38 protein-coding genes and 1 pseudogene are annotated in these 41721 nt (G+C 72.9%); 14 read left to right on the top strand and 25 right to left on the bottom strand.

Going from position 1 to position 41721, the window contains the following annotated elements:
• Positions 1 to 120 precede the first annotated feature (120 nt).
• The 4 genes and pseudogenes from ABZ885_RS08100 to leuA all read right to left on the bottom strand — a co-directional run.
• Positions 121 to 924, bottom strand: a pseudogene (locus tag ABZ885_RS08100) (isoprenyl transferase); the annotation flags it as partial.
• A gap of 4 nt (positions 925 to 928) precedes the next feature.
• Positions 929 to 1675 carry a DNA repair protein RecO gene (gene recO / locus ABZ885_RS08095; RefSeq protein ID WP_360184784.1) on the bottom strand — a complete coding sequence of 249 codons (747 nt, stop codon included), beginning with the start codon at positions 1673 to 1675 and terminating at the stop codon, positions 929 to 931.
• 238 nt (positions 1676 to 1913) lie between these two features.
• Positions 1914 to 2606, bottom strand: a complete 693-nt coding sequence (locus tag ABZ885_RS08090; protein ID WP_360184781.1) for a TerB family tellurite resistance protein — start codon at positions 2604 to 2606, stop codon at positions 1914 to 1916.
• 249 nt (positions 2607 to 2855) lie between these two features.
• Positions 2856 to 4652, bottom strand: coding sequence for a 2-isopropylmalate synthase (gene leuA / locus ABZ885_RS08085; RefSeq protein WP_360184779.1), 1797 nt, complete (start codon positions 4650 to 4652; stop codon positions 2856 to 2858).
• A 335-nt stretch (positions 4653 to 4987) separates the two neighbouring features.
• Here leuA and ABZ885_RS08080 point away from each other — a divergent pair, with 335 nt between their 5' ends.
• Both ABZ885_RS08080 and ABZ885_RS08075 read left to right on the top strand, forming a co-directional pair.
• Entirely contained in the window at positions 4988 to 6007 is a 1020-nt protein-coding gene (locus ABZ885_RS08080; protein WP_360184777.1) for a M4 family metallopeptidase, read from the top strand.
• Positions 6008 to 6137: 130 nt separating this feature from the next.
• Positions 6138 to 6404, top strand: a complete 267-nt coding sequence (locus ABZ885_RS08075) for a protealysin inhibitor emfourin (protein ID WP_360184774.1) — start codon at positions 6138 to 6140, stop codon at positions 6402 to 6404.
• 16 nt (positions 6405 to 6420) lie between these two features.
• Here the strand turns inward: ABZ885_RS08075 and era are convergent, their stop codons facing one another.
• The 15 genes from era to hrcA all read right to left on the bottom strand — a co-directional run bounded on the left by era (position 6421) and on the right by hrcA (position 20829).
• Positions 6421 to 7350: a GTPase Era gene (gene era, locus ABZ885_RS08070; protein WP_360184772.1), complete on the bottom strand. Its 930-nt coding sequence runs from the start codon at positions 7348 to 7350 to the stop codon at positions 6421 to 6423.
• 58 nt (positions 7351 to 7408) lie between these two features.
• Positions 7409 to 7567 (bottom strand): hypothetical protein, encoded by a 159-nt coding sequence (locus tag ABZ885_RS08065; RefSeq protein ID WP_360184770.1) that lies wholly within the window; start codon positions 7565 to 7567, stop codon positions 7409 to 7411.
• A 93-nt stretch (positions 7568 to 7660) separates the two neighbouring features.
• Complete coding sequence (locus ABZ885_RS08060) at positions 7661 to 8014, bottom strand: cytidine deaminase (RefSeq protein WP_360184769.1); 354 nt, start codon at positions 8012 to 8014, stop codon at positions 7661 to 7663.
• Positions 8015 to 8089: 75 nt separating this feature from the next.
• Positions 8090 to 8629, bottom strand: a complete 540-nt coding sequence (locus ABZ885_RS08055) for a DUF4383 domain-containing protein (RefSeq protein WP_360184766.1) — start codon at positions 8627 to 8629, stop codon at positions 8090 to 8092.
• A gap of 12 nt (positions 8630 to 8641) precedes the next feature.
• Positions 8642 to 8878 carry a hypothetical protein gene (locus tag ABZ885_RS08050; RefSeq protein ID WP_360184764.1) on the bottom strand — a complete coding sequence of 79 codons (237 nt, stop codon included), beginning with the start codon at positions 8876 to 8878 and terminating at the stop codon, positions 8642 to 8644.
• A 32-nt stretch (positions 8879 to 8910) separates the two neighbouring features.
• Complete coding sequence (locus tag ABZ885_RS08045) at positions 8911 to 10236, bottom strand: hemolysin family protein (RefSeq protein ID WP_360184762.1); 1326 nt, start codon at positions 10234 to 10236, stop codon at positions 8911 to 8913.
• 19 nt (positions 10237 to 10255) lie between these two features.
• Complete coding sequence (ybeY, locus tag ABZ885_RS08040) at positions 10256 to 10750, bottom strand: rRNA maturation RNase YbeY (protein WP_238741059.1); 495 nt, start codon at positions 10748 to 10750, stop codon at positions 10256 to 10258.
• Positions 10751 to 10764: 14 nt separating this feature from the next.
• The gene (locus ABZ885_RS08035) at positions 10765 to 11799 is read right to left on the bottom strand and encodes a PhoH family protein (protein WP_360184789.1); all 1035 of its coding nucleotides are present in this window, start codon (positions 11797 to 11799) and stop codon (positions 10765 to 10767) included.
• A gap of 281 nt (positions 11800 to 12080) precedes the next feature.
• On the bottom strand, positions 12081 to 13004 hold the full coding sequence (locus tag ABZ885_RS08030; protein ID WP_360184759.1) for a ribonuclease Z: 924 nt from the start codon (positions 13002 to 13004) through the stop codon (positions 12081 to 12083).
• Between the two features lie 5 nt (positions 13005 to 13009).
• A complete protein-coding gene (locus ABZ885_RS08025; RefSeq protein WP_360184757.1) occupies positions 13010 to 13363 on the bottom strand; it encodes a histidine triad nucleotide-binding protein in 354 nt (117 codons plus the stop codon).
• 58 nt (positions 13364 to 13421) lie between these two features.
• A complete protein-coding gene (locus tag ABZ885_RS08020; RefSeq protein WP_360184754.1) occupies positions 13422 to 14165 on the bottom strand; it encodes an RDD family protein in 744 nt (247 codons plus the stop codon).
• Positions 14166 to 14280: 115 nt separating this feature from the next.
• Positions 14281 to 17547: a PDZ domain-containing protein gene (locus ABZ885_RS08015; RefSeq protein ID WP_360184751.1), complete on the bottom strand. Its 3267-nt coding sequence runs from the start codon at positions 17545 to 17547 to the stop codon at positions 14281 to 14283.
• A 126-nt stretch (positions 17548 to 17673) separates the two neighbouring features.
• On the bottom strand, positions 17674 to 18423 hold the full coding sequence (locus ABZ885_RS08010; RefSeq protein WP_360184748.1) for a 16S rRNA (uracil(1498)-N(3))-methyltransferase: 750 nt from the start codon (positions 18421 to 18423) through the stop codon (positions 17674 to 17676).
• A 152-nt stretch (positions 18424 to 18575) separates the two neighbouring features.
• Entirely contained in the window at positions 18576 to 19721 is a 1146-nt protein-coding gene (gene dnaJ / locus ABZ885_RS08005; protein ID WP_360184746.1) for a molecular chaperone DnaJ, read from the bottom strand.
• A gap of 73 nt (positions 19722 to 19794) precedes the next feature.
• Entirely contained in the window at positions 19795 to 20829 is a 1035-nt protein-coding gene (gene hrcA, locus ABZ885_RS08000; RefSeq protein ID WP_360184743.1) for a heat-inducible transcriptional repressor HrcA, read from the bottom strand.
• Positions 20830 to 21091: 262 nt separating this feature from the next.
• Between hrcA and htpX the strand changes: the two genes are divergently transcribed.
• Both htpX and ABZ885_RS07990 read left to right on the top strand, forming a co-directional pair.
• Entirely contained in the window at positions 21092 to 22012 is a 921-nt protein-coding gene (gene htpX / locus ABZ885_RS07995) for a zinc metalloprotease HtpX (RefSeq protein WP_360184741.1), read from the top strand.
• 30 nt (positions 22013 to 22042) lie between these two features.
• Positions 22043 to 22633 carry a hypothetical protein gene (locus tag ABZ885_RS07990; protein WP_360184738.1) on the top strand — a complete coding sequence of 197 codons (591 nt, stop codon included), beginning with the start codon at positions 22043 to 22045 and terminating at the stop codon, positions 22631 to 22633.
• 67 nt (positions 22634 to 22700) lie between these two features.
• On the opposite strand, the gene ABZ885_RS07985 is transcribed toward ABZ885_RS07990, so the two are convergent.
• A complete protein-coding gene (locus tag ABZ885_RS07985; protein ID WP_360184736.1) occupies positions 22701 to 23447 on the bottom strand; it encodes a hypothetical protein in 747 nt (248 codons plus the stop codon).
• A gap of 126 nt (positions 23448 to 23573) precedes the next feature.
• Here ABZ885_RS07985 and ABZ885_RS07980 point away from each other — a divergent pair, with 126 nt between their 5' ends.
• On the top strand, positions 23574 to 24344 hold the full coding sequence (locus ABZ885_RS07980) for a DUF2785 domain-containing protein (RefSeq protein ID WP_360184733.1): 771 nt from the start codon (positions 23574 to 23576) through the stop codon (positions 24342 to 24344).
• A 67-nt stretch (positions 24345 to 24411) separates the two neighbouring features.
• Positions 24412 to 25245 carry a DUF3097 domain-containing protein gene (locus ABZ885_RS07975; RefSeq protein ID WP_360184730.1) on the top strand — a complete coding sequence of 278 codons (834 nt, stop codon included), beginning with the start codon at positions 24412 to 24414 and terminating at the stop codon, positions 25243 to 25245.
• Here ABZ885_RS07975 and ABZ885_RS07970 read toward each other — a convergent pair.
• Genes ABZ885_RS07970 through ABZ885_RS07960 form a run of 3 tightly spaced genes read right to left on the bottom strand, consistent with a single transcriptional unit; the run spans position 25236 to position 29043 of the window.
• Positions 25236 to 25793, bottom strand: coding sequence for a Uma2 family endonuclease (locus ABZ885_RS07970; RefSeq protein ID WP_360184728.1), 558 nt, complete (start codon positions 25791 to 25793; stop codon positions 25236 to 25238). The two genes, ABZ885_RS07975 and ABZ885_RS07970, sit on opposite strands and share 10 nt — an antisense overlap.
• Positions 25794 to 25833: 40 nt before the next feature.
• Positions 25834 to 27063 carry a radical SAM family heme chaperone HemW gene (gene hemW / locus ABZ885_RS07965; protein WP_360184725.1) on the bottom strand — a complete coding sequence of 410 codons (1230 nt, stop codon included), beginning with the start codon at positions 27061 to 27063 and terminating at the stop codon, positions 25834 to 25836.
• A gap of 57 nt (positions 27064 to 27120) precedes the next feature.
• The gene (locus tag ABZ885_RS07960) at positions 27121 to 29043 is read right to left on the bottom strand and encodes an AMP-binding protein (RefSeq protein ID WP_360184723.1); all 1923 of its coding nucleotides are present in this window, start codon (positions 29041 to 29043) and stop codon (positions 27121 to 27123) included.
• A gap of 350 nt (positions 29044 to 29393) precedes the next feature.
• Here ABZ885_RS07960 and ABZ885_RS07955 point away from each other — a divergent pair, with 350 nt between their 5' ends.
• The 4 genes from ABZ885_RS07955 to ABZ885_RS07940 all read left to right on the top strand — a co-directional run bounded on the left by ABZ885_RS07955 (position 29394) and on the right by ABZ885_RS07940 (position 35460).
• Positions 29394 to 31127, top strand: coding sequence for an ABC transporter ATP-binding protein (locus ABZ885_RS07955; protein ID WP_360184720.1), 1734 nt, complete (start codon positions 29394 to 29396; stop codon positions 31125 to 31127).
• A 155-nt stretch (positions 31128 to 31282) separates the two neighbouring features.
• The gene (locus tag ABZ885_RS07950; RefSeq protein WP_360184786.1) at positions 31283 to 33181 is read left to right on the top strand and encodes an ABC transporter ATP-binding protein; all 1899 of its coding nucleotides are present in this window, start codon (positions 31283 to 31285) and stop codon (positions 33179 to 33181) included.
• Positions 33182 to 33333: 152 nt separating this feature from the next.
• Positions 33334 to 34248 (top strand): RNA polymerase sigma factor SigJ, encoded by a 915-nt coding sequence (gene sigJ / locus ABZ885_RS07945; protein WP_360184717.1) that lies wholly within the window; start codon positions 33334 to 33336, stop codon positions 34246 to 34248.
• Positions 34249 to 34383: 135 nt separating this feature from the next.
• Positions 34384 to 35460, top strand: coding sequence for an FAD-dependent oxidoreductase (locus tag ABZ885_RS07940; RefSeq protein WP_360184715.1), 1077 nt, complete (start codon positions 34384 to 34386; stop codon positions 35458 to 35460).
• A 171-nt stretch (positions 35461 to 35631) separates the two neighbouring features.
• On the opposite strand, the gene lepA is transcribed toward ABZ885_RS07940, so the two are convergent.
• Positions 35632 to 37500, bottom strand: coding sequence for a translation elongation factor 4 (gene lepA, locus ABZ885_RS07935; RefSeq protein WP_360184713.1), 1869 nt, complete (start codon positions 37498 to 37500; stop codon positions 35632 to 35634).
• A 257-nt stretch (positions 37501 to 37757) separates the two neighbouring features.
• Between lepA and ABZ885_RS07930 the strand changes: the two genes are divergently transcribed.
• From ABZ885_RS07930 to ABZ885_RS07920, 3 genes are all read left to right on the top strand, one after another.
• Complete coding sequence (locus ABZ885_RS07930; RefSeq protein ID WP_360184710.1) at positions 37758 to 38063, top strand: antibiotic biosynthesis monooxygenase; 306 nt, start codon at positions 37758 to 37760, stop codon at positions 38061 to 38063.
• 202 nt (positions 38064 to 38265) lie between these two features.
• Positions 38266 to 38532, top strand: a complete 267-nt coding sequence (gene rpsT / locus ABZ885_RS07925) for a 30S ribosomal protein S20 (protein ID WP_360184707.1) — start codon at positions 38266 to 38268, stop codon at positions 38530 to 38532.
• 444 nt (positions 38533 to 38976) lie between these two features.
• Entirely contained in the window at positions 38977 to 39699 is a 723-nt protein-coding gene (locus tag ABZ885_RS07920; protein ID WP_360184705.1) for a hypothetical protein, read from the top strand.
• A 115-nt stretch (positions 39700 to 39814) separates the two neighbouring features.
• Here the strand turns inward: ABZ885_RS07920 and holA are convergent, their stop codons facing one another.
• Positions 39815 to 40810: a DNA polymerase III subunit delta gene (holA, locus tag ABZ885_RS07915; RefSeq protein WP_360184703.1), complete on the bottom strand. Its 996-nt coding sequence runs from the start codon at positions 40808 to 40810 to the stop codon at positions 39815 to 39817.
• A 78-nt stretch (positions 40811 to 40888) separates the two neighbouring features.
• Here holA and ABZ885_RS07910 point away from each other — a divergent pair, with 78 nt between their 5' ends.
• On the top strand, positions 40889 to 41182 hold the full coding sequence (locus ABZ885_RS07910; RefSeq protein WP_360184700.1) for a hypothetical protein: 294 nt from the start codon (positions 40889 to 40891) through the stop codon (positions 41180 to 41182).
• Positions 41183 to 41721: the final 539 nt, after the last annotated feature.

Below are 41721 nucleotides of genomic sequence, written 5' to 3'. Positions count from 1 at the left end.
GTCGTGCCGGGAGGAGGCGGGCAGCACCACCAGTGCGTAGCCGCGGCCGAGGGCGGCGCTGGTGGCGGCGCGTGCCATCTCGGCGAAGTAGGCGACCGGCAGCCCCGGAGCCCCCGCCACGTCGTTCGGGATCGCCCCGCCGAACCGGCGGTCGCGCATCGCGTACTGCTCGCAGGCCCGCCAGAGGTCCCGGCGGTCGAAGTCCGGCCAGAGCACGTCCTGGAACACGAACTCGGCGTACGCGGACTGCCAGAGCAGGAAGTTGGACGTCCGCTGCTCGCCGCTCGGGCGCAGGAAGAGGTCCACGTCCGGCATGTCCGGGTGGTACAGGTACTTGGCGATGGTCTTCTCGTTGACCTTCTTCGGGTCCAGCCTCCCGCTCGCGACGTCGGCCGCGATGGCCGCCGTGGCGTCCGTGATCTCGGCCCGGCCGCCGTAGTTGACGCACATGTACAGCGTCACGGCGTCGTTCCCCTTGGTCTGCTCCTCGGCGACCTGGAGCTCCTGGACGACGCTCTTCCACAGCTTCGGCATCCGGCCGGCCCAGCGGATCCGCACGCCCATCGCGTCCATCTCGTCGCGGCGGCGGCGGATGACGTCCCGGTTGAAGTTCATCAGGAACTTCACCTCGTCGGGCGAGCGCTTCCAGTTCTCGGTGGAGAACGCGTACAGCGAGATGTTCTTCACGCCGAGCTCGATCGCGCCCCCGAGGACGTCCAGCACGACGCTCTCGCCGACCTTGTGGCCCTCGGTGCGCGGCAGCCCGCGCTCCTTGGCCCAGCGGCCGTTGCCGTCCATCACGATCGCGACGTGGTCGGGGACCAGCTCGCCGGGGATCTTCGGGGGCTGGGCGCCACTGGGGTGCGGGGTCGGGGGGACGTACGCCCGCTGCTTGCCGCCGCCGAAGAGCCGTCGCGCTGCCATGTGCTCACTTCTCCACGTATCTCATCGAGCGGATGCCCCGCTCCAGGTGCCACTGCAGATAGGCCGCGACCAGGCCGCTGCCCTCCCGCCAGTACCTCGGCTCGCAGGTGTCGGCCGTCTGCCAGTCCCCTGACAGCAGCGCGCCGAGCAGTACCAGTGTCTCAGGGGAGGGTACGGCACATCCGGGCACTCGGCAGTCCCCGCACAGCACGCCGCCCGCCTGGAGCGAGAAGAACCGGTTCGGGCCCTCCAGGCCGCACTTGGCGCAGTCGGTGAAGCTCGCGCCGTACCCGTTCACCGCGAGCGACCTGAGCAGGAAGGCGTCCAGCACCAGGTGCGACTCGTGCAGCCCGGCGGCGAGCGTGCGCAGGCCGCCCACCAGCAGCAGGTACTGCTGGACGGCCGGCTCGCCCTCGTTCTCGGCGAACCGCTCGGCCGTCTCCAGCATCGCCGTCCCGGCGGTGTAGCGCCCGTAGTCGGCGACGATCGGGCCGCCGTACGGGGCGATCGTCTCCACCTGGGTGCAGAGCGGCAGCCCGCGGCCGATCAGCTCACTCCCCCGGCTGAAGAACTGCACGTCGACGTGCGAGAACGGCTCCAGCCGGGCGCCGAACTTGGACTTGGTCTTGCGCACCCCGCGCGCCACCGCACGCACCTTGCCGTGCTGGCGGGTGAGCAGGGTGATGATCCGGTCGGCCTCACCGAGCTTCTGCGCCCGGAGCACGACGCCGTCGTCCCGGAACAGGCTCATGCGACGGCCTCAAACAGTACGGACATCCCACCATTGTCGCGCAGGAGCGCAGGAGCGCGGGACCGGCGGCAGCCGTGTGGCCCGCACCGGGGCCCGTGGGGGTGTGCCCGGTCGGTGCGGGTCACGGCGGGCCCGGAAGGGGGGAGTGCGGGCCCGTGTTGTGGGGGTCCGGAGCGGTTCACGGGACGAGGGGTGACGGGGGGCGCGGCGCCTCGGCGCGGGGCGCGGGCGCGGTGCCTCAGCGCGGGGCGCGGGTGGCCGCCTCCAGCAGCTCGCCGACCCGGGGCTGCGGCAGGTCCAGACAGCGCCCCACCGCGGCCAGCGCCTCGCGCTCCTGCGGCAGGTAGCGCCCGTCCGCCAGCGCGATCGCCGCGCCCTCCAACAGCAGCCGCTCCCGCCCCTGGTGGGCGAGGTGCGGGGCGAGCGGTTCGAGCACCGCGTGCAGTTCCACGGCCAGGCCGCCGGCCTCCCCCGGCCCCCGGCCGGGCGGCGCCCCGAGGTCGTGCGCGTCGTGGAGCTCCCCGCCGAGGCCGGAGAGCGCGGCCAGCGCCGCCAGCACCTGGGCCTCGCCGCAGTCCTCGAACCCGGCCTCCCGGACGGCCGTGCAGGCGGCCTCGCGGGCCGCCCGGTGCGCGGTGCCGCCGGCCGCCAGCAGGGCCAGCGCCACGGTGTACCGGGCATCGCGCAGCATCCCGCCGAGGCGGACGCAGGTGGGCTGTTCCAGGCTCTCCACGCCGTACCGGCCGTGGCAGGTGGTGCACTGCACGCTGCCGATCACCGGGCCGAGCGGCACCACCGGGGTGCCGAGCAGCCGCAGCCACCGCCGGCCGTGCTGCCGGCGGTAGTTGCGGTCCCCGCCGCAGCCCGGGCAGAAGAAGTCACCGAGAACGTCGGTCCGCCACCGCGGACGAACACCCCACAACCCTGTCACGGCGCCACTCCCCAGACACGGCAGGCGGCCTGCACAACAATGGGCAGGTCACGCGACCGGACACCGGGGCCGTCCCACCGACCCGGTTCTCCGGTGCGTCGATGTTGCCACGGTTACCGGCACGTGTCAGTACCCCGAACGGCTTCCGGAGCGAAAAAATGTGGCGCAGGACACACTGCCGGGCCCGCGCCCGGCGGAACGCCGGCGGGCCGCCCCGGAGGACGGCCCGCCGACTGCCACTCGTACGAACTACCCGCGCTGCGCGCGGTTGACGGCACTGGTCATCGCCTTCAGCGAGGCCAGCACGGTGTTGTTGTCGATGCCCACGCCCCACAGCACCTTGCCGTCCACCGCGCACTCGACGTACGCGGCCGCCTGGGCGTCGCCGCCCTCGCTCAGCGCGTGCTCGGCGTAGTCCAGCACCCGGACGTCCACGCCGATCTGGGCCAGCGCGTCGGCGAACGCGGAGACCGGGCCGTTGCCGGTACCGGTCAGGGTCACCGGCGTGCCGTCCACCAGGGCCCCGGCGATCAGCGCGTCCCGCCCGTCCTCGGTGGTCAGGGTGCGCGAACCGCTCAGCGCGATCCGGCCCCACGGGTTGCCGGTGGTCGGCAGGTACTCGTCCTCGAAGACCCGCCAGATCTCGGCCGGGGTGACCTCGCCGCCCTCGGCGTCGGTCTTGGCCTGGATGATCCGGGAGAACTCGATCTGCATCCGGCGCGGCAGGTCCAGCTTGTGGTCGTTCTTCAGGACGTACGCGACGCCGCCCTTGCCGGACTGGCTGTTGACCCGGATGACCGCCTCGTAGGTGCGGCCGACGTCCTTCGGGTCGATCGGCAGGTACGGCACGCCCCAGGCGTGCTCCTCCACCGGGACGCCGGCCGCCCGGGCGTCGGCCTCCAGGGCGTCGAAGCCCTTCTTGATCGCGTCCTGGTGCGAGCCGGAGAAGGAGGTGTACACCAGGTCGCCGGCGTACGGGTGGCGCGGGTGCACCTCCATCTGGTTGCAGTACTCGGCGGTGCGGCGCACCTCGTCGATGTCGGAGAAGTCGATCTGCGGGTCGACGCCCTGCGAGAACAGGTTCATGCCCAGGGTCACCAGGTCGACGTTGCCGGTCCGCTCGCCCTGCCCGAACAGGCAGCCCTCGATGCGGTCCGCGCCGGCCATGTAGGCCAGCTCGGCGGAGGCGACGGCGGTGCCGCGGTCGTTGTGCGGGTGCACCGACAGGCAGACGTGCTCACGGCGCGACAGGTTGCGCGACATCCACTCGAACTGGTCCGCCTGGACGTTCGGGGTGGCCCGCTCGATGGTGGCCGGCAGGTTCAGGATGATCTCGCGGCCCTCGCCCGGCTGCCAGACGTCCATCACCGCCTCGCAGACCTCCAGCGCGAAGTCCAGCTCGGTGTCGACGAAGATCTCCGGCGAGTACTGGTAGCCGAAGACGGTGTCGTCGCCCAGCAGCTTCTCGGCGTACTCCATCACCAGCCGGGTGCCGTCGGTGGCGATCGCCTTGGTGGCCGCCTTGTCGTTGCGGAACACCACCCGGCGGAACAGCGGGGCGGTCGCGTTGTACAGGTGGACGGTCGCGCGCGGGGCGCCGACCAGCGACTCGACGGTCTTCTCGATCAGCTCCTCGCGGGCCTGCGTCAGCACCGAGATGGTGACGTCCTCGGGGATCGCACCCTCCTCGATCAGCGACCGGACGAAGGCGTGGTCGGTCGCCCCGGAGGAGGGGAAGCCGACCTCGATCTCCTTGTAGCCCATCTTCACCAGCAGGTCGAACATCTTCCGCTTGCGGGCGGGGGACATCGGGTCGATCAGCGCCTGGTTGCCGTCCCGCAGGTCGGTGGACAGCCAGCGCGGCGCCTTGGTGATCACCTTCGACGGCCAGGTGCGGTCCGCCAGGTCGACGGTGCCGAACGGCAGGTAGCGGCCGTGGCGCATGCCCGAGGGCTGCTGGCGCACGCTCGCGGCGGTGATCGGGGTCGGACGGTCGACGAAGGCGCGAGCGGCGGGGATGGACGCGGCGGAGCTCTGCTCGGTCATGGAGGTGACTCTCGGCTTCCTGTGGATGCGGGGCTCGTCGGGGTGAGGTGGACACCCGACTGGCCGGCCTGCTGCCGCTCACGACCCCTCGTTGGGTCGCCCGATTTCCTACGCGCACAGCACAGTCCCCGCGGCGAGGGAGCCGGCCCTTGGTGGACTACAGGCCCTCGACGCGGCAGATAAGAAGAAGCAGCCCATTGCGCATGATGTGCTCCAGCGTAACCCAGGGCCGCGCGCCCCCGAAGTGACCCGGCCCGACATTCCACTCCTTGAGACGGCGATCGGTTCTGTCCATGCCAGTGACAAGTGGTCACCGAAGCCTCACTCTTGGCCACATGACTGCCGCCGTGCCGCTCTGCACGATCGTCCCGCCGTACGTCCTGGACCGCCTCGCCGAGGACGGTCACGAGCCCGCCGCCCGCTCCCTCGCCCTGGACGCCGTGCACCGCACGGCCCGCCTCACCGCCGTCCCCGGCCAGCCCGGCTCCACCGCCCTGGAGCGGGTGATCGCGGACGCCGGCCACTCCGAACGGCTGCCCGGCCGCACCGTCCGCCGGGAGGGCCAGGACCCCGTCACCGACGGGTCCGTCAACCACGCCTACGACGGCCTCGGCGCCACCCACGCGCTGTTCGCCGACGCGTACGGCCGCCGCTCGATCGACGACCAGGGCCTGCGCCTGGACGCCACCGTCCACTACGGGCTCCACTACGACAACGCCTTCTGGGACGGCCGGCGCATGGTCTTCGGGGACGGCGACGGCGTGGTGTTCGGCGACTTCACCGCCTGCATCGACGTCATCGGCCACGAACTCACCCACGGCGTCACCCAGTTCACCGCCGGGCTGGAGTACCACGGCCAGTCGGGCGCGCTCAACGAGTCCGTCTCCGACGTCTTCGGCTCACTGGTCAAGCAGTTCGCGCTCCGCCAGGACGCCGCCGACGCGGACTGGTTGATCGGCGCCGGGCTGCTCGCCCCCGGGGTGCAGGGGGTGGCGCTGCGCTCGATGAAGGCCCCGGGCACCGCGTACGACGACCCCCGGCTCGGCAAGGACCCGCAGCCGGCCCACCTGCGCGACTACGTGCGCACCGCCCAGGACAACGGCGGCGTGCACATCAACTCCGGCATCCCCAACCACGCCTTCTACCTGCTGGCCACCGCCCTCGGCGGCCCGGCCTGGGAGCGGGCCGGGCGGATCTGGTACGACGCGCTGACCGGCCGCCGGCTGCCCGCGACGGCCGACTTCACCGCCTTCGCCCGGGCCACCGTCGCGGCCGCCAGGGCCCGCTACCCGGAACCGGCGGTCGCCGACACCGTGACGGCGGCGTGGGCACAGGTGGGCATCAGCGCCGGCTGACCCGCCCGTACCACCCGCCCGAACCGCCCGAACCCGTTGAGCCGGGGTTGAGCCGGACTTAAGGCGCCCGAAGGTCAAGGTCCGGAAAAAACCCGGCAAACAACCATCCCTGCGTAGCACCATGGACACCATGCGTATCCAGGTGACCCGGACCGGCGGCCTCGCGGGCATCGTCCGCCACGCGGAGCTCGACACCACCGAGCGGACGGACGCCCCGCACGTGCACGCACTCGCCCGCGAGGCCGTCGCGGGCGGGCTGCGCGCACCCTCGTACGGGGTGCCGGACGGTTTCCACTACGAGATCACGGTGGACGGCCGCACCGTGCACTGCGCCGACCCCAAGCTCACCGACTCGCAGCGGGAGCTGGTCTCCCTGGTGCTGCGCGAGGGGAGCTGAGGCCCGCGACGGCGCGTCAGAAGCCCAGCTTGCGCAGCTGCTTCGGGTCCCGCTGCCAGTCCTTGGCCACCTTGACGTGCAGGTCCAGGTAGACCGGCGTGCCGAGCAGCGCCTCGATGTGCTTGCGGGCGGTGGTGCCGACGTGCTTGAGCCGGGAGCCCTTGGCGCCGATCACGATGGCCTTCTGGCTCTGCCGCTCGATGTAGACGTTGGCGTGGATGTCCAGCAGCGGGCGGTCCGCGGGGCGGCCCTCGCGCGGGAGCATCTCCTCGACCACCACGGCCAGCGAGTGCGGCAGCTCGTCCCGGACGCCCTCCAGCGCCGCCTCGCGGATCAGCTCCGCGACCATGATCTGCTCGGGCTCGTCGGTGAGGTCGCCGTCCGGGTAGAGCGGCATGCCCTCGGGGAGCAGCTTGGTGATCAGCTCGGCGACCAGGTCCACCTGCTTGTCGCCGACGGCGGAGACCGGGATGATCTCGGCCCACTCGATGCCCAGCTCGACGCCGAGCTGATGGATCGCGATCAGCTGCTCGGCCAGCCGCTTGGAGTCGACCAGGTCGGTCTTGGTGACGATGGCCACCTTGGGGGTCTTCTTGATCTCGGCGAGTTCCTTGGCGATGAACTTGTCGCCGGGGCCGAGCTTCTGGTCGGCGGGCAGGCAGAAGCCGATCACGTCGACCTCGGCCCAGGTGCTGCGGACCAGGTCGTTGAGGCGCTCGCCGAGCAGGGTGCGGGGCTTGTGCAGGCCGGGGGTGTCGACCAGGACGAGCTGGGCGTCCGGGCGGTGCACGATGCCGCGGACGGTGTGCCGGGTGGTCTGCGGGCGGTCGGAGGTGATCGCGACCTTCGTCCCCACCAGGGCGTTGGTCAGGGTCGACTTGCCCGCGTTGGGCCGGCCGACGAAGCACGCGAAGCCGGAGCGGTACGAGGAGGAAGGGGCACTCATGCGCACCATTCTCCCTGATGGACGGAGCGCTGCCGTCCGGGCCCGCCGCCGGCCGGTGTCAGCCCTTGCCGCCGGGGCGTGAGGTGAGCGCGGTGACCACCACCAGCAGGAGGAAGGCGAGCGAGCCCCAGAGCCACCAGGGCGAGCCGGTCTCCTGCCACTTGCCCATCCCCATCACGAACAGCAGCAGCCCGGCGAAGAACGCCATCGCCCCCATGTACCCAGCCCCCTCACCGAAACCCCTCGGTGAGATTATCGGCTGAACACACGGGCACGTGTGCCGGCGCTTCGCCGGGCCGCCCGGCAGGCCTCAGCAGGCCTCGGCCGACACCTTCAGCACCCCGTCCGGCCCGGCCAGCAGCACCGGCGTCCCGGCCCCGCCGAGGTCACGCACCGCCGCCAGGTCGGCCTCGGCCGGCTCGCCCGCCTCGCTCACCACGGCCGCCGCCTCCAGCGACTTCGCGCCGCTGGCCACCGCCATCGCCACCGCCGTCTGCAGCGCGCTGAGCCGCAGCGACTCCAGCGCCACCGTCCCGGCCACGTAGGTGCGCCCGGTCTCGTCACGCACCGCGGCCCCCTCAGCGACGCCGTTGCGGGCGCGGGCGGAGCGGGCCAGGGTGATGATCTTCTTGTCTTCGGGGTCGAGCTCGACGATGTCACTCATGCCGCCGAGCATAGGCCGCGGCCCCGGCCGGCGGCCCAGTGGCTCAGTGGCTCAGTGGCTCAGCTGATCAACGGCTCAGTGGCCGATCGGGTTGGGCGGCCCGGGCCGCAACACCTTCACGAAGGTCTTGGGACCGGACGGCAGCGGCTCCTCGCCCTCGGCCCGCTTGCGCCAGTACGGATTGTCGTGCGGCAGGTGGCTGCTGACCCGCCCGTACATCCCGAAGGTGGTGATCACCAGCCCGAAGATGAAGGCGAACAGCACGTTGGACATCCGGAAGTTCAGGATGTTGGCGTCCGGCCGGCCGAGCACCGTCAGCCCGTAGAAGCCGGAGAGCACGAACAGCACGCCCACCGCCATGTTCACGTTGGCGGCGACGTTCCCGCCGATCACCGCGCCGAGCACCAGGACCCCGCCCGCCACGATGGAGAGGATGCTGAGCGCCCCGTTGGTGGAGAGCCCGGCGACCTCGTCACCGGTCGTGTTCAGGAAGCCCGAGTGGCCGGCCAGCCCGAGGCAGCCGAACACGATCAGGAAGACCCCCCCGAGCCCCGCCCCGATCCGCCAGACCGTGACGAGCTTGTGGTCGACGGGCAGTTCGTCTTGCAGCTTCATGGTGACCTCCGCCTAGCTGTAGGGGTGGCTTCCCTGCATGTGCGGCACCTCGTGCATGTACAACGAGCCGCACTGCTGGCAGCACCGGAGCCCGGTCCCCCACTCCTGCTCCGGCCGGGTCTCGGCGTCGTCCGGCATGGTGCGCCCGCACAGCGCGGTGGCCGGATCGCCGTCCCGCACCACGTGCCAGGACGTGGCCCCGCCCGCCGCGCCCTGCGGGCCGTACTCCGCACGCAGTAGATGAGTCATGCCCTCATCGTCGCCCCGCGGCGGCCGGGACGCTACTCGCCGAAGTCCTCGCCGGAGTCGGCGGAGCGGCTCACCGGGGTCGCGACCATGGAGCCGACCCGGTTGCGGCGGCCGGCGGAGCTCTCCGCGATGAGCCGGATCCCGGTCAGGTCGGTGACCGCCGCCTCGGGAACCGGGATCTCGCAGGACGAGCCCGGGATCGGCACCCGCCCGAGGTGCTTGGCGAGCAGGCCGCCGACGGTCTCGACGTCCTCGTCCTCCAGCTCGATGCCGAACAGCTCGCCGAGGTCCTCGACCAGCAGCCGGGCGGTGATCCGGTAGGAGCCGTCCCCGAGGTCCTCGACCGGCGCGATCTCCCGGTCGTACTCGTCGGTGATCTCGCCGACGATCTCCTCCAGGATGTCCTCGATGGTGACCAGCCCGGCGGTGCCGCCGTACTCGTCGATCACGATCGCCACGTGCGAGCGGCGCTGCTGCATCTCGCGCAGCAGGTCGCCGGCCGCCTTGGAGTCCGGGACGAAGACGGCCGGCCGCATCACGGTGCCGACCTCCTCGGACTCGGACTCCCGGTTGATGTGGGTGCGGCGCACGAGGTCCTTGAGGTAGACGATGCCGACCACGTCGTCCTCGTTGTCGCCGACCACCGGGATGCGCGAGAAGCCGGAGCGCAGCGCCAGGGTGAGCGCCTGCCGGACGGTCTTGTGCCGCTCGATCATCACCAGGTCGGTGCGCGGCACCATCACCTCGCGGACGATGGTGTCGCCCAGCTCGAAGACCGAGTGCACCATCCGGCGCTCCTCGTCCTCGATCACGTCGTTCTTCTCGGCCAGGTCGACCAGGGCGCGCAGCTCCGCCTCGGAGGCGAACGGGCCCTCCTTGTACCCCTTGCCGGGGGTCAGCGCGTTGCCGAGCAGGATCAGCAGCCGCGGGATCGGGCCGAGCACCGCGGCCAGCGGCAGCAGCACGTAGGAGGCCGCGGTCGAGGTGGTCAGCGGGTGCTGGCGCCCGATCGTGCGCGGCGAGACGCCGACCGCGACGAAGGACACCAGCACCATCACGCCGAACGCCAGCAGCACGGCCTGCCAGGTGGTGTCCAGGTTCCGCACGCAGACGACGGTGACCAGGACGGCCGCCCCCATCTCGCTGGCCACCCGGATCAGGGTGGCCAGGTTGAGGTAGCGGATCGGGTCGGAGGCCACGGTCAGCAGCCGGGCCGAGCCCCGCCGCCCGGCGCGGACCGCCTCCTCCGCACGGAACCGGGAGACCCGGGAGATGCCCGCCTCGGCGCACGCGGCCAGCCAGCCGAGGACGACGAGCAGCACGGCACCGAGGATGAAGCTCGTACTCTCACCACTCACAGGGGTTCGGGCTCCGCGCTCAGTGGGTGGTGGGGGCGGGGGAGATGCCGCCGAGGCCGCGGCCGGCCCGCCAGCCGTCGAGGATCGCCTTCTGGAGGCCGAACATCTCCTCCTCCTCGTCCGGCTCCTCGTGGTCGTAGCCGAGCACGTGCAGCACCCCGTGGACGGTGAGCAGCTGCAGCTCCTCGTCCATCGAGTGCTTGGACGGCGCCGCCTTGCCCTGCTGCTCGGCGACCTCGGGGCAGAGCACGATGTCGCCGAGCAGGCCCTGCGGCAGCTCCTCGCCCTCCTTGCCGGGGCGCAGCTCGTCCATCGGGAAGGACATCACGTCGGTGGGGCCCGGGAGGTCCATCCACTGGATGTGCAGCTCCTCCATCGCCGCACCGTCCACCAGGATCACGGACAGTTCGGACTGCGGGTGGATCCGCATCTTGTCCAGGGCGTAGCGGGCGACGTCGAGGATGGCTTCCTCGTCGGCGTCCCAACCGGACTCGTTGGCGATGTCGATCGACATGACGGGCTGGTTACTCAGCTTTCGGTGCGATGGGACTGTCGGGGTGCGCGCGGCGCGGTGGTCTTGCCGGGCCGGCGCTGGGCGGTCTTGCGGGCGGCCTGCGGGGTGCTCTCCCCGGCCTCCTGCCGGGCGTCCCAGCGCTCGTACGCGTCCACGATCCGGCCGACCAGCTTGTGGCGGACCACGTCGGTGCTGGTGAGGACGGAGAAGTGGATGTCGGGCACGTCGGCCAGGATCTCCTGGACGACCTTGAGGCCGCTGCGGGTGCCGCCGGGGAGGTCGATCTGGCTGGTGTCGCCGGTGACGACCACCCGGGAGTTGAACCCGAGGCGGGTGAGGAACATCTTCATCTGCTCGGGCGAGGTGTTCTGGGCCTCGTCGAGGATGATGAAGGCGTCGTTGAGGGTGCGGCCGCGCATGTAGGCGAGCGGGGCGACCTCGATGGTGCCGGCCGCCATCAGGCGCGGGATGGAGTCCGGGTCCATCATGTCGTGCAGCGCGTCGTAGAGCGGGCGCAGGTACGGGTCGATCTTCTCGTAGAGGGTGCCGGGCAGGAAGCCCAGCCGCTCCCCCGCCTCGACGGCCGGGCGGGTCAGGATGATCCGGTTGACCTCCTTGGCCTGGAGGGCCTGGACGGCCTTGGCCATGGCCAGGTAGGTCTTGCCGGTGCCCGCGGGGCCGAGGCCGAAGACGATCGTGTGCTTGTCGATCGCCTCGACGTAGCGCTGCTGGTTGAGGGTCTTGGGGCGGATGGTGCGGCCCCGGTTGGACAGGATGTTCGCGGTGAACACCTGGGACGGCGCCGGGCTGTCCGGGTCGTCCGCGGCGCTCCGGAGCATGGCGATGGAGCGCTCCACGGAGTCCTCCGTCAGGGGTTGGCCGGTGCGCAGCACCAGCATCATCTCGTTGAAGAGCTGTTGGACGAGGGCGACCTCGGCGCGCTCCCCGGTGGCGGTCACCTCGTTGCCGCGGACGTGGATGTCGGCGGCGGGGAAGCCCTGCTCGATCACCCGGAGCAGCGAGTCCGCGGTGCCGAGCAGGGTGACCATCGGGTGCTTCTCGGGGATGACGATCCGGGCGCTGACACGGCCGTCGTCGGCCGGGTCGGGCCGCGACTGTCCGTTCGTACGGGTCTGCGATGTGTCACTCATAGGTCGGCGCTGGGGCCTGCCTCATCCCATTCCGTGTCTCGTGGGCCGCTCGGTCTCTCCGGGGCACCAGGGTACGCCGCGAGCGTGATCGCCGCGGCGGGCGGCCGGGCCGCACCCGACGATGCTCCGGCAGATCGCGGGGCGGCGCGAGCGGTTTTCCGCCCGCCGGCGACCCGGCCTCACGGCAGTCGTCTGGGCGGTACGGATACCCGGGCGAGGTCCTCGGCAAGCACGATCGGGCCGTCGAAGTGCTTGCGTGCGTCGGCCAGGTGCTGGCCGAGGTCCGGGTAGCGCTGGGAGAAGTGGGTGAGGACGAGGGTGCGGGCCCCCGCCTCGGCGGCGACCTTGGCGGCCTGGCCGGCGGTGAGGTGGCCGTGGTCCTCGGCGAGCCGGGCGTCGGCGTCGGTGAAGGTCGACTCGATGACCAGCAGGTCGGCGCCCTCGGCGAGCTCGTGGACGCCCTCGCAGAGCCGGGTGTCCATCACGAAGGCGAAGCGCTGGCCGGGCCGGGGCTCGCTGACCTGGTCCAGGGTGACCCGCCGGCCGTCCCGCTCGATCGCGCCCTGGTGCTGGAGCCGGCCGACGTCCGGGCCGGCGATGCCCAGGGCGGCGAGCCGCTCGGGCACCAGCCGGCGGCCGTCCGGCTCGGTGAGCCGGTAGCCGAAGGACTCGACCGGGTGCGAGAGCCGGACGGCGTCCAGCGCGAACCGGGCGCCGGGGGCGGGCAGCGGTCCCGGCTCCTCGATCGGGCGCGGGCGCAGCACGGCCGTCTCGTGGTACGCGGTGGCGTACCGCAGCCGCTCGAAGTAGACCTCGCCGGACGCCGGGAAGTAGACGTCCACCGGGTGCGGCACCCGGTCCAGGTTGATCCGCTGGACCACCCCGGCGAGCCCCAGGCTGTGGTCGCCGTGGAAGTGCGTGACGGCGATCCGGGTGATCTGGGTGGCGGAGACCCCGGCGTGCAGCATCTGCCGCTGGGTGCCCTCGCCGGGGTCGAACAGCAGGCCCTCGCCGTCCCAGCGCAGCAGGTAGCCGTTGTGGTTGCGGTGCCGGGTCGGCACCTGGCTGGCGGTGCCGAGGACGACGAGTTCGCGCTGGGACACGCCGGTCAGACCATGCGCTCGGTCATCGGAATGCCGCCGAGCACGTGGACGTGGGCGTGGAAGATGGTCTGGCCCGCGCCGGCCCCGGTGTTGAAGATCAGCCGGTAGTCCGCCAGCCCCTCGTCCTCGGCGACCCGGCCGGCCTCGGCGAGCAGCTCGCCGGCGATCTCCGGCTCGGCGGCGGCCAGCGCGGCGGCGTTCGGGTAGTGGACGTGCGGGATGACCAGGACGTGGGTCGGGGCCTTCGGGGCGATGTCGCGGAAGGCGAGGATGCGCTCGGTCTTGCGCACCACGGTGGCCGGGATCTCGCCGGCCACGATCTTGCAGAACAGGCAGTCGGGCTGCGGCTCTCCGGCCATCGGGGTCTCCTCGCGGGGTCGGTCGGAACGAACGGAGGTCGGGGCGTACGGCCGCATGCTAGCCGAGCCGCCCGGTCGCCTGCTGGTACTCCCGCAGGTGCTTCCAGCGGACCGCGCGGACACCCATGAACTCGTCGTCCTCGAAGTCCTCGGTGATCAGGGAGACCGCGATGATGACGAAGCCCAGCGCCCAGCGCTTGGTCAGCCGGCGGGTGTTCGGGCGGCTGCCGTCCTTCTTGCGGATCACCCGGAGCGCCATCAGGCCCTTGCCCACGCTGAAGCCGGCGAGGCGGCCGAGCACCACCTGGTTGACGAAGGAGACGCCGAAGCCGACCGCGAGGAGGGTGCCGAAGTACGCGCCGGCGTGGTCGGCCTTCGAACCGGCGGCGGCCTTGGCGGCGACGAAGCCCAGCACGACGGCGACCAGCCAGTCGACGAGGATCGCCGGGTAGCGCCGGAACCCGCTCGCCTCCTTCGGCCGGGGCACCCGGGCGGCGTCCGGCCGGGGCGCGTGCCCGTGGGGCTGCCCCGGGTACGGCGCGGGCTGCGGGTACGGCTGCTGCCCCTGGTGGGGCGGGGCCTGCTGGTACTGCTGCTGCGGCGGGTACGGCTGCTGGTACTGCGGGGCCTGCTGGTACGGGGGCTGGCCCGGGTACGGCTGCTGGCCCGGGTACGGCTGCTGCGGCGGGTACGGCTGCTGCGGCTGCCCGTTGTACGGTTCCTGGCCGTAGGGGTTCTGGCCGTACGGGTTCTGCGCGTACTGCTGCTGACCGTACGAACCCGGTGGATATCCCTGTGCCATTGCCGTGCCCCCGTGAATGCTGAATGCGGTGATCAAGAACAGCCCCGCATCCTACTCACCGCCCGGAGCGGGAGACCGGCCCGTCCGGCCTCCCGCTCCGCCGCTCGCCGGCCGGCTACTCCCAGGGCAGCGGCGGCGCAGCCTTGGCCGGGGTCTCGGCGAGTGCGGCCAGGGCGATCCGGACGCCCTCGGCGAGCTGCGGGTCCTCCCCGGCCGCGTACTGGTGCGGCGCGATCGGCACCTCGACGTCCGGGTCGACGCCGTGGTTCTCCACTCCCCAGCCGTAGCCCTCCATCCAGAAGGCGTACTTGGGCTGGGTCACCAGGGTGCCGTCGACCAGCGTGTACCGGCTGTCGATGCCGATCACGCCGCCCCACGTCCGGGTGCCGACCACCGGGCCGAGCCCCAGCGCCTGGATCGCGGCGTTGACGATGTCGCCGTCCGAGCCGGAGTACTCGTCGGCCAGCGCCACCACCGGCCCGCGCGGGGCGTCGCCGGGGTAGGGCACCGGGCTGGCGATGTCCCGGGCGACGTCCCAGCCGACGATCCGGCGGGCCAGCTTCTCGATCACCAGCTGCGAGGTGTGGCCGCCCCGGTTCTCCCGGATGTCGACGACCACGCCCTCCTTCGCCATCTCCGAGCGCAGGTCGCGGTGGATCTGCGCCCAGCCCGCCACCTGCATGTCGGGGACGTGCAGGTAGCCGAGCCGGCCGCCGGACAGCTCCCGGACGACGGCCCGCCGTCCGGCCACCCAGTCGTGGTAGCGCAGCGGTTCGTCGTCGGCGAGCGGCACGACCACCGGGTGGCGCTGGTCGGTGCCGTCCTTGCCGGCCACGGTGAGCTCGACCGGCTGCCCGGCGGTGCCGGCCAGCAGCGGCGCCGGGCCGGTGACCGGGTCGACCGGGCGGCCGTTGACGGCGAGGACGGCGTCGCCCGGGCGGACGGCGGCGCCGGGCGCGGCCAGCGGCGAGCGGGCCCGCGGGTCGGAGGACTCCCCGGGCAGGATCCGGGCGATCCGCCAGACCTCGCCGTCCTTGACCAGGTCGGCGCCGAGCTTGCCCTGCCGGCGGGCCGCCTCGGTGTGGACGCCGTGCGGCAGCACGTAGGCGTGCGAGGTGCCCAGCTCGCCGTGCACCTCCCAGAGCAGGTCGACCAGGTCGTCCTTCGAACCGAGCCGGTCCACCAGCGGCCGGTAGCGGGCGAGCACGCCGTCCCAGTCGACGCCGGCGAGGTCGGGGCGCCAGAAGTTGTCGCGCATCAGGCGGCCGTTCTCGTCGAACATCTGCCGCCACTCGGCGGCCGGGTCGACGGTGACGCGCAGCCGCTCCAGGTCGACCGCGATCTCGTCGTCGTCCCCGGACGCCTTGTGGTCGGCGGGGACGATCCGCAGCTCGCCCTCGTCCAGGACGGCCAGCCGGGTGCCGTCGCCGCTGACCGCGAAGCCGTCCAGGCCGTCGACCAGGTGCTCGGCGCGGCGCTTGCGGAAGTCGAACCGCTCCAGGGCCGGGCGCGGCCGCTCGTCCTCCAGCGAGGCCGCCTCGTCGCCGAGCTCGCCGAGCAGCGGGACCCTCGTCCAGAGCACGCCGTCCTTGGCCGCCCTCAGGCTGCCGAACCGGCCGCCCTCGACCGGGAACGGGATGATCCGGTCGGCGATGCCGTCCAGGTCGACCCGGGTGGCCGGCGGCGTGTCGGCGGAGCCCTCCTCGCCGTCGGTCTTCTTGCCCCGCGGCTCGTCCTCCTCGCCGCCGACCGGCCGCCCGGCGCGCTGCGGCCCGAACGGGGACGGCGTGTCGGCGGCCAGCGTGACCAGGTACGGGCGGCAGCCGTTCGGGAAGGACAGGTCGAAGACGTGCGAGTCGTAGACCGGGTCGAAGTTGCGCACCGAGAGGAAGGCCAGGTGCTTGCCGTCCGCGGTGAACGCGGGCGAGGTGTCGACGAAGCGCTGCGGGGTGACCTCGCCGACCGTCCGGGTGGCCAGGTTGGCCAGCACGATCTGGCGCAGCGAGAACGCGCCCAGCCCCGGGGTCGGCTGCGACCAGGCCAGCCAGGCCGAGTCCGGGCTGAACGCCAGCCCGGAGACCTCGCCGTCGGTGCTGCGGGCCAGCTCGTGCACGGCGCCGTCGGCCAGCGCGACCAGCAGCACCCGGCCGTCGTGCGAGCCGACCGCGGCCTGCTTGCCGTCCGGCGACACCAGCAGGCCGCGGACCCGGCCGAGCTGCCCGGCGGCCAGCCGGCGGCGCTCGGTGCCCAGCACGGCGGGGGCGTACTCGAGCGCGTCGTCGCCCTCGGCGTCGGTCACCCAGAGCACCCCCTGGGCGCCGTCCTCGCCGGGCACCACCCGGGCCAGCCGGCCGCGCACGCCCGGCGTCTCGTCCAGCACCCGGGCGGGGCCCTCCCGGTGGGTCAGCCAGTGCACGGTGCCGCGGACCACGACGGCGCCGGCCCGGCCGGTGCGGTCGGGGGCGGCGGTCTCCAGCCAGTGGGCCGCGTGGACCGGGCGGGGGCGGCGGCCGGCCCGCGGACCGGCCAGCCGGACGTCCAGCCGGCGCGGCTCGGCGGCGGCCGCCTGGTCCGGGCCGTCCAGGCCGTCGAGCAGCCAGAGGTCGCCGGCGCTGTGCCAGACCACCCGGGTGCCGTCGGTGGTGGCGGTGCGGGCGTAGAAGCCCTCCGGCGAGGTGGTGTGGCGGCGCAGGTCGGTGCCGTCCGGGAGGCTGGAGTACAGCTCGCCGACGCCCTCGTGGTCGGAGAGGAACGCGATCCGGGACGCGCCGGGCCGGCCCACCCAGAGCGGGGACTCGATGTGCCCGTCGAGCTCCTGGTGGATCCGGACGAACTCCTCGGCGCCGATCCAGAGCTTGCCCACCCGGCCGCCGCGGTACCGCTTCCACCAGGCCGGTTCCGCGCCGAAGGCGGAGACCAGCAGCGTCCGGTCGCCGCCCGGCTCGGAGGCCAGGCCGCCGACCGGCCCGTACGGCAGCCGGACCGGCTCGCCGCCGTCCAGCGGCACCGCGTGGGCCCAGGTGCGGCGCAGGGTGGCCTGCCCGGCGGAGGTGGTGGCGACCGGCCGGCCGTCGGCCGTCCAGCCCTGGAGCTGCGTCTGGTCGCTGCCCCAGTACGTCAGCCGGCGGGACGGGCCGCCGTCCACCGGGGCGACGTGCACCTCGGGCGCACCGTCCCGGGTGGAGGTGAAGGCGACGTACCGGCCGTCCGGGGAGAACCGCGGCCGCCGGACCGGGACGTGATCGGCCGTCAGCCGCCAGGCCCGGCCGCCGTCCAGCGGGGCGAGCCAGACGTCGTTCTCGGCCACGAAGGTGACCAGGTCACCGTGCAGGTGAGGGTGGCGCAGGTAGGCGCCCGCTGAGGTGCTCCGGGTTTCGCTCACACGGCCAGCCTAGGCAGGTACGCGCACGATGCACCGGCATTTCCGGAACAGCCGACCCGCGCGGGGGACGCCCGCCCACGTCGGGGGCGCTCGCCGGCCCGGACAGCCGCCGGCTCCGGCGGGTCCTCAGCTCCAGCGGCCGGTGCGGCCCAGCAGCAGGGCGCCGGCGGCCACGCCCGCCGTGGAGGTGCGCAGCACGGAGGGGCCGAGCCGGAACGGCCGGGCGCCGGCCTCGGCGAAGGCGGCGAGCTCGTCCGGGGAGACGCCGCCCTCGGGGCCGACCACCAGCACGATGTCCCCGGTGCCCGGCAGATCAGCACCGGCCAGCGGTTCGGCGCCCTCCTCGTGCAGCACCGCCGCCAGCGCCGCCCCGGCCAGGACGGGGGCCAGCTGCCGGGTGGTCATCGGCTCGCGGACCTCGGGGAAGCGCAGCCGGCGGGACTGCTTGCCCGCCTCGCGGGCGGTGGCCCGCCACTTGGCGAGCGCCTTGGCGCCGCGCTCGCCCTTCCACTGGGTGATGCAGCGGGAGGCGGCCCAGGGGATCACCACGTCCACCCCGACCTCGGTCATGGTCTCCACCGCCAGCTCGCCGCGGTCGCCCTTGGGCAGCGCCTGGACGACGACGATCCGCGGGGCCGGCTCGGGCTCGCGGCGGACGGCGGCCACGGTCACGTCGATCGCGTCCTTGCCGTGCACCGCCGCGACGGTGCCGTCCGCGCCGAGGCCCAGCCCGTCCGCGAGGGTCACCGCCTCGCCGGCCTCCAGCCGCTTCACCGCGGCGGCGTGCCGCCCCTCCGGGCCGTCCAGGCGGACCACCGCGCCGGGGGCGGCGGTGGCGAGCTGCGCGGTCTCGACGACGAACACGGGCGCGGTCATGGCGGGTCCTGGGGGTCGGGATGCTGAAGGGTCGGAAGTCCGGTGGCCGGGTCGCACGGGCGGGGGTGCGGCAGCCGGGGCCGCGGAGGCCGGGTGCGGTGGAACGACGGCGCCCGGTGACCCGCGGGGGTCACCGGGCGCCGGTACGGCCGTCAGCGGCCGTTGAAGGCGTCCTTCAGGCGCGAGAACAGCCCCTGCTGGCCCGGCGCGAACTGGCCCGAGGGCCGCTCCTCGCCGCGCAGCACCGCGAGACGGCGCAGCAGCTCCTCCTGCTCGGGGTCGAGCTTGGTGGGCGTCTGCACCTCGACATGCACTATCAGGTCGCCCCGGCCGCCGCCGCGCAGGTGGGTGATGCCGCGGCCGTGCAGCGGGATCGACTGGCCGGACTGGGTGCCGGGCCGGATGTCGACCTCCTCCAGCCCGTCGAGGGTCTGCAGCGGCACCTGGGTGCCGAGCGCGGCGGCCGTCATCGGGATGGTGACGGTGCAGTGCAGGTCGTCACCGCGGCGCTGGAAGACGTTGTGGGTGGTCTCGGCGATCTCGACGTAGAGGTCGCCGGCCGGGCCGCCGCCGGGGCCGACCTCGCCCTCGCCGGCCAGCTGGATCCGGGTGCCGTTGTCGACACCGGCCGGGATCTTGACGGTCAGGGTGCGGCGGGCGCGGACCCGGCCGTCGCCGGCGCACTCGGGGCACGGGGTCGGCACGACGGTGCCGAAGCCCTGGCACTGCGGGCAGGGACGGGAGGTCATGACCTGGCCCAGGAAGGACCGGGTGACCTGGGAGACCTCGCCCTTGCCGCGGCACATGTCACAGGTCTGCGCGGAGGTGCCGGGCGCGGCGCCCTCGCCGCTGCAGGTGGTGCAGGTGACGGCGGTGTCGACCTGGAGTTCCTTGGTGGTGCCGAAGGCGGCCTCCTCCAGGGTGATCTCCAGCCGGATCATGGCGTCCTGGCCGCGCCGGGTCCGCGAGCGCGGGCCGCGCTGGCCGGAGGCGGCGCCGAAGAAGGCGTCCATGATGTCGGAGAAGCCGAAGCCGGCCGCGCCGGCGCCGAAGCCGCCCGTACCCCCGCCGCCGCCGTTGGGCGACAGCGGGTCGCCGCCGAGGTCGTAGACCTGGCGCTTCTGCGGATCGGAGAGCACCTCGTAGGCGGCGTTGATCTCCTTGAACCGCTCCTGCGTCTTCGGGTCCGGGTTGACGTCCGGGTGCAGTTCGCGCGCCAGGCGCCGGAACGCCTTCTTGATCTCGTCCTGCCCCGCATCCCGTCGGACGCCGAGTACCGCGTAGTAGTCCGTGGCCACCAAATGCTCCGCTTGTTCCGCCTGTTGAAGTGCTTGCGACTGGTACCACCGCCGATTCCGACGGTGGCCGTTCCTACGACTCGGCCAGGATCTGGCCCACGTACCGTGCCACCGCTCGCACCGCCCCCATTGTGCCCGGATAGTCCATCCGGGTCGGACCGATCACACCCAGTTTGGCCACGCTCTCGTCGCCCGAACCGTAACCGACCGAGACGACGGAGGTGGAATTCAGCCCCTCGTAGGCGTTCTCCCGGCCGATCCGGACCGTCATCCCGGCGTCCGCGGTCTCACCCAGGAGGCGGAGCAGGACGACCTGCTCCTCCAGTGCCTCCAGCACCGGCTGGATGGTGAGCGGGAAGTCGTGGCCGAAGCGGGTCAGGTTGGCCGTGCCGGCCAGCATGATCCGCTCCTCGTTCTGCTCGGCGAGCGCCTCGAACAGCGTCGCCAGGACGGTGGTGACGGTCGGCCGGTCGGCCGCCTCGAACTGGGCGGGCAGCTCCTCCAGCAGCCCCGGCACCTCCGGGAGGCGCCGGCCGACGGCCCTGGTGTTGATCTTTGCGCGCAGGTCCGCCAGGACGGTCTCGCCGACCGTGCCCGGGCAGTCCACGAGCCGCTGCTCGACCCGGCCGGTGTTGGTGATCAGGACCAGCATCACCTTGGCCGGGGCCAGCGCGACCAGCTCGATGTGACGCACGGTGGAGCGGGACAGCGAGGGGTACTGGACCACCGCGACCTGCCGGGTCAGCTGCGCGAGCAGCCGGACCGTACGGGCCACCACGTCGTCCAGGTCGACCGCGCCGTCCAGGAAGTGCCGGATCGCCCGCCGCTCGGGCGCGCTCATCGGCTTGACCTCGGCCAACCGGTCGACGAACAGGCGGTACCCCTTGTCGGTGGGGATCCGCCCGGCGCTGGTGTGCGGCTGGTGGATGTAACCGTCCTCCTCCAGCGCGGCCATGTCGTTGCGGACCGTGGCCGGGGACACACCGAGGTTGTGCCGCTCGACCAGCGCCTTGGAGCCGACCGGCTCCTCGGTGCCCACGTAGTCCTGGACGATGGCGCGAAGCACCGCGAGCTTGCGGTCGTCCAGCTGGCGGACCTCACCGGCCATGGGGCACGCACCTCCGTCTTCGCACGTTGTCCGATGTGACATGTGTCCGTATCGCCTTGCTGCGGGCCGCACTGGGCGGGCCCCGGCTTTGGCACTCTGAACACACGAGTGCCAGGACCGTACCTGCCAGTGTAAGGCCCGGGTCCGACGGCAGGAACGGCCCGCCCGGGGTGATCCTGCCCGCACCGGGCGGCGCGCGGGTGATGCCCCGCGCCCGTCCGGGTGGCAGCATCGAAAGCGGACGGCGAACGGAGGAGCAGCGATGTCCACCTCGGGCCAGCACACCCGCTTCGCACCGGACCGCGGCCTGACCGGCCGGATGGTCGGGACGATGTTCGTGATCGGGCTGCTGTACGTCGGATTCACCGGCCTGCTGATCGCGCTGCTGCGCGGGGCCTGGCCGCTGATCGTGCTGATCTCGGGCGGGCTCTTCGTGGCCCAGTTCTGGTTCAGCGACAAGATCACCGAACGGGCGATGGGCGCCCACCGGGTCACCCCCGAGCAGTACCCGCAGTTGCACGGCACCGTGGACCGCCTCTGTGCGCTCGCCGACATGCCCAAGCCCCGGGTCGCCGTCGCCGACAACGACATGCCGAACGCCTTCGCCACCGGCCGCAACCCGCAGAACGCCGTGGTCTGCGTGACCACCGGCCTGCTCCGGCGGCTGGAGCCGGAGGAACTGGAGGGCGTCCTGGCGCACGAGCTGTCGCACGTCGCCCACCGGGACGTCGCGGTGATGACCGTCGCCGGGTTCCTCGGGGTGCTCGCCGGGGCCATGACCCGGATCGCCGTGTACGGCGGGTTCATGGGCGGCGGCCGGAACAACAACGACTCCAACGCCGCGATCGTCGCGCTGGTCATCCCGCTGGTGTCGATGGTGGTGTACGCGATCAGCTTCCTGCTCACCCGGCTGCTCTCCCGCTACCGCGAGCTGGCCGCCGACCGGGCCGCCGCCCAGCTCACCGGCCGGCCCAGCGCGCTCGCCTCGGCGCTGACCAAGGTGACCGGCCAGATCGCCGCGATCCCGACGAAGGACCTGCGCAAGGCCCAGCCGTACAACGCCTTCTACTTCGCCCCGGCGCTGAGCGCCCGGGACGCCGCCTCGCAGCTGCTCTCCACCCACCCGCCGCTGGAGCGGCGGCTGGAGCAGCTGGCCAAGATCTCGGCCGAGCTCGGCCGCTGAACCGCCTCCTCCGGAACCGGAAGGACCGCCGTGGGAATCCTGGACGCGCTCTTCGGCCGCACCAAGCCGGTCAAGCCCGACCTCGACCAGCTGTTCGGCGTGCCGTCCGCCGCGCTGACCCTGGAGGCGGCGGCCGGCTTCCGGCCCACCGGCACCGGCTCGGTCTGCTTCGCCTCGGTCGAGGGCGGGGCGTTCGGCGAGGTCGAGCGGCAGGTACGGGCCCTGCTGGACGCCGACACCGAGCGCGGCGGCGTCCCGGTGGAGGCCTCCAAGGACGATTACGGCTACTCCTGGCTGCTCGCCCGGCACACGCCCGAGGAGCTGCCGGACCTGGTCAACGACCTGCACGCGGTCAACAGCGAGCTGGAGGCGAACGGCTTCGGGCCCCAGCTGCTCTGCTCGCTGGTCGCGTTCCGCAACGACGAGGGCCAGCCGCTGGCGCTGGTCTACCTGTACAAGCGCGGCACCTTCTACCCCTTCGCGCCGGTCCCGGGCGGCGGGGAGAAGCGGAACAGCCCGCTGGAGCTGCAGGTCAACGCGATGCTCGGGAACGACCTGCGGCTGGAGAAGGACCTCACCCGCTGGTTCCCGGTCTGGGGCGCCCCGGGCATGGGGGGCTGAGGTCCGCGGGGTGGCGGGTCCGGGCTGAGGGACCGGGCTGCGGTCAGCGGGGCTGCGGTCCGGGGCGTCAGCCGGCGGCGGCGGAACGGTACGCCGCCACCGCGGCCGAGAGGACGGTCTCCGTGTCCGCCGACGGCTTCTCCTCCGCGACCTCCTGCACCATGAGGATCACATCACCCGTACGGACGAAGGCGGTCTCGTCCACGAAACGGTTCGTGCCGCCCGGGAAGACCGACGTGACGTGGAGCAGCAGGCCGTCGTCGGCCGGCACCCCGGCCGCCGTGACGGAGACGGTCTCCTGGAGCGGCGTCCCGTCCGAGAGCGTGTTGGTGTACGAGGCGCAGCGCGCGGCGGCACCGCGGATGGCGGCCATGACCTCGGCCGCCTGCCCGGGCGGGTACCGGTCGAGGGCCTCCTGGCCGGACCAGCCGAGGTCGTCGTGATCGACCGGCTCCCGGTCCAGCCCCACCGCCACGTCCTCCGCGGGCGGGGCGTGCGCCGTCATGAAGGACTCCACGCCGAGTTCGGAGCACGGCATCGACGCGATGGGGACGGCGGACGCCGGGCCGTGCGGAGCCCCGGTCGTCGTCGACTCGACCTCCGCCGTGTTCAGCCGGAACCCCTGGGGCAGCCGGTCCCCGGTCAGCAGGCCGGCGCGCAGCCGGTCCTGCAGGGGCACCCGGCCGGGCGCCGCACCGGCCGCCGCGACGGACGTCGCACCGGTCGCCGGACGGTCCTGCGAGCCGGCGGAGCAGGCCGGGACGCCGAGCACCGCCAGCACGGCCACGGCCGCCGTGAGATGACGTGCACGCACTGATCCACCCCCCTGGGATTCGTGATCGCCCGCACTCTCCCACAGGGACGCCCCCGGGTGCTCACCCGGCCCCGGGCGCGCCGAAAACCGGTGGCCCGCGGGCGCGCCGGCCCCTAGGGTCCGGCCGTGATCAACTGGAACGAGATCGAGTCGGCCGAGCCCACCCCCGCCCTGCTGGCCGAGGTCAGCGCCGCGCTGCGCTCCGCCGACCCGGAGATCCGCGACGGCCTCGCGTACGAGCAGCTGTGCCGCTGGGTCCCCCGGCTCGCCGCGCCGGAGCTGTCCGCGCTCGGCGACGAGATGGCCGGGCGGCTGGCCGACCCCGAGATCCAGGCCCGCACCTTCGCCCCGCTGGTCCTCGCCGAGGTCGTCGACGCCGGCGCGTACCGCCCGGCCTGGCGGGACGCCTTCGCCCGCTGGTACCCCGCCGAGACCGACCTGCGCGGCTGGGACGAGCGGCTCGGCTGGCTGCACGCGGTGGCGCACGGCGCCGACCTGCTGGCCGCGTTCGGCCGCAGCCCGCTGGTCGCCGACCCGGCGTCGCTGCTGGAGCTGGCCGCCGCCCGGCTGCTGGCGCCCACCGGCCACGTCCTGGACGCCATGGAGGACGACCGGCTCGGCCGGGCCGTCGCCGTCGTCCTGACCCGGCCCGAGCTGACCGAGCGGCAGGCGCTGGCCTGGCTGGACCCGATCGCCGCGACCGGCCGGCGCCGGCCCGGTGTCGTGCCCGCGACCGTGTCCAACACGCTGCGGACCCTGCGGGTGGTGTACCTGCTCGCGGACCGCGGCGTGCGGCCGGTGCCCGGGGCCGAGCCGGTGACGCTCCGCCACGCGGCCGCCCTCCGCGGGCGGCTCGCCGAGGTCCTGGCCGTCAACACCTCGTACTACCTCGGCTGAGCCCCCTGCGCCCGGCACCCACCGCGGCCGAGCGCCACCGGGTCTGACGCCTCGTAGACTCCGTGGAATGCGCAGCCGCCCGTACGGACCCGACCTGACCCCGCCGTGGAAGAGGCACAGGCCCGCCCCCGAGGTGCCCGCCGAGCGGGACCTCGTGGTGGAGGAGGCGGCGACCGGCTTCTGCGGGGCCGTGGTGCGCTGCGAGAAGACCGCCGAGGGGTTCACCGTCACCCTGGAGGACCGTTTCGGCAAGCACCGGGTCTTCCCGCTGGTGCCGCGCGGCTTCCTGCTGGACGGCAAGGCCGTCACCCTGGTCCGGCCCGCCGCTCCGGCGCCCTCGCGCCCGCCCGGCCGGACCGCGTCCGGCTCGGTGGCCGTTCCCGGCGCCCGCGCCCGGGTGGCCCGGGAGTCCCGGATCTACGTCGAGGGCCGGCACGACGCCGAGCTGGTCGAGCGGGTCTGGGGCGACGACCTGCGGATCGAGGGCGTGGTGGTCGAGTACCTGGAGGGCATCGACGACCTGCCCGCGATCGTCGCCGACTTCGCCCCCGGCCCCGGCCGCCGGCTCGGCGTCCTGGTCGACCACCTGCTCCCCGGCACCAAGGAGCACCGGATCGCCGCCCGGGTCACCGGCGACGCCGTCCTGGTGGTCGGGCACCCCTACATCGACGTCTGGCAGGCCGTGAAGCCCGCCAGCGTCGGCATCCCCGCCTGGCCCGTCGTCCCGCGCGGCGAGGTGTGGAAGGAGGGCGTCTGCCGCCGCCTCGGCTGGCCGGTGGACACCCCCGCCGCCTGGAAGCGGATCCTGTCGAAGGTCGACTCCTACAAGGACCTGGAGCCGGAGCTGCTGGGCCGGGTGGAGGAGCTGATCGACTTCGTCACCCCGCCGGGTCAGGAGTAGGTCTGGAACTCCGAGGTGTCGAGGGTGATGCCCAGGAGCTCCAGCGCGATCGGGTCGCCGAACTTCGTGGTGCGCTTGGACCAGTAGTCCGGCTCGCCGGAAGGCGTCAACGCGCGCGGCTCCGTGAGCAGCAGACACTGTCCCTTGATCGGGTCGACGATCAGGTAGGACGGGATCGCTCCCCTCGCGTACATCTCCCGCTTGACGTGGTAGTCGCGGTGCGCGCTGGTCCTGGACACGACCTCCACGGCCAGCGTCACCGCCGCCGACGGGATCAGCCGCCCGGGGGCTTCGACCGCGCCCCGTTCGATCACCACCAGGTCCGGCTGCGGCTCGCTCGCCTCATGGGCGAACGCCACGTCCTGGGTCTGGAGCCGGTGCCAGCGTGCACGTGGGATCTGGTCGACGATCGACTCGAGGATGAGGTTGTGGACCATGTCCGGCCCGGCCATCATCACGATTTCCCCCCTGATGAGTTCGGCCTTGACGCCTTCCGGCACTTCCAGGTTCTCGAAGATCCCGGTCATCCGATCATCGATGGCGGTCATCGCACGCTCCCTCCGACGGCTGACACCACGTTAACGAAAGTCAGTCCACCAGGTCACGCACGACCGCGTCCGCCAGCAGCCGGCCCTGGAGGGTGAGGACGGCGCGGCCGGCGGCGTACGGCTCCGGCGCGAGGAGGCCGTCCTCGCGGTGGCGGGCCGCGGCCGCCAGGCCGGTGCCGGTGAGGAGGGTGAGCGGGATGCCCTCGGCGAGGCGCAGTTCGAGCAGGATGCGCTCGACCCGACGGTCCTCCTCGGCCAGGACCTCGCGCCCCTGGGCGGGCGTGCGGCCCTCGGCGAGCGCCCGGGCGTAGCCGGCCGGGTGCTTGGCGTTCCACCAGCGGACGCCGCCGACGTGGCTGTGCGCGCCGGGCCCGGCGCCCCACCAGTCGGCGCCGGTCCAGTACAGCTCGTTGTGGCGGCAGCGGCCCTCCGGGGTGGTGGCCCAGTTGGAGACCTCGTACCAGGAGTAGCCGGCCGCGGTGAGCGCCTGCTCGGCGATCAGGTAGCGGTCGGCGTGCACGTCGTCGTCGATCATCGGGAGTTCGCCGCGCTTGACCCGGGCGGCCAGCTTGGTGCCGTCCTCGACGATCAGCGAGTACGCGGAGACGTGGTCCGGCCCGGCACCGATCGCGGCGTCCAGGGAGGCCCGCCAGTCGTCGTCGGACTCGCCGGGGGTGCCGTAGATCAGGTCGAGGTTGACGTGCTCGAAGCCGGCCGCGCGGGCCTCGGCGACGCAGGCCTCGGGGCGGCCCGGGGTGTGGTGCCGGTCGAGCAGCCGCAGCACGTGCGGGCGGGCGGACTGCATGCCGAAGGAGATCCGGTTGTAGCCGCCGGCCCGCAGCTCCGCGAGGTAGGCGGGGTCGACCGACTCGGGGTTGGCCTCGGTGGTGACCTCCGCGTCGTCGGCGAGCCCGAACTCGTCGCGGATCGCGGCGAGCATCTTCACCAGGTCCCGGGCGGGCAGCAGGGTGGGCGTGCCGCCGCCGAGGAAGACGGTCCGCACCGGGACGTCCGCGTCGCCGAGGACCCGCCGGGCCAGCCGGATCTCGGCGACCACGTTGTCGGCGTACGTCTCCTGCGAGGCGACGGCCCCGGAGGAGCGCAGCTCGGTGGCGGTGTAGGTGTTGAAGTCGCAGTACCCGCAGCGGCTCGCGCAGTACGGCACGTGCAGGTAGAAGCCGAACGGCCGCGACCCGAGCCCGGCGAGGGCGTGAGCGGGCAGGGAACCGTCGGACGGCACGGGTTCGCCGTCGGGGAGTGCGGAGGGCATGACCCCATTGTCCCGTACGGCCCGACCGATCCGGCGGGCCGTACGGGAGGGGGCGGCTCAGGCCTCGTTGGCGCCCGCGTACATCCCGGCGACGGCGTCCGCGTACGTCTTCTCGACCACCGGGCGCTTGATCTTCAGGCTCGGGGTGAGTTCGCCGTGCTCGACGTCCAGGTCGCGCGGCAGCAGGTGGAACTTCTTGATCGTCTGCCAGCGCTGGAGGTCGCCGTTGAGCCGCTTCACGAAGCCCTCGATCAGCTTGTTCACCTGCGGGTCGGCGACCACCTCGGCGTACGGCCTGCCGCCCAGGCCGTGGTCGGCGGCCCACGGCATGATCACCGTCTCGTCCAGGGCGATCAGCGCGGTGCAGTAGTTGCGGCCGTTGCCGATCACCAGGATGTTGCTGACGAACGGGCAGACCGCCTTGAACTTGCCCTCGACCTCGCTGGGCGCGACGTACTTGCCGCCGGAGGTCTTGAACATGTCCTTCTTGCGGTCGGTGATCCGCAGGAAGCCGTCCGGGGACAGCTCGCCGATGTCCTCGGTGTGGAACCAGCCGTCGGCCTCCAGCACCTCGGCGGTCTTCTCCGGCAGGTTGTGGTAGCCGCGCATGACGCCGGGGCCGCGCAGCAGGATCTCGCCGTCCTCGGCGATCCGGACCTCGGTGCCGGGCAGCGCCCGGCCGACCGTGCCGACCCGGACGTCCTCGGCCCGGTTGACGCACGAGCCGGCGCTGGTCTCGCTGAGACCGTAGCCCTCCAGGATCGGCACCCCGGCGCCGACGAAGAAGTAGCCGATCTCGGGCGCGAGCGCGGCACTGCCGGAGACCGCGCCGCGCAGCCGGCCGCCGAAGGCCGTCCGGATCTTGGCGTACACCAGCTTGTCGGCCAGCGCGTGCTGCAGCCGCAGGCCCAGCGGGGCGCTGTCGGCACCGGTGGCCACCCGGTTCTCCTGGACGACCCGGGCGTACTCGCGGGCGGTCTTCGCCGCCCACATGAAGATCTTGTACTTGGCGCCGCCCTCCGCGCGGGCCCTTCCGGCGATGCCGTTGTAGACCTTCTCGAAGATGCGCGGCGCCGAGGCCATCACGGTCGGCCGGATGACCGGCAGGTTGTGGATGATCCGGTCGACCCGGCCGTCCAGGGCCATCACGTGGCCGGTGGCGATCTGCCCCGAGATCAGCGTCTTGCCGAAGACGTGCGACAGCGGCAGCCACATGAACTGCACGTCGTCGGCGGCCAGCAGCCCGCTGGCCTCCTGGGCCCGCCCCTCGTACGCCCAGCAGTCGTGCACCAGGCGCACGCCCTTGGGGCGGCCGGTGGTGCCCGAGGTGTAGATGAGGGTGGCCAGCTGCTCCTTGTCGAGCCCGGCGATGGTCTTCTCGACGGCGTCCGGGTGCCCGGCCAGGTGCTCGGTGCCCAGCTGCTCCAGCTCGGCGAGGGTGATCACCTTGAGCCCGCCGGTCTCCGGCGCCTCGGCGGGCGCGTCGAAGAGGATCACGGTGCGCAGCTCGGGCAGCCGGTCCTGCTCGGCGACGGCCTTGGCGAGCTGGGCGGCGTTCTCGGCGAACATCGCCCTGGAGCCGGAGTCGGAGAGGATGAACGCGGTCTCGTCGGCGTTGGTGCTCGGGTAGACGGCCGTGGTGGCCGCGCCCGCGCACATGTTGCCGAGGTCGGCGATGACCCACTCCAGCCGGGTGGAGGAGGCCAGGGCGACCCGGTCCTCGGGCCGGATCCCCAGCGCGAGCAGGCCGGCGGCCACCGCGTAGACCCGGGAGGCGGTCTGCGCCCAGGTCAGCGAGCGCCACTGCTCGGCGCCCGGGGCGCTGTCCGCCGCGTGCTCGTCCACCGGGACGGGGTAGCGGTAGGCCTCACCGGACGGGGTGGCGGCGACCCGCTCCTGGAACAGGTGGGCGACCGAGGTCGGACGCCCGGCGACGATGTCGGCACGGCCGGAGTCGATCAGGGACTGCGCGGAACTCAACGAGGACCTCCGGGGGCGGGTGGCCGTCTGAGGGAATGTCGCGGCTCCCGTGGGGGCGGTCGCCGGGCCCCCGGCTTAACCGGCTGGGTACCGGCGAGTAACAAGGGGGCAATCAGCAGCCTAGGGGGAAACCGGTCATTCCGTAAGAGGGCAGGGCAGGTGGCACGCCACCGTACGCCCCGTGCACCCGGGTACGGTACGCCCAGTCGGGCCGCACGACCGCCCCCCACCGCCGCCTCGGCAAAGGACTGGACAAACCTCCGGGCGGCGTACCCCTAATCGCCTGTACGAGTCCACTAAACAACGAGAATTGGGATGCGAATCCCACCGCCGACGACAAGAGTGTGCCAGTGCTGATCAGACTGCTCAGGGCGTACCTGCGCCCCTACTCCCGACCGATCACCCTGCTGGTGCTCCTCCAGCTGGTCTCCACCCTCGCCCTGCTCTACCTGCCGACACTCAACGCCGACATCATCGACAACGGCGTGGTCAAGGGCGACACCGGCTACATCCTGCGCGTCGGCGGCGTGATGATCGCCGTCACCGTGGTCCAGGCGTTCTGCTCGATCGGCGCCGTCTACTACGGCGCCCGCACCGCGATGTCGGCCGGCCGCGACATCCGCGCCGCCGTCTTCGACCGGGTGCAGAGCTTCTCCGCCCGCGAGGTCGGCCAGTTCGGCGCCCCCTCCCTGATCACCCGCACCACCAACGACGTCCAGCAGGTCCAGATGCTGGCCCTGATGGCCTTCACGCTGATGGTCGCCGCACCGATCATGTGCGTCGGCGGCATCATCATGGCGCTCAACCAGGACGTGCCGCTGTCCGCCCTGCTGCTCGCCGTCGTCCCGGTGCTCGGCATCGTCGTCGTCCTGCTGGTCCGCGCGCTGCGGCCGAAGTTCCGCAGCATGCAGACGAAGATCGACACCGTGAACCGGGTGCTGCGCGAGCAGATCACCGGCATCCGGGTCATCCGCGCCTTCGTCAAGGACGACCACGAGCAGACCCGGTTCGCCGGCGCCAACGGGGAACTCACCGACGTCTCGCTCCAGGTCGGCCGGCTGATGTCGTTCATGTTCCCCACCGTGATGCTCGTGGTGAACGTGTCCAGCATCGCCGTGCTCTGGTTCGGCGCCCACCGGATCGACAGCGGCGGCATGGAGATCGGCGCCCTCACCGCCTTCCTCTCCTACCTGATGCAGATCCTGATGAGCGTCATGATGGCCACCTTCATGTTCATGATGGTGCCGCGCGCCGAGGTCTGCGCCGAACGCATCCAGGAGGTGCTGGACACCCGCTCCAGCGTCGTCCCGCCCGCCGCGCCGGTCACCGAGGTGCTCCGCCGCGGCAACCTGGAACTGCGCGACGTCGACTTCCGCTACCCCGGCGCCGAGGCCTCCGTCCTGCGCGGCATCGGCATCATCGCCCGCCCCGGCGAGACCACCGCCGTCATCGGCTCCACCGGCAGCGGCAAGTCCACCCTGCTCGGCCTCGTCCCCCGGCTCTTCGACGCCACCTCCGGCCAGGTCCTGCTGGACGGCGTCGACGTGCGCGACCTCGCCCCCGGGACGATCGCCGAAACCGTCGGACTCGTCCCGCAGAAGCCCTACCTGTTCACCGGCACCGTCGCCAGCAACCTCCGCTACGGCCGGCCCGAGGCCACCGACGAGGAACTCTGGCACGCCCTGGAGGTCGCCCAGGCCAAGGAGTTCGTCGAACGCTTCCCCGAAGGCCTCGACGCACCCATCACCCAGGGCGGCGGCAACGTCTCCGGCGGCCAGCGCCAGCGCCTCGCCATCGCCCGCGCCCTGGTCCGCAAGCCCGGCGTCTACCTGTTCGACGACTCCTTCTCGGCCCTCGACTACGCCACCGACGCCAAGCTCCGCAAGGCACTCGCCCGGGAGACCTCCGACGCCACCGTGCTCATCGTCGCCCAGCGCGTCTCCACCATCCGCGACGCCGACCGGATCATCGTCCTCGACGAGGGCGCCGTCGTCGGCAGCGGCACCCACGGCGAACTGATGGCCGACAACCCGACGTACCGGGAGATCGTGCTCTCCCAGCTCACCGAGCAGGAGGCGGCGTGACCACCCCGGCGAACCCGGACAAGAAGGGCCCGGCGCCGCAGGGCCCCGGCCTCACCAAGGGCGGCCCCGGCGGCCCCGGCGGCGGACCGGGCGAGGTGCGCAGCGACTCCCAGGCCGCCGCCGCCCGCCGCGGCCCGGCCGGCCCCGGCCGCTTCATGGGCGGCCAGGGCGCCGAGAAGTCCATGGACTTCAAGGGCTCCGGCAAGCGCGTCCTCAAACTGCTCCGTCCCGAACGCGCCCTGCTCGGCGGCGTCCTGGGGCTCGGCGTGCTCAGCATCGGCTGCGCCGTCACCGGCCCCAAGATCCTCGGCGACGCCACCGACCTGATCTTCGCCGGCGTGGTCGGCGAGCGGTTCCCGGCCGGCACCACCAAGCAACAGGTCGTCGAGGGCGTGCGCGCCCACGGCGACGGCGGCGTCGCCGACCTGCTCTCCTCGATCGACTTCACCCCCGGCCAGGGCATGGACTTCGGGGCCATCGGCACCATCCTGCTCTGGGTGCTCGCCATCTACGTCGCCTCCGCCGTCTTCGGCATCGTCCAGGGCCGGCTCGCCACCAAGGCCGTCCAGCGCGCCAGCTACCGGCTGCGCGAGGACGTCGAGGCCAAGCTCGCCCGGCTGCCGCTCAGCTACTTCGACAAGCAGCCGCGCGGCGAGGTGCTCAGCCGCGTCACCAACGACATCGACAACATCGGCCAGTCCATGCAGCAGACCATGGGCCAGGTCGTGAACTCGCTGCTCACCGTCGTCGGCGTGCTCGCCATGATGTTCTGGATCTCGCCGCTGCTGGCCCTGATCGCGCTGGTCTCCGTCCCGGTCTCGGTCGTCGTGGCGACCAAGGTCGGCAAGCGGGCCCAGCCGCAGTTCGTCCAGCAGTGGAAGTCCACCGGCCAGCTGAACGCGCACATCGAGGAGATGTACACCGGGCACGCCCTGGTGAAGGTGTTCGGACGGCAGAAGGAGTCCGCCGAGACCTTCCGCGAGCACAACGAGGCCCTCTTCCAGTCCAGCTTCCGGGCCCAGTTCATCTCCGGGATCATCCAGCCCGCGATGATGCTGATCGGCAACCTGCAGTACGTGATCGTCGCCGTCGTCGGCGGCCTGCGGGTCGCCTCCGGCGCGCTGACCATCGGCGACGTACAGGCCTTCATCCAGTACTCGCGGCAGTTCAGCCAGCCGCTCACCCAGGTCGCCAGCATGGCCAACCTGGTGCAGTCCGGCGTCGCCTCCGCCGAGCGCGTCTTCGAACTGCTGGACGCGGCCGAGCAGACCCCCGAGCCGGCCATGCCGGAGCGCCCCGACGCCATCCGCGGCCGGGTCGCCTTCCAGGACGTCTCCTTCCGCTACGACCCCGACAAGCCGCTCATCGAGGACCTCTCGCTCAAGGTCGAGCCCGGGCAGACCGTCGCCATCGTCGGACCGACCGGCGCCGGCAAGACCACCATGGTCAACCTGCTGATGCGGTTCTACGAGGTCAGCTCCGGCCGGATCACCCTCGACGGCGTCGACGTCGCCGCCATGTCCCGCGAGGACCTGCGCTCCGGCATCGGCATGGTCCTCCAGGACACCTGGCTGTTCGGCGGCACCATCGCCGACAACATCGCCTACGGCGCCGACGGCGCCACCCGCGAACAGGTCGTCGAGGCCGCCAAGGCCGCCCACGTCGACCGCTTCGTCCGCACCCTGCCGGACGGCTACGACACCGTCATCGACGACGACGGCACCGGCGTCAGCGCCGGCGAGAAGCAGCTCATCACCATCGCCCGGGCCTTCCTGGCGCAGCCGTCCATCCTCGTCCTCGACGAGGCGACCAGCTCCGTCGACACCCGCACCGAGGTGCTGATCCAGCGCGCCATGGCCCGGCTGCGCACCGGCCGCACCAGCTTCGTGATCGCCCACCGGCTCTCCACCATCCGGGACGCCGACGTGATCCTGGTCATGGAGAACGGCTCGATCGTCGAACAGGACACCCACGACGAGCTGATCGCCGCCGACGGCGCGTACGCGCGGCTGTACAAGGCGCAGTTCGCCGAGGCGGTGGCCGAGGTCGACTGACCCGGCGCCGCCGGACGGGACGTCCAGGAGCCGGAGCGGGCACCCCGCTCCGGCTCCTCGCGTCCGCCCGCCCGCCGGGTACCGCCGCGTACGGCCGCGTTCACGGCCGGGGCCCCTTCGCCCTGCCCGTCCCGGGCGCTACCGTGGGGCCCGTGAGTGACGCCCCGTCGGCTGCGGCCGCCCCCGCCCAGAACGCCTTCGAGACGAACCGGCGCTACCTCGGCTCCGTCGCCTACCGGCTGCTCGGCTCGTTCAGCGACGCCGAGGACGTGCTGCAGGACGCCTGGCTGCGCTGGCAGTCCGCCGACCGCACCGCCGTCGCCGACCCGCGCGCCTTCCTCACCACCGTCGTCACCCGGCTCTGCTACGACCAGCTCGGCTCCGCCCGCGCCCGCCGCGAGGCCTACTACGGCGAGTGGCTGCCCGAGCCGTCCGTCTCCTACGCGGAGGCCGGCGCCTCCCCCGCCGAGCTCGCCGAACGCGGCGAGTCCGTCTCGCTCGCCCTGCTCGCCGTCCTGGAACAGCTCACCCCGGCCGAGCGGGCCGCGTTCGTCCTGCACGACGTCTTCGCCGTCGGCTTCGACGAGATCGCCGCCTCCCTCGACCGCACCCCCGACGCCACCCGCCAGCTCGCCTCCCGGGCCCGCCGCCGGGTCAAGGACGGCGGACGGCGCGCCGCCGCCGACCCGGCCGAGCACCGCCAGGCGGTCGAGGCCTTCGCCGCCGCCGTCACCCGCGGCGACCTCCAGGACCTGATGACCGTCCTCGACCCGGACGTGGTCTGGCACTCCGACGGCGGCGGCATCGTCCGCGCCGGCGTCCGCCCGATCCTCGGCTCGGAGAAGGTCGCCCGCCTGGTGGCCGGCCTGGTCGCCAAGTGGTTCACCGACGCGTACGCGCTCGGCGGCGCGCTGGTCAACGGCGAGCCGGGACTGGTCTGGTACGAGAAGGCCACCGGCGCCGTCGCCGGCGTGATCGCCCTCACCACCGCCGGCGGACGGGTCACCGAGGCCTACGTGATGGTCAACCCGGAGAAGCTCGGCCGCGTCACCCCGGTGGAACTGTGACGCGGGCCGCCCCTGGCGGAACCGTGACGCGGGTCACCCCGGGTGGGACTGTGACGCGGGTCACCGTCACACCCTGACCGGCCGCGTCGTCCCCTTCCCGAACAGCGCGGGAGCGCACCCAAGGAGGCGGACGAGATGAGCACCACCACCGAGAAGCGGATCGTCGTACTGGGAGCCGGCTACGCCGGGCTCAGCGCCGCCAAGGGCGCCGGGAAGCACCACCCCGTCACCCTCGTCGCGCCCGAGGAGCGGCTCCTCCACCGCGTCCGCCAGCACGAGGCGGCGGCCGGCCACGGCCGGGACTGGGCGCCCATCAGCCGGCTGGCCCGCGGCCGCAGCATCCGGCACCACCGGGCCAGGGCCGTCGAACTCGACCTGGCCGGGCACAAGGTGCTGCTCGACGACGGCACCACCCTCGGCTACGACACCCTGGTCTACGCCCTCGGCAGCCGCACCGCCTGGCACGACGTCCCCGGCGCCGCCGAGCACGCCTACCCCGTCGAGAGGGCCGCCGACCTGCACCGCCGGCTGCGCGACGCCGGCCGGCCCGGCACCGTCGCGGTGGTCGGCGGCGGCGCCACCGGCATCGAGCTCGCCACCGAACTCGCCGAGGCCCACCCGCGCTGGCGGGTGCGGATCGTCGCCGCCGGGCAGGTCGGCGGCTGGTTCTCCGCCAAGGGCCGCACCCACATCCGGCACGCCCTCGACCGGCTCGGCGTCACCGTCCACGAACACGCCGCCGTCACCGGGGTCACCCCCGCCGGGCTGCGCACCGATGCCGGGCCGATCGACGCCGACGTCACCGTCTGGGCCGCCTCGATGGAGCCGCACCCGCTGGCCGCCGAGGCCGGACTGGCCGTCGACGCCCGCGGCCGGGCCCTGGTCGACGGCCACCTGCGGTCGGTCTCCGACCCGGACGTGCACGTGATCGGCGACGCCGCCGCGGTCACCGTCCCCGGCACCGGCACCCTGCGGATGGGGTGCGCCACCGCCCTGCCGATGGGCCAGTACCTCGGCAAGCTGCTCGACGGGCGCACCGCCGAGCCGTTCTCGTTCGGCTACGTCGCGCAGTGCCTCAGCCTCGGCCGGAAGGACGGGCTGCTCCAGCTGGTCCGCCGGGACGACTCGATGCGGCCGACCGTGCTCACCGGGACCGCCGGGCGGCTGGCGAAGGCCGCGATCGTGGCCGGCGTCTACGGCGCGCTGAAGTAGCCCCCCGGGCGGGCCTGGGACGGCGGCCGCGTGGCCCGGGCGCGCGGGCGGGCCTGGGGGCGGGCGCGCCGGCGGCCGCGCGGGCGGGAGGCGGCCGAAGGGCCGGGCGCCCGCGGGGCCGGACACGGCGAAGGGCCCGGGCGGGTGCCCGGGCCCCTCGCTCGCGTGCTGCTACTTCTTTTCCTTCGGCGCCTCGGCGTCGGTGGACAGCGCGGCGATGAAGGCCTCCTGCGGGACCTCCACGCGGCCGACCATCTTCATCCGCTTCTTGCCTTCCTTCTGCTTCTCCAGCAGCTTCCGCTTACGCGAGATGTCACCGCCGTAGCACTTGGCGAGCACGTCCTTGCGGATCGCGCGGACCGTCTCACGGGCGATCACCCGGGAGCCGATCGCCGCCTGGATCGGCACCTCGAACTGCTGGCGCGGGATCAGCTTCTGCAGCTTGCCGGCCATCATCACGCCGTAGTTGTAGGCCTTGTCCTTGTGCACGATCGCGGAGAACGCGTCCACCGCGTCGCCGTGCAGCAGGATGTCGACCTTCACCAGGCTGGCGCTCTGCTCGCCGATGGGCTCGTAGTCGAGCGAGGCGTAACCGCGGGTCTTGGACTTCAGCTGGTCGAAGAAGTCGAAGACGATCTCCGCGAGCGGCAGGGTGTAGCGCAGCTCCACCCGGTCCTCGGAGAGGTAGTCCATGCCCTGGAGGGCCCCGCGGCGGGACTGGCAGAGCTCCATGATCGCGCCGACGAACTCGTTCGGCGCCAGGATGGTGCCGCGCACGACCGGCTCGAACACCTCGGCGATCTTGCCGGTCGGGAACTCGCTCGGGTTGGTGACGGTGTGCTCGCTGCCGTCCTCCATCACCACGCGGTAGACCACGTTCGGCGCGGTGGAGATCAGGTCGAGGTTGAACTCGCGCTCCAGCCGCTCCCGGATGATCTCCAGGTGCAGCAGGCCGAGGAAGCCACAGCGGTAGCCGAAGCCCAGCGCGACCGAGGTCTCCGGCTCGTAGACCAGCGCGGCGTCGTTCAGCCGCAGCTTGTCCAGCGCGTCACGGAGCAGCGGGTAGTCCGAGCCGTCCAGCGGGTAGAGGCCGGAGAACACCATCGGGCGCGGGTCCTTGTAGCCGCCCAGCGCCTCGGTCGCACCCTTGTGCATCGAGGTGATGGTGTCACCGACCTTGGACTGCCGGACGTCCTTCACACCGGTGATGATGTAGCCCACCTCACCGACGCCGAGGCCGTCGGCGACCTTCGGCTCGGGCGAGATGACGCCGATCTCCAGCAGCTCGTGGGTGGCGCCGGTCGACATCATCGCGATCCGCTCGCGCTTGGTGAGCTGACCGTCCACGACACGCACGTAGGTGACCACGCCGCGGTAGGAGTCGTACACCGAGTCGAAGATCATCGCGCGGGCCGGGGCGTCCTTGACGCCGACCGGGGCCGGGATGGTGTTGACGATGTGGTCGAGCAGGTCCTCGACGCCGAGGCCGGTCTTGGCGCTGACCTGGAGCACGTCGGACGGGTCGCAGCCGATGATGTGCGCGATCTCCGCGGCGTACTTCTCCGGCTGGGCGGCCGGCAGGTCGATCTTGTTGAGCACCGGGACGATCGTGAGGTCGTTCTCCAGCGCCAGGTACAGGTTGGCGAGGGTCTGCGCCTCGATGCCCTGGGCGGCGTCCACCACGAGGATGGTGCCCTCGCAGGCCGCGAGGGAGCGGGACACCTCGTACGTGAAGTCCACGTGACCCGGGGTGTCGATCATGTTGAGGATGTGCGTCGTACCGGCGTTCGCCCCGGCCTTCGGCGCCCACGGGAGGCGGACGGCCTGCGACTTGATGGTGATGCCGCGCTCGCGCTCGATGTCCATCCGGTCGAGGTACTGGGCGCGCATCTGCCGCGGGTCGACCACGCCGGTGATCTGGAGCATCCGGTCTGCGAGCGTCGACTTGCCGTGGTCGATGTGGGCGATGATGCAGAAGTTGCGGATCAGCGCCGGGTCGGTACGGCTGGGCTCTGGCACATTGCTGGGGGTCGCGGGCACCTTGGTCCGATTCTCCGTTGGTCCGGGGGCCGGGTGCGTCCGGATCATCGCTGACCGGCTTCCCGGGGACCGGACAGTCGTCCGATCGAAATAGTTCCTCCCATCTTCCCACGAGCACGGCGTGCGCCGCCGTTCGGTTCTCCCGGAGCCGCCCGCCGGCCGTCCGGCGCCCTCCCGCGGCGGTCCGCCGATGCGGCAGGACGCGGGTCCGCGATGGGGAAGGACGCGGGTCCGCCGGTGCGGCAGGATGCGGGTGCATGATCCTCGAAAGCGCCCTGCTCGACGTCCTCCCCGGCCAGGAGGAGGACTTCCTCGCCGCCTTCGGCGAGGCCCGGCCGCTCATCGCCGTCCAGCCCGGCTTCCGCGCGCTCGAACTGCGCCGCTGCCTGGACGAGGGCCGCGGCTCACGGTTCCTGCTCCAGGTGGAGTGGGAGACGCTGGAGGACCACACGGAGGGCTTCCGGCGCTCGGCCGAGTACCGGCGGTGGCGGGAGCTGCTGCACCGCTTCTACGCGCCGTTCCCCGAGGTCGAGCACTACGGCGAGCCGGTCCTCCGGGCCTGACCCGGGGCGGTCCGGGCCGGGGGCGGTCCGGGCCGGCGGGGGCTGACCGGGGCGGGGCGCTCCGGGAGCGACCGGTTTGGGCCGGGCGGGGCGCCCCTGGTAGCGTTGGGCGCTGCACCTGGCCTCGGCATGCCCTCTCAGCTGGTCCGACGGCCGCCCGGTGCAGCCCGTTCCAACCAATGACACAGACTGAGGCTCCTTCGTGGCGAACATCAAGTCCCAGATCAAGCGCAACAAGACCAACGAGAAGGCGCGCCTGCGCAACAAGGCCGTCAAGTCCTCGCTGAAGACCGCTCTGCGCAAGGCCCGTGAGGCCGCTGCCGCCGGCGAGACCGAGAAGGCCGTCGAGCTGGCCCGTGCCGCCTCCAAGGCGCTCGACAAGGCCGTGAGCAAGGGCGTCATCCACGCCAACCAGGCCGCCAACAAGAAGTCGGCCATCACCAAGCGCGTCAACGCCGCCCAGGCCTGACGCCCCCGGGGCCCCCGGCCCCACCCCCCTCGGGACGAACCGGCCCTCTACCCGGTCTCCTGAGGCGAGAACAAGACTCGCACCGCACGCGGCCTGCGTTCGCCACGCGGGTGCGGTGCACAGGCAGTACGGCAGGCGCCGCAGCGGACCTCTTCCCCAGAGGCTGCTGCGGCGCCTGTCGCGTTGTGTGGACCGACCGCTATCGTCGGTCACGGCAGACCGGGATCACACCCGGCGTTGAAAGGCTTCAGGGGGGCACCACCCATGGCGACGCCACCGCAACCACCGCCACCTCCGCCGCCGTCCCAGGGCGGCGGGCCGGGGTTCACCGGCTTTCCGCAGCAGCAACCGCCGCCGGCCGGCGCACCGGGATTCGGCCCGCCGCCCGGACTCCCCAGCTCTCCGGGAGCGCCCGGCCCGTCGGGAGTGCCCGGCTCGCCGGGGTTGCCGTCCACGGCGCCCGGGCTGCCGCCGGTGCCGGGCGGTGGCGCCGGCGCGCCCGGCGGGCCCGGCCGGCGGGGCGGGAACCTGCGCCGCAACGCCACCTGGGCCTTCGTCGGCGCCATCCTGGCCTCCGTCGCCTGGTCCGGCGCCGTCGCGCTCGTCCCCAAGCTCGTGAAGGGCGGCTCCTCCGCGCAGAGCCTCCACGGCTACCACGCCATCGACAAGATCTGCGAGACGGGAAAGCTCTCCGCGTTCCGGCAGAAGTACAAGATGGTGGACAACTACCCGCTGGAGCACACCGGCCGGAGCGACTCCATGGACATCATGCGCTGCTACGCGCTGATGAAGCGCACCGTCAGCGGGAGCGACTCCCCGGACTACGCCACCCTCGACATCCGCGTCTCGCTGCACAAGGCCGTCGACTCCGCGCCCGAGTACGCCGCCACCCGGCACTACTTCGAGCAGCAGAAGTACGAGATCTCCGACGTGCCGAACCTCGGCCAGGAGGCCTACTACGCCTACGGCGACGAGCCGACCAGCTCGGACAAGTCGTACCACGACATCAACTACTACCTGGAAGCCCGGGACGGCGGGATGACGTTCTCGCTCTACTGGACCGACAACTACCAGGTCGGCAAGGACTACACGCTGGACCGCGACACCGTCCGGAAGGCCATGCTGGACGACTCGCGGGACATCCTCAAGGCGATCGGCGGGAAGTAGCCGGAACCGGCCGGGGCTCCCCCGCTGGTGGGTGGGGCGGCCAGGCGGGGCCGGGGCCGGCCTGGGGCTGGGCGGGTCGAGTGGACCGGGGGCGGGACCGGCCGGGCGGGGGCGGTCAGTACGGGCGTGAACCGGCGCGGGCGGCCCTGGCGACGGCGACCACCGCCCGCTCCAGGGCGAACGCCGGATCGTCGGAGCCCCCCTTGACGGCGGCGTCCGCCTGCGCGATCGCGGTCAGGGCGGTGGCCACGCCGTCGCCGGTCCAGCCGCGCATCTGCTGGCGGACCCGCTCGACCTTCCACGGCGGCATGCCCAGCTCGCGCGCCAGGTCACCCGGGCGCATGTTCCGCCCGGCGGTCGCCAGCCGGCCGATGCTGCGCACGCCGGACGCCAGCGCGTAGGTGATGCCGGTCGGCGGCTGCCCCACGGCCAGCGCCCAGCGCAACCGCTCCAGCGCCTCGGCCGCCCGGCCGGTCACCGCGAGGTCCGCCACCTCGAAGCCGGTCGCCTCCGCGCGGCCGCTGTAGTAGCGGGCCACCACGGTGTCGTCGATGGTGCCCTCGACGTCCGAGGTGAGCTGGCTGCACGCGGCCGCCAGCTCGCGCAGGTCACTGCCGAGCGCGTCCAGCAGCGCCTGGCACGCCTCCGGGGTCGCCGACCGGCCGAGCGTGCGGAACTCGCCCTTCACGAAGGCCAGTCGCTCCGACGCCTTGGCCAGCTTTGCGCACGCGACCTCCCGGCCGCCGGCCTTCCGCCCGGCGTCCAGCAGCCCCTTGCCCTTCACACCGCCCGCGTGCACCAGGACCATGATCACTTCTTCGGCCGGGGCCTCGATGTACGCCTTGACCTCCTTGACGGAGTCGGCGGAGAGGTCCTGCGCGGCCCGGACCACGATCACCTTGCGCTCGGCGAACAGCGAGGGCGTGGTCAACTCGGCCAGACTGCCGGGCTGCAGGCTCCCGGGCGCGAGGTCCCGCACGTCGGTGTCGGGGTCCGCCGCCTTCGCCGCCGCCACCACCTGGGCGACCGCACGGTCCAGCAGCAGCTCCTCCTGGCCGACCGCGAGGGTCAGCGGGGCGAGCAGGTCGTCGGGTGCACTCTTCCTGGCCATCGCCTACCAGCATCCCACGCGGTACGGACAGCCCCGCCCGCCTGCCGGCCCCTCCACCGTGCACGGGACAATGACCCGGTGACCGAAGATCCCACCATCGACCAGCCGAACGGCTTCGCTCCCCACGCCCGGCAGCTGCTCGTCCTGCCCGACCGCGACGCCGCCGAGGAAGCCGCCGAGGAGCTCAGCGCCAACCACCCCGACCTCGGCGAACTCGAGATCGTCCGGGACGCCCTGGCCGGCGAGGACGACGCCGAGGACGCCCAGTGGCTGGTGGTCGTGGAACCCCCCGAGAACGGCTGGACCCCCGGACTCCTCCGCGCCCTCGACGCCCTCGCCGCCGAGGCCGAGGGCTGGCGCGAGGAGGGCTGACCCGCCCGCGGGTGACCCGCCCGCGGGTGGTGCCTGCACCGGAAGTCGGCCGGTCCGACTTCCGGTGCGCGGCCTGCGCGACCTGCTCGGCCTGGCACCGTGGCGGGCCGGTGCCTCCCGGCGCCGCGCCCTCGTCGAAGCCCTTCGCCCGGTCGCCGCAGCCGCTGGCCGCTCGGCCCTCGCCTTCACCCTCGCCCCGCGCCTCTTCGCGGCGGCCCGTGACCCTGCCGCGCTCCGGCCCGGCCCGGAGCGCGGCGCCCGTTCCACCACCCTGGCCGTCTCCGCTCGCGCCGGCCCGGGCCTGGGCCGGGCCGGCGCTTCACCCCTTCTTGGGCCCCGCCCCCGCCCCCACCCCCTCGCCCTCCCTCCCCACCCCTCCCTCCTCCCGGTGGGGAGGGCGAGCGAATGAGCCGGAGGAGTGGAGTCAGGCCGGCGGGCCGCGCGCCAGCGCCTCGCTGAACAGCATCCGCTCCTTCAGGTCCTCGAACGGGACCGCGACGTCGGCGCGGGTGAAGTGCTCGCGCAGCCCCGGCCAGAGC

It is taken from the genome of Kitasatospora sp. NPDC047058 (assembly GCF_040643935.1).
GTDB lineage: Bacteria > Actinomycetota > Actinomycetes > Streptomycetales > Streptomycetaceae > Kitasatospora.
Note: the sequence above shows the minus strand (reverse complement) of the source record. Positions and strands in the feature narration are given on the sequence as shown.

What these genes read in the sequence shown, in the direction of transcription:
- recO (WP_360184784.1), bottom strand. Translation starts at nt 1,675, where the DNA reads ATGAGCCTGTTCCGGGACGACGGCGTCGTGCTCCGGGCGCAGAAGCTC.
- leuA (WP_360184779.1), bottom strand. Translation starts at nt 4,652, where the DNA reads ATGACCGAGCAGAGCTCCGCCGCGTCCATCCCCGCCGCTCGCGCCTTC.
- ABZ885_RS08080 (WP_360184777.1), top strand. Translation starts at nt 4,988, where the DNA reads ATGACTGCCGCCGTGCCGCTCTGCACGATCGTCCCGCCGTACGTCCTG.
- ABZ885_RS08075 (WP_360184774.1), top strand. Translation starts at nt 6,138, where the DNA reads ATGCGTATCCAGGTGACCCGGACCGGCGGCCTCGCGGGCATCGTCCGC.
- era (WP_360184772.1), bottom strand. Translation starts at nt 7,350, where the DNA reads ATGAGTGCCCCTTCCTCCTCGTACCGCTCCGGCTTCGCGTGCTTCGTC.
- ABZ885_RS08065 (WP_360184770.1), bottom strand. Translation starts at nt 7,567, where the DNA reads ATGGGGGCGATGGCGTTCTTCGCCGGGCTGCTGCTGTTCGTGATGGGG.
- ABZ885_RS08060 (WP_360184769.1), bottom strand. Translation starts at nt 8,014, where the DNA reads ATGAGTGACATCGTCGAGCTCGACCCCGAAGACAAGAAGATCATCACC.
- ABZ885_RS08055 (WP_360184766.1), bottom strand. Translation starts at nt 8,629, where the DNA reads ATGAAGCTGCAAGACGAACTGCCCGTCGACCACAAGCTCGTCACGGTC.
- ABZ885_RS08050 (WP_360184764.1), bottom strand. Translation starts at nt 8,878, where the DNA reads ATGACTCATCTACTGCGTGCGGAGTACGGCCCGCAGGGCGCGGCGGGC.
- ybeY (WP_238741059.1), bottom strand. Translation starts at nt 10,750, where the DNA reads ATGTCGATCGACATCGCCAACGAGTCCGGTTGGGACGCCGACGAGGAA.
- ABZ885_RS08035 (WP_360184789.1), bottom strand. Translation starts at nt 11,799, where the DNA reads ATGGTCACCCTGCTCGGCACCGCGGACTCGCTGCTCCGGGTGATCGAG.
- ABZ885_RS08025 (WP_360184757.1), bottom strand. Translation starts at nt 13,363, where the DNA reads ATGGCCGGAGAGCCGCAGCCCGACTGCCTGTTCTGCAAGATCGTGGCC.
- ABZ885_RS08020 (WP_360184754.1), bottom strand. Translation starts at nt 14,165, where the DNA reads ATGGCACAGGGATATCCACCGGGTTCGTACGGTCAGCAGCAGTACGCG.
- ABZ885_RS08010 (WP_360184748.1), bottom strand. Translation starts at nt 18,423, where the DNA reads ATGACCGCGCCCGTGTTCGTCGTCGAGACCGCGCAGCTCGCCACCGCC.
- hrcA (WP_360184743.1), bottom strand. Translation starts at nt 20,829, where the DNA reads ATGGCCGGTGAGGTCCGCCAGCTGGACGACCGCAAGCTCGCGGTGCTT.
- htpX (WP_360184741.1), top strand. Translation starts at nt 21,092, where the DNA reads ATGTCCACCTCGGGCCAGCACACCCGCTTCGCACCGGACCGCGGCCTG.
- ABZ885_RS07975 (WP_360184730.1), top strand. Translation starts at nt 24,412, where the DNA reads ATGCGCAGCCGCCCGTACGGACCCGACCTGACCCCGCCGTGGAAGAGG.
- ABZ885_RS07970 (WP_360184728.1), bottom strand. Translation starts at nt 25,793, where the DNA reads ATGACCGCCATCGATGATCGGATGACCGGGATCTTCGAGAACCTGGAA.
- hemW (WP_360184725.1), bottom strand. Translation starts at nt 27,063, where the DNA reads ATGCCCTCCGCACTCCCCGACGGCGAACCCGTGCCGTCCGACGGTTCC.
- ABZ885_RS07950 (WP_360184786.1), top strand. Translation starts at nt 31,283, where the DNA reads ATGGGCGGCCAGGGCGCCGAGAAGTCCATGGACTTCAAGGGCTCCGGC.
- ABZ885_RS07940 (WP_360184715.1), top strand. Translation starts at nt 34,384, where the DNA reads ATGAGCACCACCACCGAGAAGCGGATCGTCGTACTGGGAGCCGGCTAC.
- ABZ885_RS07930 (WP_360184710.1), top strand. Translation starts at nt 37,758, where the DNA reads ATGATCCTCGAAAGCGCCCTGCTCGACGTCCTCCCCGGCCAGGAGGAG.
- holA (WP_360184703.1), bottom strand. Translation starts at nt 40,810, where the DNA reads ATGGCCAGGAAGAGTGCACCCGACGACCTGCTCGCCCCGCTGACCCTC.